This is a genomic window from Pseudomonas sp. NPDC089530 (assembly GCF_050280705.1).
Lineage (GTDB): Bacteria > Pseudomonadota > Gammaproteobacteria > Pseudomonadales > Pseudomonadaceae > Aquipseudomonas.
This window is the reverse complement of the sequence record NZ_JBNNVU010000015.1, coordinates 54,517-97,336: the sequence shown is the minus strand read 5'-3', so window position 1 is coordinate 97,336 and position 42,820 is coordinate 54,517. Positions and strand designations below refer to the sequence as shown.

Genomic DNA, 42,820 nt, shown 5'->3' with positions numbered 1-42,820 from the left:
GGTCTTTGTGGAAGGGGCTGCGGCCCAGTTCTTCAGGGCTGTGCAGCGGTTTTCCGAGGCGTTCGCGGGTAATGTCCGAGTTGGTGCCCTGCTCGAAGGTCGCGGTGATGGTCATGCTGCCGTCGGAGTTACTTTCCGAGGACACATAACGCAGGTTGTCGATACCGTTGAGCTGCTGCTCGATGACCTGGACCACGGTGTCTTGCACGGTTTGTGCGGAGGCGCCTGGGTAAGTCACGGAGATGGCGATCGCCGGAGGGGCGATGCTCGGGTATTGGTTGATCGGCAATTTGAGGATCGATAGAGCCCCGACCAGCATGATCACCAGGGCGATTACCCAGGCGAAGATCGGACGGTCGATAAAGAATTTCGACATGGTTTACTCCCCTTTGCCGCCTGCGGCTTTGTCAGTCGCCTGGGCAGGGGCCGGGTTTTTCGCTTGAACGTTGGTCGCCTCGCTGGCCTTGACTTCAACGCCAGGACGGACGAATTGCAGCCCTTCGGTAATCACGCGATCGCCGGCCTTCAGGCCGTCCTCGACCAGCCATTGGCTGCCGACGGTGCGGCTGGCCTTGAGCTGGCGCAGTTCGACCTTGTTGTCCGGGCCAACCACCAGCGCGGTCGGTGAGCCTTTGAGGTCGCGGGTCACACCTTGTTGCGGGGCGAGGATCGCCGCGGCATTCACGCCGGCCTGCAGTTGCGCATGTACGAACATGCCTGGCAGCAGAGTGTGTTCCGGGTTCGGGAACACGGCGCGCAGGGTCACGGAACCGGTGGTTTCGTCGACCGACACTTCGGAGAATTCCAGCTTGCCGTCGAGCTTGTACTGGCTGCCGTCTTCCAGGGTCAGCTTGACCTTGGCGGCGTTGTCGCCGGCTTTCTGCAGGCGGCCGCTTTCCAGCTCGCGGCGCAGTTCCAGCAGTTCCACCGACGACTGGGTGACGTCGACGTAGATCGGGTCGAGTTGCTGGATGGTCGCCATGGCGGCGGCCTGGCCGTTGCTGACCAGCGCGCCCTCGGTGACCGAGGAACGGCCGATGCGCCCGGAGATCGGCGCCAGCACCTTGGTGTAGCGCAGGTCGATCTGGGCGCTCTGCAGCGAGGCTTCCGATTGCAGGCGGTTGGCGACGGCGGTGTCGTATTCCTGGCGGCTCACGGCTTGTTCGTCGACCAGTTGCTTGTAGCGATCGGAGATCGACTTGGTCGATTGCAGGTTGGCCTGGGCGCTCTTGAGGGTCGACTCATAGACCGACGGATCGATCTGATAGAGCTGCTGGCCTTCCTTGACGTCGCCGCCTTCCTTGAACAGGCGCTTGAGAATGATGCCGTTGACCTGAGGACGCACTTCGGCGATCCGGAACGCGGTGGTGCGCCCTGGAAGCTCGGACGTCAGGGTAAAGGCTTGAGGTTGCAGGGTGACTACGCCGACCTGAGGGGCTGGCGGAGCGGGGGCCGCCTCTTCCTTTTTACATCCGCTGAGCAGCGATGCCAGGGCGACGGCAGTGACCAGAGCGGTAACAGCTGGCTTGAGTTGCATGAAGATCCTCGGGTCAGGCACGCAAAATGCGCACTCGAAAAGTGGAAGGGTAAAAAACGGGTGCTGAGTGGATAAGTAGCTTGCTAAGGAATATACTTACGTTCATGGTTGTTTGTAAATACCTTGGCGGCGTACCCATTCGGTTACAAAAACCGTTGCAAGGGGTGAATTGTAGGTTGGCTAAACGGCACCCGAGATGCCGTTCCATATTTATTCAGATGAGCTTCAAGCATCGCTGAAGCATCCTGATCGAGGTTTACTGCCATGGTCCGTCGTACCAAAGAAGAAGCTCAAGAAACCCGCAGGCAGATACTCGAGGCGGCCGAAAAGGCCTTCTACGAGCGCGGTGTGGCGCGTACCACCCTGGCGGATATCGCAACCCTGGCCGGGGTCACGCGTGGGGCTATCTACTGGCATTTCAGCAACAAGGCGGAGCTGGTGCAGGCCATGCTCGACAGCATGCGCGAGCCGCTGGATGAGTTGGCCAAGGCGAGTGAGAGCGAAGAGGAAGTCGACCCGCTGGGCTGCATGCGCAAACTGCTGATTCATTTGTTTCATCAAATTGCCCTGGACCCGAAAACCCGACGCATTAATGAGATTCTGTTTCACAAGTGCGAATTCACCGATGAAATGTGCGACTTGCGGCGCCAGCGTCGCGCGGCCAGCCTGGATTGCAACCTGCGTATCGAGCAGGCATTGCGCAATGCCGTGAATCGGGGGCAGTTACCCGAGAAACTCGATACTGCCCGCGCGGCCATCAGCATCCGCGCCTATATTGACGGCATTCTCTACCAGTGGCTGTTGGCGCCGGACAGTTTCGAACTCCATAAGGAAGCGGAGCGCTGGATCGATACTGGATTGGACATGCTGCGCCTGAGTCCCAGCCTGTGTAATTGAGACAAAATGCGGAATTACTTTGGCGGATGTCAACGTTTGCGCGTTATAAAGCGCAAGGTTTCATGCATGACGATTCGCCGGGATGCCTTTATATAGGGGGCGGCGCTATCTTGATAGATAGCGAGCTACGTATTTTGTAGGGAAATTGTTGCGGGTGTGTGAATGAGTGTGGGGACTGCGGCTTACAAGGGCGCCGAGCAACCTGTAAAAGGTATCGCGTTGATTTGCCTGGCGGTTCTGCTGTTCGCCAGCCACGACACCTTGTCCAAATACCTGTCCGGGTTCTATCCCATCGTCATGGTGGTCTGGGCCCGGTATGTGGTGCACACGTTGCTGATGCTGGTGGTCTTCGTGCCCCGCAGCGGTTTTTCCGCGGTGGTGCGCACCAAGCGCCCGGGCCTGCAGTTGTTGCGTGCCCTGTGCCTGATCGGCACCAGCCTGTTCTTCACCACCGGCCTGCGTTACATCCCCCTGGCCGAGGCCACGGCGGTCAACTTCCTCGCGCCTTTGCTGGTCACTGCCTTGTCCGTGCCGCTGCTGGGCGAGCGGGTGACCCGCAGCCAGTGGCTGGCGGTGCTGGCCGGGTTCATGGGCGTGTTGATCGTGATTCGTCCGGGCGGCGCGCTGTTCACCCCGGCGATCCTGCTGCCGTTATGCTCGGCCCTGTGTTTCGGCTTCTATCAATTGCTCACCCGCAAGCTCAGCGGGGTCGACAGCCCGACCACCAGCAACTTCCTCACCGGGATTCTCAACAGCCTGATCATGAGCGCGGCGCTGCCGTTCTTCTGGAGCACGCCGAGCCTGTGGCATGGCCTGTTCATGATCGGCCTCGGCACCTGCGGCATGCTCGGCCACCTGTTGCTGACCCAGGCGTTCCGCCATGCCGCGCCGGCGATGCTGGCGCCCTTCAGTTACGGGCAGATCCTATTCGCCGGGATGTACGGTTACCTGATCTTCGACCACACCCCGGACCGCTTCGGCATCGTCGGCATCGCGGTGATCTGCCTCAGCGGCCTGGCCGTGGCCTGGGGCCAGCGCAAACGCGGCTGAGCCCCCGGCGACCTGTAGGAGGCGCATGAAAAAGCCCCGGTTCTTGCGAGTCCGGGGCTTTTTTTGTCGCGGCGTCTTACAGCGCTGGGTAGTCGATGTAGCCGACCGGGCCCTGGGTGTAGAACAGTTCGGGGCGCGCTTCGTTCAGCGGCGCGTCGACCTGCAGGCGGGCCGGCAGGTCCGGGTTGGCGATGAAGGGCACGCCGAAGGCCACGGCATCGGCCTTGCCGCTGGCCAGCCAGGCGTTGGCGCTGTCCTTGGTGAAGCTTTCGTTGGCGATGTAGGGGCCGCCGAAGGCTTCTTTCAATTGCGGGCCGAGGCTGTCGGCGCCTTCTTGCTCCCGGGAGCAGATAAAGGCGATACCGCGCTTGCCCAGCTCGCGAGCGACGTAGGTGAAGGTTTGCGCGAGGCTTTCATCGCCCATGTCATGCAGGTCGGCGCGGGGGGACAGGTGCACGCCTACGCGGCCGGCGCCCCAGATTTCGATGGCGGCATCGGTCACTTCCAGCAGCAGGCGGGCACGGTTTTCCAGGGAACCGCCGTATTGGTCGGTGCGCTGGTTGGTGCTGCTTTGCAGGAACTGATCCAGCAGGTAACCGTTGGCCGCGTGGATTTCCACACCGTCGAAGCCGGCGGCCTTGGCGTTTTCGGCACCGACGCGGAAGGCGTCGACCACCTCGGCGATTTCAGCGGTTTCCAGGGCGCGCGGGGTCGGGAAGTCGACCAGCGGGCGTACCAGGCTGACGTGGCCCTTGGGCTGGATGGCGCTTGGCGCGACCGGGGCTTCGCCGTTCAGGTAGCTCGGGTGGGAAATCCGCCCGACGTGCCACAGTTGCAGGAAGATCTTGCCGCCTGCGCCGTGGATGGCCTTGGTCACGTTGGCCCAGCCACGCACCTGGTCGTTGGACCAGATGCCCGGGGTGTCCGGGTAGCCCACGCCCATCGGGGTCACCGAGGTGGCCTCGCTGAGGATCAGGCCGGCGGAGGCGCGCTGTACGTAGTACTCGGCCATCAGCGCGTTCGGCACGCGGCCCTCATCGGCACGGCAGCGGGTCAGCGGCGCCATGATGATGCGGTTGGACAGCTCGAGGTCGCCCAGTTTGATCGGATCGAAAATAGTCGTCATGCAATACACCCTTCTCTAGATGAACGTATCAGTTGGTTGCAGGAGCCAGTTCGGCTTGGCCGCCCTGGCGAAAGGTAATCAGCGTCACCAGCAGGGCCAGGATCGCCAGCGCGGCGGCCGCCAGCGGCACGCTGGTCAGGCCGTAGCCGTGAGCAATGACGCTGCCGCCGACCCAGGCCCCCAGGGCGTTGCCGATGTTGAAGGCGCCGATGTTCAGCGTGGACACCAGGCTGGGCGCGGCCTGGCCGAAGGTCACCACGTTCACTTGCAGGGCCGGCACCGCGGCGAAGCAGGCGGTGGCCCAGAGGAACAGGGTGATCTCGGTGGGGATCAGTGCGACGCTGGTCCAGCTCAGCACGGTCGAGACCACGGCCATGGCGATGAACACGCCGATCAGCGTGGCGCCCAGGCGCTTGTCCGCCAGTTTGCCGCCGATGATATTGCCCAGGGTCAGGCCCAGGCCGATCAGCACCAGGGTCCAGGTCACGCCGTGGGGCGAAACGCCGGTCACCTCGCCCAGCAGCGGGGCGACATAGGTGAACAGGGTGAACACCGAGGCGGCGAACAGCGCGGTCATGCTCAGCGACAGCCAGATCCCGGCGCCCTTGAGGGCGATCAGTTCCGAGCGCATGTCGAGTTTCTCTTCATCGCGCTTGGCCGGCAGGAAGCGGATCAGGCCGATCAGGGCAATCACGCCGATCAGGGTCACGGCCCAGAAGGTCGAACGCCAGCCGGCTTCCTGACCCAGCGCGGTGCCCAGCGGTACGCCGAGGACATTGGCCAGGGTCAGGCCGGTGAACATCAGGGCCACGGCCGAGGCACGCTTGTTGGCGGGCACCAGGCCTGCCGCGACCACCGAACCGATACCAAAGAAGGCGCCGTGGCACAGGGCGGTGACCACACGGGCGAACATCAGCACGTCGTAGTCACTGGCCAGCGCGCACAGCAGGTTGCCGACGATGAAAATCCCCATCAACGCCACCAGGGCGGCCTTGCGCGGCAGCCTGGCGGTGGCCAGGGCCATGAACGGCGCGCCGATGGCCACGCCCAGTGCGTAGCCGGTCACCAGCCAGCCGGCGCCGGGGATCGACACACCTAGGTCGTTCGCCACATCGGGCAGCAGGCCCATGATGACGAACTCGGTGGTGCCGATGGCGAAGGCGCTCAAGGCCAGGATGAGAAGCGAGAGGGGCATGGGTGTCGGGTCCTTGTCAGGGCGTGTTGCCCAGTTCTTTGGCGAGGGCTTCGAGGACGGCTTGGATCACGTCTTCGTTGCGTTTGAAAAAGTGCCACTGGCCGGCTTTCTGGCTGCTGATCAGGCCGGCCCGTTGCAGGGTCGCCAGGTGCGCCGACACGGTCGACTGCGACAGGCCGCAGCGTTGGTCGATCTGGCCGGCGCAGATGCCGTATTCGTGGTTGTGGGTCTGTTCGGGGAACTGGACCTTGGGGTCCTTGAGCCAGATAAGGATGTCTCGTCGTACTGGGTGCGCCAGAGCTTTTATTATTTCGTCGAGGTCGATGGACATGGCGGTGCTCGTATTCCGTAAAACGTTATATCGCGATGAGGCGAACTTTAAATCGTCATTTCGCGATATACCAATATGATTTTGATCTGAGATCAGCATGAATCGGTATATCGGGTTATAACGATATGTGAGTGGCAGTGCTAAGCTGCGCGGATGAATTATCTCGCACATCTGCACCTTGGCGGCCAGCGCCCCGGTCAATTGCTCGGCAGTCTGTACGGCGACTTCGTCAAAGGGCGCCTGCAGGGCCAGTTCGACCCCGAGATCGAGGCGGCCATCCAGCTGCATCGCAGCATCGATCTGTTTACGGACAGCCATCCGCTGGTAGGCGCGTCGCTGTCGCGTTTTTCCCTGACTCGCCGGCGTTATGCCGGCATCGTGCTGGACGTGTTTTTCGACCATTGCCTGGCCCGGGACTGGGCGCTGTATGCCGACCGGCCGCTGGCGCTGTTCACCTCGGACGTGTACCGGGTGCTGGCGGCCGAACCGCAATTGCCCGGGCGCCTGGCGCAGATCGCGCCGCATATGGCCGCCCATGACTGGCTGGGGTCCTACCGTGAGTTCGAGGTGCTGGAGCAGGTGTTGCGGGGGATCGCCCGGCGCCTGTCACGCCCGGAGGAGCTGGCGGCGGCGATGGGCGAGCTGGAGCGGCTGTATCAGCCGTTGAGCGAGGACTTCCGGGCGTTCTACCCGCAGTTGCAGGTATTTGCCGCGCAGCACATCCGCCCGGAGTAGGAGCCCGCGAGCGGGCTCCCACTGCAGCACTCAGGCGGCAATCAGATCGCCGGTATGAGCCGGTTCGGCGGGCTGGGCGATATCGCCGAACAACACCTTCTGCACTGCCTGTTGCGCCTGGAACGCCAGCGCGGCGCGTTCCTGGCCCTGGCAGGCGATGGGCTTGAGCAGATGGATCTCCACCCGGCCCTGGTCGTTGGCGAACAGGCGCATCAGGTGCGACAGCAGGTCGTCGTCGCCAACGAAGGGCGCCAGCGGATCGATAGCCCCGTCGCGCAGGTAACGAATCGCCACCGGCTGCAACGCCACCTCGGCCTCGATGGCGCTGGCCAGCAGGCGACCGTGGAAGGTGCGCAGGCTGCGACCGTCGGTGGTGGTGCCTTCGGGGAACATCAGCAGCGGGTGAGTCTGCTGCAGATGGCGAGTCATCTGCTTGCGGATCAACTGGCTGTCGCCCGAACCGCGACGGATAAACAGGCTACCGGCCTTGGCGGCCAGCCAGCCGGCCACCGGCCAGGTGCGTACTTCGGCCTTGGACAGGAACGACAGCGGCGTCAGCGCGCCGAGCAGCGGGATGTCGGTCCAGGACACATGGTTGCTGACCCACAGCATCGGCTGCTTCGGCAGTTGGCCATGCACGGTCACGGCGAAGGGCAGGGCATTGCTCAGGCGCGCCATGAAAAACCGCGACCAGCGCTGGCGCCGGACCATGGAATGGGCGATGCCCAGGCGCTCGAACACGCCAAAGATACTGGCCATGCTCAGGCCCAGCGCCACCACCAGCAGTACCCGGGCGATCCGCCCGTAGACCCGTAGCCGGCGCATCACACGGCCGCCTTGAAGTGGCGGGCGTAGCGCGGGCACAGCTCGTCGCGCTTGAGCAGGATGAACACGTCGGCCACCTGGAAGTCTTGGTCCCAGCAGGGCTCGCCGCAGATCTTCGCGCCCAGGCGCATGTAGGCCTTGAGCAGCGGCGGCATTTCGGCGATGACGTTGGACGGGATATCGAGGTTCGGCAGCGGGTTCTTCGGTTCGGCGCGCAGGTGTTCGGTGCACAGGTAACGTTCGCGCAGACGCTGCATGATCGCGTGGGCCTGCACGCCGCCGTCCTGCATCGGGATGCTGGCGCATCCCATCAGGTAGCTGTAGCCGCCCTGGTTAAGCACTTCGGCCAATTCGCCCCAGAGCACGGCGATGGTGCCGCCGTTGCGGTAGGCCGGGTCGACGCAGGTGCGACCGATTTCCAGGATCGGGCCCTTGAGCTGGACCAGGCCGTGCAGGCTGAATTCTTCTTCGCTGTAGAAACGCCCCAGGCTACTGGCAGCCTGGTGGTCGAGCAGGCGGGTGGTGGCGACCAGGCGCCCGGTACTCAAGTCACGTACACCGATGTGGCTGCAGTGAACATCATAGTCATCCATGTCCAGACCCAGCTCGGCGCCTTTCAGTTTGGCGTTGAACTCGCCGCTGAAAACGTTGAAGCGCAGGGCCTGGGCTTCTTGCAGGGCCGCGGCGCCAGTCAGGCGCTCGGCTTGCAGGCGGCGTTCATTGCCGGTGTCGCTGATGCGGGCGATCTGAGTCATTGTGAATCTCCGTGCGGGCCACTGACCCGCCTTGGGTTGCAGCCGGTCGACTTTGTTGTGCAAAGTCAGGCTATGTAGCCCCGGTGTCATCGCCATGAAGCTTTGGTGATGCTTGTATGACAGCCCCTGAGGACCCGCTTATGCCCTGGCAAGCCCTGCTGCACAGCCGTCGCCGACTGCCCGCCCACCCGGACCTGGCCGAAGGTTATGCGGCGTTGTTACAGGAACTGTTGTTACAGGAGCCGGGACCGGTGACGCCCTTCGAACTGGCGGTGCGCGGCGGGCGCCTGATGGCCACCCCGGGGCTGGCGTTCCTGGTGGGGTACCAGGCGGCCCTGCGCATGCTCTGGCCCAGCGCGCCGCTGAGCCTGGGCGCGCTGTGCGCTACCGAACAGCGCAGCCTGCGCCCGGCCGACATGCAGACCCGCCTGCAGGACCTGCACCTGAGCGGGCGCAAGGACTTCGTCACCGCCGGCGACGCCGCCGACTGGCTGCTGATCGCCGCCCGCTGCGAGGCGGCCGGCGAGTCGCCGCGCCTGAGCCTGGCGGTGGTCTATGCCGGCGAGCCCGGGGTCAAGGTGGAGAAATTGCCGGCGATCCCGCTGATGCCGGACATCAGCCACGGCCGCCTGCACCTCGACAACGCCCTGTGCGAACGGCTGGCGGGCGACGGCTGGGATGCCTACGTCAAACCCTTCCGCACCCTGGAAGACATTTATGTGCTCAGCGCCATGACGGCCTGGCTGTATGGCGTCGGCCAGGACCACGACTGGCCCCAGGCCCTGCTCCTGCAATTGCTGGCCTTGCTCGCCGGTTGTGCGGAAGTCAGCCGGCAGAACCCGTCCCTGGCCAGCGGGCATGTGTTGCTGGGCGGGTTGTTCGCCCAGTTCGACGGGCTCAAGCCGGCGATCGAGCAGGCCTTTGCCGATGGTCCGGCGCCCTGGGCCGAGTTGTGGAAACGCGATCGGGCGGTGCTGGACCTGGCGGCGGGGGCGCGGAGCAAGCGTCTGGCCAAGGCACTGGCCCTATAAAGACGCTGATCCTATAGAGGAAGAGCCGCTGCCCGGCGCAAAACTGTCATCTGCCTGGTCTACCCTCAGCGGGTTCTTCCACCCGAGTTCCCGCCATGCCCAAAGGCTTGACCCTGCTGCTCGCGCTGCTGTTCATGCTCCCCCCGGCCTGGGCCGAGAACTGGCCCGGCGAGCAATGGAGCAAAGGCCCCGCAGCCAGCGGCCCGGCCCTCGAAGCGCTGGAAAACTACGCCTTCGCACCCCGCAACGACGCGACCCGCCAGGGCATCCGCACCGACGCCTTGCTGGTGATCCGCGACGGCCAACTGATCTACGAGCGTTACGCCGGGCCGACCCAGGCCGACACCCCGCACCTGACCTGGTCCATTAGCAAGAGCCTGCTGGCCACGCTGCTGGGGGTGGCCTATGGCGAAGGGCGCTTTCAATTGCAGGACAAGGCCGCGAACTTTCTTCCCGCCTTGCGCCAGCACCCGGACATCCGCCTGGCCGACCTGCTGCACTGGGCTTCCGGCCTGGACTGGCAGGAGGACTACGAGTACGCGCCCCTGAAGTCCTCGGTGGTGGCCATGCTTTACACCCGCGGCCATGGCGACATGGCGAGCTTTACCGCCGAGCACCCGGCCTTCAGCGCGCCGGGGCAGGCGTTCCGCTATTCCAGCGGCGACAGCAACCTGCTGTCGGCGGCCCTCAAAGGCATGCTGGGGCCCCAGCGTTACGCCGACTATCCATGGCAGGCGCTGTTCGAGCCGCTGGGCATCCGCCAGGCCGTGTGGGAAAGCGACGCCAGCGGCACCTTCGTCGGTTCCTCCTATGCCTACCTCACCGCCCGGGACCTGGCGCGGGTCGGCTTGCTGATGTTGCGCGACGGACGCTGGGGCGAGCGCCAACTGCTGCCCAGGGACTGGGTCGAGTTCAATCGCACGCCGTTCGCCGGTTATCAGGCGAACCAGGACGACGCGGTGCCCGGCGGGCATTGGTGGCTCAACCGCGCCGTGGCCGGTAGCCCCTTGCCCTGGCCGGACGCGCCGGCCGACACCTTTGCGGCGTTGGGTCATTGGGGGCAAGCGTTGTACGTCATCCCCAGCGCCGGGCTGGTGATCGTGCGTTATGCCGACGACCGCGACGGCAGCTATGGCCATAACCAACTGCTCAAGCTCGCCCTCACGGCGTTCCCCCGGCAGGTGCAGCCATGAGCCGGCGTCCGTGGGTGGTGCGCCATCCCTGCGCCAGCCTGCTGTTGTTGGCGCTGCTGGGCCTGCTCGGCTGGGGCTGGCAGGAGCGGGTCGCCCTGGGGGCCTTCCCGGATATCCTCAGTGCCTACAGCGCCAAGGAGTACTGTTCCTGCCGCTATGTGATGCACAACGACGCCGAATACTGCCGGGGTTATGTGCGGCAATTCCTGCCGCTGAGCGAGCTGCGGGACGAGGCCGAGCGCAAGCGGGTCAGCGCCAGCGGCCTGGGCCGCAGCCACAGTGCGGCCTGGCTGGGCGAGCGCCAGGGTTGCCGACTGGAGCCCTGAACGGCCCCGCGCAACGACCGGTAAAGCTTTCCCGGGAACGGCCAGCCCCCGTGCCTGCGGGGTCACGCCAGCAGGTTCCACCCTGCGGAACCACATTCGATTGTCGCAGGCGACGGCTCGCGGTTATCTGAGGGCACGCCGCGATCACGCCTTGCTGCACCGTGAGACGCTCCGAAAAAAAGCACGGGATTGCACCCGGCCCGAGGAGATCCGTCATGACCCGCTTTCCGCATATCCTTGCCTGGCTCGACGACGTCGCCAGCGATCTGCGCGCCGTTCGCCAGGACATCCACGCCCACCCCGAACTCGGCTTCGAGGAGAACCGCACCGCGGCGCTGGTCGCCCGCGCCCTGGAGGACTGGGGCTACGAAGTGCATACCGGCGTCGGCCAGACTGGCGTGGTCGGTGTGCTGCGCAACGGCAGCAGCCCGCGCCGGCTCGGCCTGCGCGCCGACATGGACGCCTTGCCGATCGTCGAGGACAGCGGCGTGGCCTACAGCAGCCGCCACCGCGGCTGCATGCATGCCTGCGGGCATGACGGCCACACCGCCATGCTCCTCGGCGCGGCGCGCTACCTGGCGGCCACCCGCCGCTTCGATGGCACCCTGACCCTGATCTTCCAGCCAGCCGAAGAAGGCCAGGGCGGCGCCGAGGCGATGCTCGCCGACGGCCTGCTGGAACGTTTTCCCTGCGATGCGCTGTTCGGCATGCACAACATGCCGGGGCTGCCGGCCGGGCACCTGGGTTTTCGCGAAGGGCCGATGATGGCGTCCCAGGATCTGCTCACCGTGACCCTCGAAGGCGTCGGCGGACACGGTTCGATGCCGCACCTGACGGTCGATCCGCTGGTGGCCGCAGCCAGTGTGGTGATGGCCCTGCAAACCGTGGTGGCGCGCAATATCGACGCCCAGGAGGCGGCGGTGGTGACGGTCGGGGCCTTGCAGGCCGGCGAGGCTGCCAACGTCATCCCGCAGCAGGCGCTGCTGCGCCTGAGCCTGCGGGCACTGAACGCACCGGTGCGCCAACAGATGCTCGACCGGGTCAAGGCCATCATCCACACCCAGGCCCAGAGCTTCGGCTGCGTTGCCAGCATCGAGCACCGTCCGGCCTACCCGGTGCTGGTCAACAGCCCGGCGGAAACCGAGTTCGCCCGCCAGGTCGGGGTGGCACTGCTGGGCGAGCAGGCGGTCGACGGCAACACGCGCAAGCTGATGGGCAGCGAAGACTTCGCCTGGATGCTGCAGCGCTGCCCCGGCAGCTACCTGTTCATCGGCAACGGCCTGTCCCGGCCGATGGTTCACAACCCCGGTTACGACTTCAACGACGACATCCTGCTGACCGGCGCGGCCTATTGGGCAGCGCTGGCCGAGAGCTGGCTCGAGCCGGCCTGAGTTTGCCCCCTTTCTTCTGCCGCTGAATCGGGCGCCCAGGGCGCCCGGCACTTCCCATAAGGCTCGGCTCTCAGCCAGAGAGGCTGTACCGAGAAGCCCGACAAGAATAGAAGGACAGCGCCCATGCACACCCCGAGATCCAGTGTTTCGCGTACCCGGCAAGTGGTCGCCGCCGTGATCGGCAATGCCCTGGAGTGGTACGACTTCATCGTCTACGGCTTCCTGGCCAGCATCATCGCCCGGCAGTTTTTCCCTTCCGACGACGACTACGCCTCGCTGCTGATGGCCCTGGCCACCTTCGGCGTAGGCTTCTTCATGCGTCCGGTGGGCGGCGTCCTGCTGGGCATCTATTCGGATCGCAAGGGCCGCAAGGCTGCCATGCAACTGATCATCCGCCTGATGACGGTGTCCATCGCCCTGATCGCCTTCGCCCCCAACTACGCGGCCATCGGCATGGGCGCGCCGCTGCTGATCGTGGTGGCGCGCATGCTCCAGGGCTTCGCCACCGGCGGTGAATACGCCAGCGCCACGGCTTTCCTGGTGGAAAGCGCGCCGGCCCATCGCAAGGGCCTGTATGGCTCCTGGCAATTGGTCGGGCAATGCCTGGCGGTGTTCTCCGGGGCGGCGATGGTGGCGTTGGTCACCCACCTGTTCGCGCCGCAAACCCTTGACCTGTGGGGCTGGCGCCTGCCGTTCGTGCTCGGTTTGCTGATCGGCCCGGTGGGGCTGTGGATCCGCAAGTACATGGAAGAGCCGGAAGCCTTCGTCGAGGCCCGCCGGCAGGTGCGCGGCAATGGCCCGGGCCTGCTGCAGGTGATCCGTGAGCACCGGCGCAGCATCCTGGTGTCCATGGGCCTGGCCTGTGGGGCGACGGTGTCGTTCTACGTGGTGCTGGTGAACATGCCGACCTTCGCCCACAAGAACCTGGGGTTGCCGCTGGACCAGGTGCTGCTGGTGCAGATGTTCGCGGTGGCGCTGATGACCCTGGTGATTCCGTTGTCCGGTGCCTTGTCGGACCGACTGGGTCGGCGTCCGGTGCTGCTGGCCTTCACCCTGGCGTTTTTCGTCATGGTGTATCCGCTGTACGTCTGGGTGGCCGCGGCGCCCTCGATCGAACGTCTGCTGCTGATGCAGGTGCTGCTGTGCAGCGTCATCGGCGGTTTTTTCGGCCCGGCGCCGACGGCACTGGCCGAGCAGTTCCCGGTGCAGGTGCGCTCCACCGGGGTGTCGGTGGCCTATAACGTGGCGGTCATGGTGTTCGGCGGCTTCGCGCCGCTGATCGTGACCTGGCTCAGCAAGGTGCTGGGCACCCCGGTGGCGCCGGCTTTCTATGTGCTCTTTGCTTGTCTGTTGACGCTATTGGGCACCTATTGCCTGCATGAGGCACCCAAAGCGCCGAAACCGGACACACTGAATTTAGGGGTGAAGCCTTGATGGATAGCGCAGAACGGAATATCGACCCCATCGTGGCCCTGGGGGCCATCGAACTGTCCCGGGCGATCCATGCCCGGGAGTTTTCCTGCCGCGAGGTGATGGCGGCCTACCTGGACCGGATCGAGGGCTGCAACCCGCGGGTCAATGCCCTGGTGTCCCTGCGCGAACGCTCGGTGCTGCTGACCGAGGCCGACGAGCGCGACCGCCAGTTGAGCCGCGGCCAATCCATGGGCTGGATGCACGGCATGCCCCAGGCGATCAAGGATCTGGCGGCCACCGCCGGATTGCGCACGACTTTGGGCTCACCGCTGTTCGCCGAGCAGGTACCGGTCCACGATGCCATCAGCGTGGCGCGGGTCCGGGCCAGTGGGGCGCTTATCGTCGGCAAGAGCAACGTGCCGGAGTTCGGCCTGGGTTCGCAGACCTACAACAACGTGTTCGGCACCACCGGCAATGCCTATGACCCGACACTGAATGCCGGCGGCAGCAGCGGCGGGGCGGCGGTGGCCCTGGCGATGCGCATGCTACCGGTGGCCGATGGCAGCGACATGATGGGTTCGCTGCGCAATCCGGCCGCTTTCAACAACGTCTTTGGCCTGCGCCCGTCCCAGGGCCGGGTGCCCCATGGCCCGGCCCCGGAGCTGTTCGTCCAGCAATTGGCCACTGAAGGCCCGATGGGTCGCAGCGTGGTCGACGTCGCCCGGCTGCTGGCGACCCAGGCCGGGTACGACCCGCGGGTGCCCTTGTCGTCGAAGGAGGATCCGGCGATCTTCAATGAGCCTCTGGAGCGGGACTTTCGCGGTGCTCGCCTGGGCTGGCTGGGGGATTACGACGGCTATCTGGCCATGGACGATGGCGTGCTGGCGCTGTGTGAAGGGGCGCTGGAGGATTTCCGCCAATTGGGCTGCGAGGTCGAAGCCTGCCAGCCGGAGTTTTCCATGGCGGCGCTCTGGCAGTGTTGGCTGGCGCACCGGCATTGGCTGGTGCAGGGCAGCCTGGGGCCGCTGTACGCCGACCCGCGACAGCTGCGCTTGCTCAAGCCCGAGGCGCAGTGGGAGGTCGATGGCGGGTTGCGCTTGAGCGCGGCGGATATCTACCGCGCCTCGCAGGTGCGCAGCGACTGGTACCGGGCCCTGGAGCGGCTATTCGAGCGTTACGATTTCCTGCTGCTGCCCAGCGCCCAGGTGTTCCCTTTCGATGCAAGGACGCCCTGGCCGCGGGTGGTCGGCGGGCGGGAGATGGACACCTACCATCGCTGGATGGAGGTGGTGATCGGCCCGACCCTGGCGGGCCTGCCGAGCCTGAGCGTGCCGGTCGGCTTCAATCCGGCGGGGTTGCCCATGGGCATGCAGATCATCGGCCCGGCCCAGGCCGACCGGGCGGTGTTGCAACTGGGCCATGCCCACGAACAGCTGACGCAGTGGGTCAGGCGCCGGCCGCCCAGTCATCCGCTGTAATCATCGGCCTGAGTGGCGCGGGTTTGGCAGGCCCGCATCTTGCTGCGGGAAACGCTCATCCATCCGCTTATCAGGGAGGTCGGCCCATGGCCAGCAAGGTAGAAACCGGCAGTGTGCGTTCGGTCGAGCGGGCGTTGGCGATCGTCGAACTGCTGGGCCAGCACCAGGCCCTGGGCCTGGAAGAACTGCACTACCTGACGGCGCTGCCCAAGGCCACGGTCTCGCGCATGCTCCTGACGTTGCAGGAGCAGGGCTGGATCTATCGTGGCCTCAGCGACCGACGCTACCGCCTGTGCGCCAGGCGGCTGTTCGGCGACCAGCAGCAACGCTTCAAGCGGCAACTGGTGGAGCGTGCCGCCCCCTGGTTGCAGGCGTTGAGCGAGCGCACCGGGCTGGTGGTCGACCTGTCGTGTTTCGACGGCGAGCGCCTGGAGGTCATGGAAAGCTCGATCCCGGCGGTATTGCGCAAGCGTTATCCGCACAACTGCCAGATCGTCGGCCACTATTCGAGCCTGTTCCATTCGGCGATGGGCAAGGCCTGCCTGGCCGAGCTGGATCACGAGCAGGTCCACCGCCTGGCCGTCCGCGAGCAGATCCCCCAGGAGGAGCAGTACCGCGCCTGCGAACAGTCCCAGCATCAGGGCTTCGGCCAGCGCACCGAGGGGTACTGGGAGTACCCGGTCCGCCTGCCGTTCCTGATCCGCGCCGTGGCCTTGCCGCTGCGGGACCAGGGCCGGCTGGTGGGCAGCATGGCCCTGCACTGGCCGATGGACCAGGCGCCGGTGGAGCGGATCCTGAGCCTGCACCTGGCCAGCCTCGAGGCCACCGTGCATGAGGTCGAGCGCAGCCTGGCTTGAGCTGTAGCCGCCCTGTAGCCGCTGTCGAGCGACAGCGAGGCTGCGCCCGGGCGCGCAGCGGCCGCAAGCCAGGCGATGCGGTATTTTTCAGGTACCCGGTACGTAGACCCTGCGAGGACTGCGTCGGAGTGTCGCCCACCTCGAACGGCTATAGGAGCGCCGGGGATCTTTTGCGGCTTTGCGCACTCTCAGAATTCGCCGTTCAGGCCCGCTCGCTGTTTGCAAGCGCCCGCGGGCCGGTTAAGGTTCGGCTCAGATTTCTCGACCCCATGAGTCTTCAATGTTCAACCTGTCTTTTCCCAAAGCCCTGGCCGCTTTGCTGCTGGCCGGCGCGACCTTGCCAGCCCAGGCCAACTGGTACCTGGACAACGAGTCCTCGCGCCTGTCTTTCGTCACCAGCAAAAACGCCAATGTCGCCGAGGTCCAGCGTTTCCTGGTCCTGCACGGCAAGGTCGATGCCAAGGGCATGGCACGGCTGGAAGTCGAGCTGGACTCGATCAACAGCGGGATCCCGCTGCGCGATGAGCGCATGCGCAAGGAACTGTTCGAGATCGCCCAGCACCCGGACGCCGTGATCGATGCGCAGATCGATCTGCAACCGATCAAGGACCTGGCGCCCGGCGCCCAGATCGAACTGCGCCTGCCGGTCAACGTTACGCTGCACGGCAAGCAGCACGAATACGCCGCCGAACTCCTGGCCACGCGCCTGGACGACCGGCGTTTCCAGGTGGTGACCCTGGAGCCGCTGGTGCTCAATGCCGCCGATTTCGACCTGCTGCCGGGGCTGGAAAGCCTGCGCCAGGCCGCCGGTCTGTCGGCGATCAGCCTGTCGGTGCCGGTGGGTGCGGTGCTGATCTTCACGGCGCGCTGAGATGGCGGGCGCGGTCTTTCCCTGGCGTGAAGGCAATCGCTTCGAGTTGCTGGTCGACGGCCCGAGTTTTTTCCCGCGGATGCTGGTGGCGATTGCCCGTGCCCGGGAGCAGGTGGAGCTGGAGCTGTACCTGGTGGAGGCGGGCGCCTGTGCCGAGGCCATGGTCCAGGCGCTGGTCCAGGCCGCCGAGCGTGGGGTGCGGGTACGTTGCCTGTTCGATGACTACGGCAGCCTGGCGTTCACCTTGGGCCTGCGCCAGCGCCTGATGGGCGCCGGGGTCGAGCTGCGTTTCTACAATCGCCTGAGCTGGCGCCGTGGGGTGCGCAATCTGTACCGCGATCACCGCAAGTTGCTGCTGGTGGACCAGGAACTGGCGGTGGTCGGCGGCACCGGGGTCACCGATGAGTTCTGGAACCCGTTGCAGGACAGCTGCGACTGGCATGAAGTCATGGTGGAAATCAGCGGCCCGCTGGTGCTCGACTGGCAGCTGCTGTTCGACCGGCAGTGGATCGCCAACCGTCGTCGCACCGCCTGGAAGCCGGCCTCGCACTTCGGCCTGCCACGTCTGCCGCGGGTACCGGCCCAGGGCCCGGGGCTGGGCCGGGTGGCCTATGCCGACGCCCGGCAACACCGCGACATCCTGCAATCGCTGGTGCGCGCGCTGAACAGCGGGCAACGGCGGATCTGGCTGGCGACCCCGTATTTCCTGCCGACCTGGAAGGTCCGGCGCTCCCTGCGCCGCGCGGCTGGGCGCGGGGTGGACGTGCGGCTGCTGCTGACTGGGCCGCGTACCGATCACCCGTCGGTGCGTTATGCCGGGCATCGTTATTACCCGCGCCTGCTGCGGGCCGGGGTGAAGATCTTCGAATACCAGCCACGCTTCCTGCACCTGAAGATGGTGTTGATCGACGATTGGGTGAGCATCGGCTCGTGCAACTTCGACCACTGGAACCTGCGCTTCAACCTCGAAGCCAACCTCGAGGCCCTCGACGCGTCGCTGACCGATGCGGTGGTCGCGAGCTTTCTCACCGACTTCGACCAGAGCCAGGAAGTCAGCCTCGAAGCCTGGAAGAACCGCCCGTTGTGGCGGCGGATCAAGCAGCGGGTCTGGGGCTGGGTGGACCGGGTGGTGGTGAACCTGCTGAACAGCCGCGACTGAGCCTGTAGGAGCCAAGCTTGCTGGCGATGCAGGCGACGGGGTGTGTCAGGCGGATCGCTATTGCGGGCAAGCCTCGCTCCTGCACAAATGCGGGAGCGAGGTTGCGGGGGAGGGTTACAGCAGTTCGAAGCTCTGTTGCTTGACGTCCCGGGAATCCAGGCCGATCTCGACCTTGAACTCGCCCGGTTCCGCGGCGTACTTGAGCTGGGCGTTGTAGAACTTCAAGTCGTCTTCGCTGATGCTGAAACGGATCACCTTCTGTTCGCCAGCCTTGAGCTGCACTTTCTGGAAGTCCTTGAGTTCCTTGATCGGGCGGATCATGGAGCCGGCGACGTCCTGGATGTACAGCTGCACTACGGTTTCGCCGTCGCGCTTGCCGGTGTTTTTCACGGTGACGCTGGCGTCGAGCTTGCCGGTCTTGTTCAGCGTGGTCGACGACAGGGCCATGTCCGACAGACTGAACGTGGTGTAGCTCAGGCCATAACCGAACGGAAACAGGGGGCCGGTGGTGTCGTCGAAATACTGCGAGGTGTAGTTGCCCGGCTTGCCCGGGGTGAACGGCCGGCCGATGGTCAGGTGGTTGTAGTAGGTCGGGATCTGCCCCACCGAACGCGGGAAGGTGATCGGCAACTTGCCCGACGGGTTGTAGTCGCCGAACAGCACATCGGCGATGGCGTTGCCGCCTTCGGTGCCGCTGAACCAGGTTTCCAGGATCGCGTCGGCCTGTTCGTTCTCTTCGAGCAGCGACAGCGGCCGGCCGTTCATCAGCACCAGCACCAGCGGCTTGCCGGTGGCCTTGAGGGCCTTGATCAGCTCGCGCTGGCTGGCCGGGATGTGCAGGTCGGTGCGGCTGGAGGATTCGTGGGACATGCCCCGGGATTCGCCCACCGCAGCCACTACCACGTCAGCCTGCTGCGCGGCCTTCACCGCTTCGTCGATCATCTGCTGCGCCGGACGTGGGTCGTCCACCACTTCCGGGGCATCGAAGTTGAGGAAGTTCAGGTAGTCGACCACCTTCTGGTCGGCGGTGATGTTCGAGCCACGGGCGTAGATCAGTTGCGCCTGGTCGCCCAGGGCGCGGCTCATGCCGTCGTACAGGGTGACCGACTGCGCCGGCACGCCGGCGGCGGCCCAGCTGCCCATCATGTCGATCGGTGCCTTGGCCAGCGGGCCGACCAGGGCGATCTTGCCGGCCTTTTTCAGCGGCAGGGTGTCGTTGGCGTTCTTCAGCAGCACTTGGCTGCGGCGCGCCACATCGCGGGCTTCGTCGCGGTGCAGGCGGCTTTCGGCGTTGGTGTCGGCCGGGTCCTGCTCGGCCTTGCCGATGCGCAGGTACGGGTCGGCGAACAGGCCCATGTCGTACTTGGCGGCCAGCACTTCGCGCACGGCGTTGTCCAGGTCGCGCTGGCTGACGTCGCCGGACTTGATCAGCCCCGGCAGCTCCTTGGCGTACAGCGAGTCGTTCATGCTCATGTCGATGCCGGCCTTGATCGCCAGCTTGGCCGCTTCGCGACCGTCCTTGGCCACGCCGTGGCGCATCAGCTCGACGATGGCGCCGTGGTCGCTCACCGCCAGGCCCTTGAAGCCCCACTCCTTGCGTAGCAGGTCGTTCATCAGCCAGGTGTTGGAGGTGGCCGGCACGCCGTTGATCGAGTTCAGCGCCACCATCACCCCGCCGGCACCGGCGTCGATCGCGGCGCGGTAGGGCGGCAGGTAGTCCTGGTACATCTTCACCGGGCTCATGTCGACGACGTTGTAGTCCCGGCCGCCTTCCACCGCGCCGTACAGGGCGAAGTGCTTGACGCTGGCCATGATGCTGTCGGCGTGCTGCGGGCTGTCGCCCTGGTAGGCCTTGACCATCACCTTGGCGATGCGCGAGACCAGGTAGGTGTCTTCGCCGAAGCCTTCGGAAGTGCGGCCCCAGCGGGGGTCGCGGGAGATGTCGACCATCGGCGCGAAGGTGATGTCCAGGCTGTCGGCGCTGGCTTCCTGGGCGGCGATGCGCCCGGAGCGGCCGATGGCGTCCATGTCCCAGCTCGAGGCCAGGGCCAGGGGGATCGGGAAGATGGTGCGGTGGCCGTGGATCACGTCATAGGCGAAGAACATCGGGATCTTCAGCCGGCTGCGCATGGCCGCGTCCTGCATCGGCCGGTTTTCCGGACGGGTGATGGAGTTGAAGGTGCCGCCGATGCGCCCAGCGGCGATTTCCTTGCGGATCATCTCGCGGGGCATTTCCGGACCGATGCTGATCAGGCGCAACTGGCCGATCTTTTCATCGAGGGTCATCTGCTTGAGCAGGTTGTCGATGAAGGCGTCCTTGTTCTGCAGGACCGCCGGCGAAAAGGGTTTTTCCTGGGAGGATTCTGGCGCGGTAGCGGCCAGGGCAGGGTGACTGGCCAGGCTGACCAGCAGGCCCAGCAAACACAGCTTCTTCATGAATATTGTTCTCTAGGGCCTAAAACAGACGCGATAACCACGCGTCGAGCAGCCGAAAATGGGGGGCGGCTATTGTTGTCCGGATAAATGCAGCACACTTCCGAATCTTTTTCGCGCAGGGCATCTTTTAGCCGATTGGCCCGATGCAATCCAGTCGTCGCGGCAGATTATGCCTGATGCGTCCGGTTTGCAGGGGGCACAGGCTCCGGTGGCGTAGGTTGCAGTGGTGGTGGAGGTAGCCTTGACGGCGGCGGATCGTCAGGCGGCAGGACTAACAATAATCGATGGGTATGGGAAAACATGGCATTACTGAGTGAGTACGAACAACGCCAGGTCGCCGAGGCGATTGCCCGGGTCGAGCAGCAGACCGATGCCGAGCTGGTCACCGTGCTGGCCGCCCGCGCCGACGACTACGCCTACATTCCGCTGCTCTGGGCCAGCCTGCTGGCGCTGATCGTGCCGGGGGTGGTGCATTACGCCACCGGCTGGCTGAGCATGCACCTGTTGCTGCTGGTGCAATGGGCGGTGTTTATCGTGCTGTGCCTGGTGTTCCGCATCCCGCGGATCACCCGCCACTTGATACCGCGCTCGGTGCGCCACTGGCGCGCCTCGAACCTGGCGCGCCGGCAGTTTCTCGAACAGAACCTGCACCACACTGTCGGCAGTACCGGGATGCTGATCTTCGTCTGCGAGGCCGAGCGCTATGTGGAGATCCTGGTGGACGAAGGCATTTCCCGGCGCCTGGACGCCAAAAGCTGGGACGCCATCGTCCAGGCCTTCACCCGGCAGGTGAAACAGGGCCAGACCCTGCAGGGCTTCATCACCTGCATCGAGGCCTGCGGCGAACTGCTCAAGGTGCATGTGCCGCTGACCCATGTGCGCAACGAATTGCCCAACCGCCTGGTGATACTGGGCTGACCCCGCTCCTGTAGATACCGTCTTGCCCGTTACCGGGCAAGCGCCCACTTCGTGGTCGATCGCAGCCTGCGGCAGCGGCTACAGGGGGTAAGTCCCGTCAAATCTGCGCCGCCGGGTAAATAACTCCGTGCCCCCGCCGGCCATCCCCCCTAAAATACCCGCCATTCCCCGATTCACCCCGCACCGCCCGAGGCGCCTTTTACATGTCTGCAACCGCTACCCCCGCCAGCCTCGCGCCGGACCATCACGCCCAGTTTCTCGACCTGCTGGACACCAGCCTGGCGCAGAACGCCTTTATCAAGCTGGTACTGGCCAAGCACGTGGGGGCCGAGGCGGACCTGCAGCGGATCATCATCAAGCAAGTGACGGTCAAGGAGCAGCCGTGCCTGTCCTTCGTCTACCGCTACAAGACCCGCGATATCACCAAGAATTTCCCCCTCGCCGAGGGCGTGGCGCTGATCGCCGCACTGCTGCCAGCCTCGTTCAAGAACGCGCACCTGCTGTCGCTCACCGATGAGGTGCAGTTGGAATACAGCAAGAAGGGCAAGAGTTCGCTGTTCAAGGGCAAGGCCCAGCAGCAGCGCGAAGTGCCGTCCGCCGAGCACAACCGCGAGAAGAACCGCTACCTGGAGCTGAGCCGGCCGTTCCTCACCGATCTGGGGGTGACCAACAAGCAGCATGAGCTGATCCCGGCGATGTCGCGCAAGTGGAAGCAGATCAACAAGTTCATCGAGGTCTTCAGCCATGCGTTGAGCTCCTCGCCGATCGACCTGCAACAGCCGGTGCGGGTGGCGGACTTCGGTTCCGGCAAGGGCTACCTGACCTTCGCCATCCACGATTACCTGTGCAACACCTTGCAGGCCCAGGGGCAGGTGACCGGCGTCGAGCTGCGCGAAGACATGGTGACCCTGTGCAATACCGCGGCGGCGCGCCTGGAGCATCGGGGCCTGGAATTCAAATGCGGCGACGTGCGCAGCGTGGCGCCGAGCGAACTGGATGTGATGATCGCCCTGCATGCCTGCGATATCGCCACCGACTACGCGATCCACACCGGCATCCGTTCCGGCGCGTCGATCATCATGTGCTCGCCGTGCTGCCACAAGCAGATCCGCCCGCAGATGCAGAGCCCGGCGCTGCTCAAACCGATGCTGCAATACGGCCTGCACCTGGGGCAGCAGGCGGAGATGGTCACCGACAGCCTGCGCGCGCTGTTCCTCGAAGCCTGCGGCTACGAGACCAAGGTCTTCGAATTCATCTCCCTGGAACACACCAACAAGAACAAGATGATCCTCGCGGTCAAACGCGCCGAGTCTCAGGACCCGAGCCAACTGCTGGCGAAGATCGGCGAACTCAAGGCGTTCTACCACATCAGCGAACACTGCCTGGAAACCCTGCTCAAGGCCGACGGCTACCTGGCCTGAGCCCTACACCGGCCCTTGCAATCGGCCCTGACACGTCCCTGTAGCCGCTGCCGAGCAACGCGAGGCTGCGATCGGCCCCGCAGGGGCCGCAAAACCTGACGACGCGGTACATCTGAACGATCGAAGCAGCCGCCCTTGCGCCGGCTGCGCCGTCGTTCGTCCGAACGCGGCCCGAACCTGCGGCAGCGGCTACACCCGTACCGGCGCTGCGGGACGCACAGCCGTCTTGCGCCCAAGCATCACGGTGAGGATCACCCCCACGGCGAACAGCCAGGTGACCGGTTCCACCCGCTCGCCGAAGAACAGCGCCGAAAAGGCGATGGTGAAGAAGATATGCAACAACTGGATCTGGCTGACCCGGGCGATGCCGCCCATGGCCAGCCCGGCGTACCAGGCAAAAAAACCGATGAACTGCGAGAACAGCGCCACGTAGCCGAAGGCCCACCAGGTCTTCGCCGAGACCGCGCCCTGGTGCTGCGCCGCCAGGTACCACACCGGGCCGATCAACAACGGCGTCGACAGCACCAGCGCCCAGCAGATCACCTGCCAGCCGCCCATCTCCCGGGCCAGCCGGCCACCTTCGGCATAACCCAGGCCGCCGACCGCAATCGCGCCGAGCATCAGCAGATCGCCGGCCTGGATACTGCCGGCGCCGCTGATCAGCGCATAACCCAGCACCAGCGCACTGCCCAGCGCCGCGCAACCCCAGAAGGCCCTGGACGGCCGCTCATGGGACAGCCACGCGGCGTACAGCGCCACGCACAGCGGCTGCAGGCCGTTGACCAGTGCGCCGTGGGAGGCCGGCAGGGTCTGCATGGCCCAGGCCGACAGTACTGGAAAGCCCAGGATCACCCCGGCGATCACCAGGGAGAGGCCCTTGAGCTGCTGCCAGGTCGGCCATTTTTCCCGGCGCCAGAGCAACAGGATCGCCGCCGGAATCGCCGCGAACAGCGCCCGCCCCAGGCCGTTGAGCAGCGGATGCAGTTCCTGCACCACGATGCGGGTGAAGGGCAGGGTCAGGCTGAAAATAACCACGCCGAGCAGGCCCAGGGCCATGCCGGTATTTTCACGGGAAGACATGATGGCGACCGTTTTCTTGTAGGAAGGACAGGGGCATTCATCTAGCCATAAACCCTGCGCAGCGCCCTGTAACAGCTGTACGCAGAGTTGTCCGTACAGTTCGGCCCTCCACGGCGCGACGGGGGCACGCTTTTTTGTAGGAGCGAGGCTTGCCCGCGATGAACGATGACGCGGTGTACCAGGAAATCCGCGTCGCCTTTATCGCGGGCAATCGAGCGTCGACCGGCCGCTCCTACAGAAGAAGGCGTTGCGGCGTAGTACCGGGTTATTACCCGGCATCGCCGATAAGGACTACCTTGAACACTCCTGTTTTCCCTTGAAGAGGAGTCATCCCCATGGCCGCGAAAAAAATCCTCATGCTGGTCGGCGATTACGTCGAGGACTACGAAGTGATGGTGCCGTTCCAGGCGCTGCTGATGGTCGGCCACACCGTGCATGCGGTGTGCCCCGACAAGCAGGCCGGGCAGACCGTGCGCACCGCGATCCATGACTTCGAGGGCGACCAGACCTACAGCGAAAAGCCGGGCCATCAGTTCGTCCTGAACTTCGATTTCGCCAAGGTCGAGGCCGCCGCTTACGACGCGCTGCTGATCCCCGGCGGGCGGGCCCCGGAATACCTGCGGCTGAACGAAAAAGTCCTGCAACTGGTGCAGGCCTTCGACAAGGCCGGCAAGCCGATTGCCGCGGTTTGCCACGGCGCGCAACTGCTGGCCGCGGCGGGCATTCTCGAAGGTCGCGAGTGCAGCGCCTACCCGGCCTGCGCTCCGGAAGTGCGCCTGGCCGGTGGCACCTATATCGATATCACGGTGACGGACAGCCACGTTCAAGGCAATCTGGCGACGGCTCCGGCCTGGCCGGCGCACCCGAGCTGGCTGGCCGGTTTCCTCGGCCTGCTGGGCACCAAGATCACGCTGTAAACAGCTGGCGCTCCGCCGTTGCCGCCTTATCGGGGCGATAGCAGAGCGCCCGCTCACACCTTCAATAGGGGAACGCCAGCATGTGCGAGCTCTACGTCAAAGCCGACCCGATTCTCTACGAGTCTCGTTCGCGCTCGCTGCGCATCTGTGGGGTGGTCACCACCCTGCGCCTGGAAAACCAGTTCTGGGACATCCTCAGCGAAATCGCCGAAGTCGACGGCATGACCACCAACCAGCTGATCGCCAAGCTCTACGAAGAAGTGATGGATTACCGCGGCGAAGTGGTGAATTTCGCCTCCTTCCTGCGGGTCAGTTGCACCCGCTACCTGAGCCAGCGCCGCAGCACCACGCCGGAACTCAGCGTGGTGCGCCGCACCGCAAAGACCTGAACCGCCCTGTAGCCGCCTGTAGCCGCTGTCGAGCGCTAGCGAGGCTGCGATCGCCTGCGTAGCAGGCGCCAAGCCAGGCGACGCCGCACATCAGACATACCGCGTCGTCAGGTTTTACGGGGCTGCGCCCCGATCGCAGCCTCGCTAGCGCTCGACAGCGGCTACAGGCGGCTAACAGGGCCAGGTACGGGGTCAGTCGGCGGGGCGGGTGCCGTCCAGCAGGGCATCCACCACAGCCCGGGCCATTTCCACCGAATGCACCATGGACCAGATCAGCCCGCGCTCGACGCCGCTGGCGCGTTCGGTGATTTCATCGGACACCTCCTCGGCGCATTTGAGCAGCAGGGACACGTGCATCAGCGCGTCTTCGGCATTGACGCCGGGCTGTACAGCGAACAATGGATTGTGCTGGCCGTCGCGCAGGCCGAAGGGGCGGCGGCGAGTGCCTTGCAAGGCGGCGATCAGGCTGGCGTTGGCGCGGTCCAGTTCCGGGTCGCGGAGTTTACGCGGGGCTTGCAGGGGCGGATCGGGGACGAGTTTTTTCATGAGGTGATTTCTCCAGTCGTTCAGGGAACCGCCGGATCTCACTTCCACATGAGAGGTGGCAGCCATACGTGGGTGTGGAAGACCGGACTGAAGAACCGGCGCACCCGAAGGTGCCCCACGTACAGCCGCCATAAAACGAGCTCACCAGTTGAACCTCACTGATGTTCGTATGAGACGAATTGCACGCTCTCCAGAACCGAACTTCCACATCCGGGCCGCTGATTTTGCAGTGACCCCGGGAGACTGCCCGATCGTTCCGAGGGGAACAAGACGCTCAAAGGCGTTGAGGAGTTTCTCGGAAATACCTTACAAAACAAAGCGAAACCTCTTCGCCGTTCACCCGCATCTCCCCGACAAACCCAACCTGTAGCCGCTGCCGAGCCCCAGCGAGGCTGCGAACGCCTGCGCAGCAGGCGCAAACCGGGCAACTCCATACATCAGATATACCGCGGCGTCAGGTTTACGGGGCTACGCCCCGATCGCAGCCTCGCCAGGGCTCGGCAGCGGCTACAGGGTTTAGCGTAACGCCGGGTCAGAAGAACCGGGTCACGCTGATCTTGGCGTTGCGCCCCAGGCTCGAGGCGTTTTCGCCGCTCAGGGGCGGGCGGTAATCGCGGTTGAACATGTTGTCCAGGGTGAAGTTGACCTCGGTGCCCTTGAGGTACGGCTGCTGCGGTTTCCAGTTGGCGAACAGGCCCTGCACGTTGTAGCGGTCGTTCTCGTACTGGTCCCAGTAGGAATCCCCCAGGGCGCTGGCCGGGCCGCCCGGGTATTTGTCGCTCGGCACGCGGTCGGTCTGGCGGACCCACTGGCCCTGCCAGCCCACCTGGGCATCCCACTGCGGGATTTTCACCCCCAGGGTGGCGACCCATTTGCGCGGCGGAATATCCCGGGCCCAGACGTCCGGTCCCCACGGGTTGGTGTAGGCGCCCTCATGCTTGCCGGTGATCCAGGAGTAGGACAGCGAGCCGAACAGGTAGGTCGAATCGTAGAAACTCTCGACCTCGAAGCCCTTGATCGTCAGGTCGCCGATATTGCGGTAGACCCCGATGGTCGGCTGGTTGCAGACCTTGTTGATGCTCTTGCCGCTGCTCAGTTGCTCGGGGCAGCCGATCCCCAGGTTCTTCATGATTTCGTCTTTGATTTCGTTGCGGAACACCGTGGTGCGGATTTGCACGGCGTCGGCGTCGGTAAAGACGTTGGCGAAGCTGGTGATGTTGCCGGCGCGCAAGGCGGTGATGCGTTCCGGATCGAGGTCGCGGCTGGTGGACGAGCGGGTGGTGCCGGGGGCCTGGACTTCGTATTGCTCGTCGATCACCGGCGCGCGCCAGGTCTTGCTGTAGTCGGCGAACAGGGCGAATTGCGGCGTCACCGTCCAGAACGCCGACAGTCGTGGCGACCAACCGGTGTAGGTCTTGTCGCCGTAGTCGTGACCGACCACCGGGTTCGGGCTGTTGTAGATCGGCGCGTCGTTTTTCTGCCCACGGTTGCGCACATGGTCGTAACGCAGGGACGGGGTCAGGGTGAAGTTGCCCAGGGTGATCGCGTCCTGGATATAAAAGGCGTTGTTGTCGACCTTGCCATGGGGCATGAAACCCGGCTGGTAGTGGCCGTAGTTGTAATTGGCCGTGCCATAGGTCTTGCCGGGCATCCACATGTCCACTTCGCGGCTGTGCTTGCGGATCTGCAGGCCCTGGGTCAGGGCGTGTTCCAGCGGACCGGTGCTGAAGCGGCTGGTGTTTTTCAGCGCGAGAATCTTGTCTTCGTAACCCACGGTGATCTTGCGGCCACCGGAGGCGGGCTGGATGTAGGCAGTCGGGCCGCGCTCGTCGGTCTGGTCGGTATCGGAGTAGGAGTACTTGGCCTCGAAGTCGATCCAGGGGTTGTCCAGCGGTGTGTACTGGTACTTGGCCTGCCAGGTGGTGTCGACGGTGTTGCGCTGGGCCAGGAAGCGCCGGGTGGCGCCATCGTAGCCGTACTTGTCGATATCGCTCTGGGTCGGCGGCGTCGGGTAGCTCTTGGCCGAGAAGGGCGCCCAGATATCGCTGTTGGAGCGCATGTAGCTCAAGCCCAGACGATGCTCGTCGGTCAGTTGCATGTTCAGCTTGAACAGCTCGCCGTCCAGGTCCTGGGCGGTGTTGGGCAGGCGCTTGGGGTTGATCGGGTAGGCGTTGCGCGGGTCCGGCTGGGCGCTGGCCAGCTTCATGTCGTCGCCGTCGCGCTTGGTCCAGTAGGCCAGGGCGTCGAAGCGCCGGTCCTCGGTGCGGCCGTACACCGCGCCGGTGTAGGCCTGTTCGTGGCTGTTGCTGCTGTAGCCGTACTTGAGCATGGCGCCGGTGTCGCGGCCTTCTTGCAGCAGGTCCGGGGCGTCCTTGGTTTCCATGTGCACGGTGCCGCCGAACCCGCCGTTGCCGGTCTCGGGGGAGTGCGGGCCCTTTTCCACCTCGATGCGCTTGATCAGTTCCGGCTCGATGAAGATCGAGCCCTGCTGGTAGCGCTCGAAGCCACTCTTGGTCGCGCCGTCGACGCTCATCGGCACGTCTTCGGCATCGCCCAGGCCCCAGATATTGATGGTCTGGCCGCCGGGCTTGAGCGAACCGCCAAGGCTCACGCCGGGCAGGGTGGCGATCAGGCTGGGAATATTGGTGGCCTGGTGGCGGTCGATCTCGGCCTGGTTCAGGGTCGAGCGGCCCACGGTGGCGGAGTCCACTTCCAGGCCGCTGCCGATGACGCTCATGGCCCCCAGCTGAATCGCCGAACTGCGGGTGCTGCTGTTTTCCGCGGGGCGCACCACGTAGGTCTGGTCGACCTTGACCAGGCTGAATTCGCTGCCGGCCAGCAACCGCTGGATCGCCGCCTCGGCGCTGTAGTCGCCTTTGAGCGCCGGGGCCTTCAGGTTACGCAGCAACTCTTCATCGAACAGCAACTGGATCTTCGCCTGCTGCGCCACCTGGCTCAGCGAGGCCGCCAGGGGTTGGGCGGGCAGGGCGAAGGTGAGCGACTCGACCTGGGCCTGGGCCTGCAGGCTGAACGCCAGGCAAGCGGCGAGCAGGGTCGGACGCGAACAGAGGTGCTGCCAGTGATAAGACGCGCGAAACATGAAATCCCCCGGGGTGGCGAAAAAGCCAGAAAAGGTGTGCGTAAACAACGCAGACCGGAGGAAGACGCGTCAGTGAAATAAAACCTCATATGCGAATGCAAAATATTCGCATATGAGGTTTCAGCGCTGGGCTTCGATGCGCACGCGGCCGTCGGCCAGGGGGACGGTTCGCACCGGGATCAGCGCCGGCAGGGCCTTGATCAGGGCGTCCGGGTCCTGCACATCGAGATTGCCCGAGACCTTGAACTGGCCCAGGGCGCCGTCGGCCAGCAGCACCGGCTGGCGGCGGTAGAGGTTCAGCTCGTCCACCAGGCTGGCCAGGTCGCGATTGCGAAAGGCCAGGTGGCCGCCGCGCCAGTCGGCCACCTCGGCGACATTCATCTCCTGTTGGCGCAGGGTGCCGCTGGCGTAGTCATAGATGCCGCGCTGGTGGGCGCCGAGCAGCAGCGAATCGGCTTTCCGCTCATCGGGGGTGAAGGCCACCCGGCCATGGGCGACGCTGACCACCAGTTGCTTCTGGCCGCGCCGCACATCGAAGCCGGTGCCCACCACCCTCACGTTGGCGTCACCGGCGTGCACCCACAGCGGCCGTTCCTTGTCGGCGGCCACTTCCAGGTACAGCTGGCCCTGGTCCAGGTAGAGGTTGCGTTGCCGGGCGCTGAAGTCGATGCGCAGTTGGGTGTTGGCGTTGACGTACAGGGTGCTGCCGTCGGGCAGGTCGAAGCGGCGCATGCCCTGGCTCTGCGCGGCGATCTGTTGTGTGTGCGGCGCCAGCGGGCCGCCCAGCTCGATGGCCAGCAGCGCGCAGACCAGCGCGGCGGCGACCGCCAGGGCCGGGCGCCAGCGTGGCTTCTGGCGCAGTGGCAGGGGCGTTGGCCGGTTCAATGACTCGAGTTGGCCGAGGTCGGCCCACACGCGTTCGAACTCGGCGTAGGCCCGGGCATGGGCCGGTTCGCTCATCCAGGCGGCGAAGGCTTTGCCCGTGGCCTGGCTGCGCTCCTCGCGATTGCGGGTGAACCAGTGGGCCGCCTGGGCGTCTAGGCTGTCGAGCGGCTGTTCGCTGTCGCTGTGATGGGTCATTGCGCGTGCTCCTTGCCTTCCTGTTCCAGGCGCTGCTTGCAGTGCAGCAGGGCAAAGGCGATATGTTTTTCCACCATGCTCAGGGAGATGCCCATGCGTTCGGCGATCTGCGCCTGGCTCAGGCCTTCGAAGCGGTGCAGCATAAGGGCTTCGCGGCGGCGCGGCGAGAGTTCGGCGAGGGCGGCCTTCAGTTGTTCCAGGCGTTGCAGGCGCTGGGCCGCGGGCAGGGGTTCGTGGTGTTCGTCGGCCAGCGGCTCGGCGTCCACGACCTGCAGCGGGTGGTGCACCTTGTGCCGGACCTGCTGCCGGCGCCAGTGATCGCGCAGCAGGTTGCGCGCCATCTGGAACAGAAAGGCGCGGGGCTGTTCGACCTGGGCCCGGTCGCGGTAATCGAGCCATTGGGTGAAGACGTCCTGGGTCATGTCCGCCGCATCGCAGGCGTTGTCCGTGCGTTTACGCAGGTAATGCAGGATGTCCGCATAGAACCCGCGGACGGGGTCCGCCGAGGTGGGATCGGGCTTGAAGCGAGACATGGAAATCCTTCGCGAGGGCTGCCGGGCAGAAAAGTCGCGAATGATATCGAGAATTATTACTATTTGTCTGCATGAGTTTCGTATCCTGAACCGGCTGCGGTTTTTCCTGTCTGATACGACGTGCCTCAGCAACACACCCCAAACGCTGGTAAACCGGCAAAGACAGGCTTTAATCCGACATGCATTCACATGTTCGGACACTCAGGAGCAGGACCATGGCTGGATGGTATGAATTGAGCAAAAGCAGCGACGGGCAATTCCGCTTCGTCCTCAAGGCTGGCAACGCTGAAACCATTTTGACGAGTGAGCTGTACACCTCCCGCAGCGCAGCCGAAAACGGCATCGCCTCGGTACAGAGCAACAGCCCTACCGACGCCCGCTACGCCAAGGAAGTGGCGAAGGACGGCAAGCCGTATTTCAACCTCAAGGCGGCGAACCACCAGATCATCGGCAGTAGCCAGCGCTATTCGTCCGAGGCGGCGCGGGATGCCGGCATTGAAAGCGTCAAGACCAACGGTCCGACCACCACCATCAAGGACAAGACTGCTTAATCTTCAGCCTTGAAATGAAAAAGCCCGACAGGACAACCTGTCGGGCTTTTTGTTGGGCGCGATTTTTTGTAGGAGCCGCCGTCGACGCTCGATTGCTGGCGATCCAGGCGCCGCGGTGTGTCAGGCCGGGCGCTATCGCGAGCAAGCTTCGCTCCTACAGAGGCGGACGGCACCCCCGGCTTCCGTAGGAGCCAGGCTTGCCGGCGATGAGGCCCGCAAGATCAGCGCAATGCGTTCAACATGGCCTGCAACTGATTGCGCCCAACCTCGCCCAGCGGGAACACCGGCCGGCGCGGGTCGCCGACTTGCAGCCCGGTCATGTTCAGCCCGGCCTTGATGGTGGTCGGCAGGCCGCCCTTGAGGATGAAGTCGAGCACCGGCAGCTGGCGGTAGAACAGTTCGCGGGCGCGCTCCAGGTCGTTGTCCAGCACCGCCTGGTACAGGTCCAGGTTGAGCTGCGGGATCAGGTTCGCGGCGGCGGTGCACCAGCCCTTGGCGCCGGCGGCGAACGCCTCCAGGGCCAGCGGGTTGCAACCGTTGTAGAACGGTACCTGGCCTTCGCCCAGCAGACGCAGCTTGTGCATGCGCTGGATGTCGCCGGTGCTCTCCTTGACCATGGTCACGTTTTCCACGGCGTTGAAGATCCGCAGGATCAGCTCCACCGACATGTCGGTGCCGCTGGTGGCCGGGTTGTTGTAGAGCATGATCGGCACGCCGACGCTGTCGCCGATGGCCTGGTAGTGGGCGAGGATCTCGGCTTCGCTGAGTTTCCAGTAGGACGCCGGCAGCACCATCACCGCGTCCGCGCCCTTGGCTTCGGCGAAACGCGCGCGGCGCACGGCCTTGGCGGTGGTCAGGTCGGACACGCTGACGATGGTCGGCACGCGCTTGGCGATATGGCGAATGCTGAACTCGCTGACCTGGTCCCACTCGGCGTCGCTCAGGTAAGCGCCTTCGCCGGTGCTGCCCAGGGGCGCGATGGCGTGTACGCCGCTGTCGATCAGGCGGTCGATGGAACGCCCGAGGGTGTCCAGGTCCAGTTGTTCGCCGTTGGCGGTGAACGGGGTGATGGTGTAGCCGATGATGCCGTGAATATTTGCGTTCGACATGGCGACGCTCCTTGAGGAATGAGGTGGTTTCAGTTCAGGCAATCGGCGTGTTGCTTGAGGTTCTGCCGAGCGTAGTAGTTGAAGGCGGCGGCGTGGCGCTTGGGCTTGGAAATCCAGTCGTGGGCTTCGCGGCCGAGTTCCGGCAGGATCGGCTTGATGGTGCCGGCGGCCATCGCCAGCAGTTGCAGCTTGGCGGCGCGTTCGATCAGTTGGGCGATCACGCAGGCTTCCTCGATGCTGGCGCCGGTGGACAGCTGGCCGTGGTGCGACAGCAGGATGGCGCGTTTGTCGCCCAGGGCCGCGGAGATGGTCTCGCCCTCTTCGTTACCCACCGGCACGCCCGGCCAGGCTTCGAGAAAGGCGCAGTCCTCGTACAGCGGGCACAGGTCCATGTGGGAGATTTCCAGCGGCACTTCGATCATCGACAACGCAGCGACGTGGGTCGGGTGGGTGTGGATGATGCAGTTCACGTCCGGGCGGGCGCGGTATACCCAGCTGTGGAAGCGGTTGGCCGGGTTGGGCATGCCGTGGCCTTCGAGCACCTCCAGGTCCTCGTTGACCAGCAGCAGGTTGCCCGCGGTGATCTCGTCGAAGCCCAGGCCCAGTTGCTGGGTGTAGTAGGTGCCCGGCTGCGGGCCGCGGGCGGTGATCTGCCCGGCGAGGCCGGAGTCGTGGCCGTTCTCGAACAGGATGCGGCAGGTCAGGGCCAGCTTTTGCCGGTCGGTCCACGTATTATCCGCCAGGGTGTTTTGCATCTGGGTCAGGGCTTGCTTGACCAGTTGGTCTTTGGGTAATGCTAGTGTCTTGGCCATATCGGTGTCCTTTGGTCGTTTCAATGGACGTCGGATTTGCCTGCTCCCGCTGCTCGCAAGGTCGTTGGGTGAAAGCAAATGACACTTAAGAGGCTATATGACACATTGTGTCATTGGCAAGGACAAATCGTCGCCTCCTTGATGGGTTAACCGTTCCACATGTCTATCCGTTTGAAATTATTGAGAAAAAAACTTGGCGTGACGCTCGAGGCGCTGGCCGAGAAATCCGGCATGACCAAGAGTTACCTGTCGAAAGTCGAGCGTGGCCTGAACACGCCGTCGATCGCCGCGGCGCTGAAACTGGCCAAGGCGCTGAACGTGAAGGTCGAGGAGTTGTTCGCCGAAGACCAGGTCAGCCTCGACAGCTACAGCCTGGTGCGCAGCGACGAACGCCAGTCGCTGGCGGCCAACGACCAGGCGCCGGGGTATGCGGTGCTGGCGCATCAGGTCAGCGAGCGCAGCCTGTTGCCGTTCATCATCTACCCGCCCCGGGAGTTCGCCGACAAGAGCTTCAAGGAGCACCTGGGGGAGGAGTTCCTGTTTGTCCATGAGGGCCAGGTGGAAGTGGATTTCATGAACGAGCGGATCATCCTCAACCGCGGCGACGCGCTGCACTTCAACGCGCAAAAACCGCACCGCCTGCGCTCGGTAGGGGAGGTACAGGCGCAGTTGCTGGTGGTGGTGCACAGCGGCGAAGACTGACGGATTCTGGGTTTTCTTACGCCATTGGCCCCGGACCGCTGCCCTGTAGCCGCTGCCGAGCGTAGCGAGGCTGCAATCGAGGTGGGCGGCATTCCGACGTAGTCCTCGCCAAACCTGGGCATGCGGTGGACCAGGAAAATCAGATTGCCGGTTTTACGGCCGCTTCGCGCCCGATCGCAGCCTCGCTGCGCTCGGCAGCGGCTACAGGGGGGGCGGCTACGCAACCTGTAGGAGCGAGGCTTGCCCGCGATGGCGTCCGCCCGGGCGACCGCGGATCTCAGCGCTCGACTGGCACCGACAGCTCCGGTTGGCCCAGGGCGTGGCTCTTGGAGTCGAAGAAGCGCAGGGTCACCGGCATCCCTTCGAACAGCTTGGCGTAATGGCGCTTCTGGTGCTGGATGAAGGCTTTGCTGCGCGGGTAGATCGAGATCGCCAGGGTCTTCGCGCCAGACTGGCGGATCGCCTGCGCCAGGTGGCTGTCCTGGGGCCCCAGGTTGTGGCCGAAGATGCACAGCGCGTCGCTATGATCCCGCAACTGCTGGTAGCAGAACGACAGGTAGTCGCTGCCGCGGATGGTCTTGAGCTTGTCCGCCACCGGGCCTTCGCTGACGAACAGCGGCACGTCGTCGAGGGTCTTCAGGGTGTTGTTGATGGCGAAGTTGCCCAGCAGGGTGCCCTCGGTGGAGCCCATTTTGCGCGCGCTGCCGTCCAGGTTGCGCACCAGGTGCAGGCCGCCGTGCAGGTACAGCACCCGGGTCTGTTCGCTGGTGGTGTGAGTGATGTCGAAACTCGGGTCCGAGCCCTGGAACAGGTCGTCGAGGCCCTGGGCATCGTGCTGGATCGCCCAGTAGTTGAGCAGGTCGTAGTTGCTGGTGAACACCGTGCGATAACGGCGCAGTTCCTGGTTGATCTGCGCCAGCGTCGCCGGCTGCACCAGGCGCCACGGAATGTGCACCGCGTGCACGGTGTTGATCAGCGCTTCCTTGATCGCGTAATAGCGGTTGCGCGGCGCCGCGGAGCTGACCGCCAGGGCCTTGTTGACCCGGCTAGTGGTCTTCAGCGCGCCTAGCACCTGCTCGAAACTCTGGGTCTGCAGGGCGTCGAACACACTCAGTTCGGACGGGCTCAGGGGCTTTTCCTCGACGCTGCGGGCGTTCTCGAACAGCGAGTCGTAGGCGAAGTCTTCCCACACCGCGCGGCTGGCGCCGTTGCCGATCAACAGGCCGGCGATCGGCGTGTTGGCGCGCAGGGCGTTCCAGTCTTCAAGGTCGCTGTCAAAATCCTGGAAATCCATCATCGCGGTTCGTCGTCTCAAGGCAAAAGGTGTACAGGGCGCCGACTTTATCACGACCGACTCTTGAGCCAGATCAACAACCTTCGTGACCCATCGGTCGATCCTGTGCGCATTTGCCGGGTCGGTGTGGTCGATTCGGCGTCAGCCTGGAGGACGCGCCATGAGCAGCACTTTTTTCATCCCCGCCGTGAACATCATGGGTATCGACTGTCTCGACGAGGCCATGGTCGCGATTCGTAACTACGGTTTTCGCAAGGCGCTGATCGTCACCGACGCCGGCCTGGCCCAGGCCGGGGTGGCCGGGATGATCGCCGAGAAACTGGCGATGCAGGACATCGACTCGGTGATTTTCGACGGCGCCAAGCCCAATCCGAGCATCGACAACGTCGAGAAGGGCCTGGCGCACTTGCAGCGCAGCGGCTGCGATTTCGTGATTTCCCTGGGCGGTGGTTCGCCCCATGACTGCGCCAAGGGCATCGCCTTGTGCGCCACCAACGGCGGGCATATCAGCGACTACGAAGGCGTCGACCGTTCGACCAAGCCGCAACTGCCGCTGATCGCCATCAACACCACCGCCGGCACCGCCAGCGAAATGACCCGTTTCTGCATCATTACCGACGAGAAGCGCCACGTGAAAATGGCCATCGTCGACCGTAACGTCACGCCGCTGCTGTCGGTCAACGACCCGGCGTTGATGGTCGCCATGCCCAAGGGCCTGACCGCCGCCACCGGCATGGACGCGCTGACCCATGCGATCGAGGCCTATGTGTCCACCGCGGCCAACCCGATCACCGATGCTTGCGCGCTGAAAGCCGTGACCATGATCAGCCAGAACCTGCGCCAGGCGGTGCGCGACGGCAGCGATCTGGTCGCTCGGGAAAACATGGCCTATGCGCAGTTCCTCGCCGGCATGGCCTTCAACAATGCGTCCCTGGGCTTCGTGCATGCCATGGCGCACCAACTGGGCGGTTTCTACGACTTGCCCCACGGCGTGTGCAACGCCGTGCTGCTGCCCCATGTGCAGAGCTTCAACGCCATGGTCTGTGCCGCACGCCTGACCGATGTGGCCCACGCCATGGGCGCGGACATCCGTGGCTTCAGCCCGGAAGAGGGCGCGCAGGCCGCCATCAGCGCCATCCGCGGCCTGGCCCGGGATGTCGAGATCCCCAGCGGCCTGCGTGACCTGGGCGCCAAGCTGACCGACATCCCGGTACTGGCCGCCAATGCCCTGAAAGACGCCTGCGGCCTGACCAACCCGCGCACCGCCGACCAGCGCCAGATCGAAGAGATCTTCCGCAACGCGTTCTGACGTAAGGCGATTCCCTTGTAGGAGCGAGCTTGCTCGCGATGCCCTTAAGAACGACGCCAATATCGCGGGTTGACCGCTGCGCGTTCATCGCGGGCAAGCCTCGCTCCTACTGATTCTGGTTCGCTCGTGATACCCCACTAACTCGCCGATAACACCGCGCGAGCCGGCGCCGCACTGAATTGAATCAATCCCACCCCGACAATCAGCAACATCGCGCCGAACAACCGCGGCAATGTCAGCTGCCGTTCCACCAACCCGAACAAACCGAAGTGGTCCAGCGCCAGTGACGCGACGACCTGGCCCGCCAAGGCCAGTGCGATGAATCCCGAGGCGCCGAGGCGAGGCAACAGCATCAGGGCCAGTGAAATGAAGCACACCCCGAATACGCCACCGGCCCACATCCACAGAGGCGCCTTGCCGATGAAGTCCAGCGACGGCAGGGGCAGGCGCAACGCCGCGACGATCGGCAACAGCACCAGCATGCTCACCACCAGCGACGCCAGAGTGGCCCATAACGGATGCCCCAGACTGCGACCGAGGTTGGCGTTGATCGCACTCTGAAACGGCACCACCGCCCCGGCGATGGCCGCCAACAGCAACAAACCAGCCCAATGCAGCGTACTCATCATCGTTCTCCAGCAGGTTTTGCTGGACTCTAGGTCATTCGCTGCGCAAATTTAAATTCCAAATAGCTATCCAGAGCATGCATAGGATGAATGATCTTCGACGTATCGATCTCAACCTGCTGGTGGTCCTCGATGCCTTGCTCAGCGAGCAGCATGTGACCCGTGCCGCCGAGCGCCTGCACCTGAGCCAGCCGGCGGTCAGCCATGGCCTGGCGCGCCTGCGTGACCTGTTGGGCGACCCGCTGCTGGTGCGGGGCGGCGGTGGGCTGCTGCCGACACCCCGTGCGCTGGAACTGGCCACGCCACTTCGCGAAGCTCTGGCCCAGGTGCAGTCCTTGCTTGCGCCCAACGCGTTCGATCCGGCCTCGACCCAACGTACCTTTCGCCTGGCGATGTCGGATTACGGCGCGGCGATCATCCTGCCCGGTCTGATCCGCTCCCTGCGCCGCGATGCTCCGGGCATTGATCTGCAAATCACCCACGGCAGTCGCGAAGGCATGCTCGATCAGGTGCTCGACGGCGATATCGATCTCGCGGCCGGGGTGTTTCCCGAACTGCCGAACGCGCTGTGCAGCACGCCGTTGTTCGAGGAACACTACGTCTGCCTGGTGGACCGCGACAGCCTGCCGGCCGAGGTCGTGCTCGACCTGCCGACCTACCTCGCCCGGCCCCATGTGCTGCTGGAAATGCGCGGCAGCGGCACCCCGGAAATCGAGCGGGCGCTGACCGCCATCCGCGAGCGGCGTCACGTCGCCATCCGCCTGCCGCACTGGAGCGTCGCCCCGGAGTTCATCGGCGGCACCGACCTGATCCTCACTGTCGCCTCCCGCGCCCTGCACACCGTCGACCGGGAAAACCTGATCGTCGTCCCGCCGCCGTTCGACATCCCACCTTTCGCCTTTGTGCTGGCCTGGCATCAGCGCCGGGGCGGGGATCAGGCGTTGAACTGGTTGAAAGGGCGGATCGAGCAGGTGATAGTGCGCGGCTGAATTTGTCTTGCTTTTGATGACACAGGGAACAGGGATTGACCTTGAAGTCCGGATTGTTCGGATGCGTGGCGATAAGTGGCCTGATGGCAGTTGCCCCAGGTGTTTTTGCGCAGTGCATGGAGGCGGTGCTGGCGCCTGGCAAGGCCGGTTATTCGGTATGCAAAGACTGGCCGGCCTATCCAGGGCAGACCATTACCGCCATCTCGCAGCTTGAGGGGGACCCGGCTGTGGAGAACGCTTACGACGAAGGCATGTACGACCTGGCGCTGGCGGTCGTACCCAGCGATGGCGGCGTCCCCCTGGCCAGCTATTTTCGCGCCTCGCTGTTCAGTTCCGATGCAATCCGTTTCAACGGGCTGAGTATCGATACGGCCCGCTACACGTTGACGCCGCAGGTGCGCGCCTTTGGGGTTCGCGCCGAGTTCAGGGGCTCTTCTCGAGCCAATCCCTTCGGTGAAACCTGGCTTTCGCTCTACGTCAAAGAGGGCAAGACCTTGCGTCCGGTGTTGGAGTCGCTGATTGTCGAGTCCCATGGCGGCGAGTGGGATACCAACTGTGCCGGCGAGTTCTGGGAAACCAGGCGGACCCTGGAGATGGCCAGCACCCGCAGTCATGGCTATGCCGATCTGATCGTCAGGTCAGTGGCGAGTGGTTCGAAAAGCACGCGCAAGGGCGAGGAGTGTGAAGGCATCCCCAGTACCGGAAAAACTGTTCTGACCACCCTTCGCTACGACGGCAATCAGTACGTCGTAATCGACGGTATGAAAGGCAAGTTTTAATGCGCTCCGTCGTTTGTCTGGCGCTGTCCAGCTTGCTGGCCTGCTCCTCCCAGGTCTACGGGCAATGTGAAAACAACTGGGAGCTCCTCGAGCATTACAGTGCCTGCAAGCCATGGCCGGGGTTCACGGGGCTGAGCATCAGCGTCCGCGCCACCCGCACCCGTTCGCCTGAGGCGACCACCATGACCTTGCACTATGACGGTCAGCGCTACATCGTTCCCGACGAACTCAAAGGTCTCTGAACCATGCTCACCGGTCTCAACCACCTGACCCTCGCCGTCACCGACCTGAACCGCAGCCTGGGGTTTTACCGCGACCTGTTGGGCCTGCGCCTGGACGCCAGCTGGGACGGTGGCGCCTATCTGTCGTTGCCGGGCCTGTGGCTGTGCCTGTCGCTGGACCCGGCGCGGCGGCCGGCGGAAGTGCCGGACTACACCCATTACGCCTTCAGCATCGAGGCCGGGCATTTCGTGGTGTTTGTCCAGCGCCTGCGCGCCGCCGGCGTGCCAGAGTGGCGCGACAACCGCAGCGAGGGCGCCTCGTTCTATTTTCTCGACCCCGACGGGCACCAACTGGAGGCCCATGTCGGCGATCTGGCGTCACGCTTGCGCGCCTGTCGGCAGCAGCCCTACGCCGGCATGACGATTTTCACCGACGAATGACCGTTCCCAGGGCGTTGCAAGACGGCTGGCTGTCGTTGTGACGACCAGGATGGGGTGGTGCGCGGGCGCACAAGTCGGCAGAATCCCTGCGATAAAAAGTGCGCCACCCGCGGCGCTTCGGAGTGTGGCATGACTTCTTCGCTGTTACTGGCCGTTCTCGCCTCGGGCTTTATCTACGGCATCACCCCCGGGCCCGGCGTGCTGGCGGTATTCGGCATCGGCGCCGCGCGTGGGCGGCGGGCCGGGGCCGGCTTTCTCTGTGGCCACTTGCTGGGCGACGTGGTGTGGTGCAGCACCGCGCTGATCGCCATCGTCGGCGCCCGGGAAATCGGCAGCGGGGCCTTCGATGTGCTGGGTGTGCTCAGCGGCCTCTACCTGTTCTGGCTCGGCCTGCGGGCGATCCGCAGCCGCCGCAGCGGCGAACAGGCGCCCCAGGGGCCGGCGCGCCAGCCGTTCTGGCACGGCATCCTGTTCGGCCTGACCAACCCCAAGGCGTACCCGGTGGCGGTGGCGACCTTTACCGCGCTGTTGTCCAGCCGCGCCGAACTGCTCGACTGGTCGATGTTGCCGGGGCTGATCTTCCTCAGTTTCCTCGGCGGCGTCGGCGCATACGCTATTCTCATTGGCATCGTCGGTGCGCGGCAGGTGCGGACCCTGTATCAGCGGCATGAACTGACGATCACCCGGATCTGCGGCGTGATGTTCATCGGGTTTGCCATCAACGCCCTGCTGCATGCCGTTCCGGGGCTACTGACGAACAAGGCGTAAAGGCTGTCTGCACGGTTGCGACAGTCAAGGACCCGCAGCGGCCCCGCGCCGCTGCCAGAACCCAGGGATTGATACTCGGCGCTTCATTTTCACAGGCAGTGTCGCCCCTGATGGCAACCAAGAACTCCGAGCCCCTGGCCAGTTTCATCGACCTTCTGCTGGACGCCGTCTGCGCGGTGGATGTCGAAGGCCGCTTCGTTTTCGTCAGCGCCGCCTGCGAGCGTATTTTCGGTTACACGCCGGACGAACTGGTGGGCCGGCGCATGATCGAGCTGGTGCATCCTGCGGATCGCGCGCGCACCCTGCAGGCCGCCAATCGGATCATGGCCGGCGAGCCCATGCCCAACTTCGAGAACCGTTACCTGCGCAAGGACGGGCAGGTGGCCCATATCCTCTGGTCGGCGCGCTGGTCGGAAGTCGATCAGCTGCGTATCGCCGTGGCCCGGGATATCACTGAACGCAAGCAGGCCGAGTCGCGGCAGGCGGCGCTGTATGCAATCTCCGAAGCGGCCCATGCCGCCGAAGACCTGCTGGCGCTGTTCCGGCGGGTGCACCAGATCATCGGTGAGTGGCTGCCGGCGCTGAACTTCTCGGTGGCGCTGTACGACGAGCAATGCCAGGCCCTGAGTTTTCCCTACCATATCGACGACCACGAGCGTTGTCCGGAGCAGCCGGGCACGCTGATCGGCAGCCTGTGCGCCGAGGTGATCCGCAGCGGCCAGCCGTTGCTGCTGACCCCCGACCATCCCGGGCCGCTGCCAGAGCTGATCGCCGAGCCGCATTCTCCATGCTGGCTCGGCGTACCCTTGAATTCGCAGAAGGGCACCATCGGCGCGCTGATCGTCAAGAGCGCGCTGGGGGGCGAGCGTTACACCGAACAGGACAAGGAACTGTTGCAATACGTCTGCGCCCAGCTCGCCACCGCCATCGAGCGCAAGCAGTTGCATGCACGCCTGCAGTACATGGCCCAGTACGACCAGCTGACCCAACTGCCCAATCGCGAATTGCTGCGCGAACGCCTGCGCAGCGCCCTGGCCCGCGCTCGTCGCGAGTCTGGGCGCATGGCCTTGCTCTATGTCGACCTGGACCAGTTCAAGCAAGTCAACGACACCTTCGGCCATGCCGTGGGCGACATGCTGTTGCAGGCCGTGGCCAACCGGCTCAAGGCCTGCGTGCGCGAGAGCGATACCGTGGCGCGAATCGGCGGCGATGAATTCGTGGTGCTGCTCGGCAGCATCCAGCACGCCGAAGACGCCGCCGTCGTGGTCGGCAAGATCCGCCAGCAACTCAACCAGCCATTGCGTCTGGACGGCCATCAACTGAGCATTCTGCCGAGCATCGGCATCGGCCTGTTCCCCGAACATGGCCATGACGAAATTCAGTTGTTCAAACACGCCGACGAGGCGATGTACGCCGCCAAGCGCGCCCAGAGAAGCCCGTCCCGCGCCTGACGAAGTCGGCAGCTTGTCTGGCACCGTTCGTCGTGGCCCCGGCAACTTTTTCAAACCTTCCCTGGCCTGAAAACTCTCATGCTGTGCAGGCGCCCGCGCCGTTACCTCAACACAGGAGGCCGCTACCATGAGCTTCATGGCCACCCATTTGTCCCGCACCTGCCTCGGGCTGCTGCTGGGCCTGAGCGCCACCGCCGCGCTTGCCCAGACCCCCGCGGAGTTTATCGATGAGGCCTCGGCCCAGGGCATGGCCGAGATCGAGGCCAGTCGCCTGGCCCACCAGAAGACCTCCTCCACGGCCGTCAAGGACTACACCGTCCTGGTCATCAACGATCGCACCACCGCCAACCAGCACCTGGCGAAAATCGCCAGCAAACTCCACCTGCCCGTGGCGTCCCGGGAAGAAGTGGTCAGCCGCTCCAAGGCCCTGATCCCCGAGGTGCCGGAAGGCGAAGCCTTCGATGCCGCCTATGCCGAGAGCCAGGTCAAGGCCACCGAAGAGGCCATCGAACAGATCCAGCAGCAGGCCGCCACCAGCGACGTGCCCGAGCTCAAGGCCTTCGCCGAAGAGACCCTGCCGAAACTGCAGAATCACCTGCAAATGGCCAGGGCACTCAAGGCCGGTCGGGCCCTGGATCGGTTGGATGGTTGAGGGTGGTTCTGTCACTGGCGCCTCTCGGCTCCAGCGATGGTTGTTGCCCTGTGCGGCGGCACCTGAAATTCGGATGGCAGTAATTGCGGGGAAAATTCTTTTTGGGGGCGTCGCCACGTCTGGTTGGCCAATAACGATTTTGTCTCGGTGTTCTCTCTAAAGTGGGGTTGTCTTTCCTTGTGGCGGTTTGTGTCTAGTATCAAATGGTGGTCAGTTTGATATCACGCTAAAACACGGATCGAAACAGGTAAGAGGTCACTCATGGAATTTTTCGAAAAGCTAACCAGTCTTGCTGCCAAGGTACGTTTGCAGGGCGCCGCGATTCAGACGGAGGAAGCTACAAAGAATGCTTTTGTCATGCCCTTTATCAGCACGGTGTTGGGCTATGACGTATTCGATCCGACTGAGGTGATGCCGGAGTTTGTCTGCGATGTAGGCACTAAGAAGGGAGAGAAGATCGATTACGCAATCATGAAGGAGGGGGAGGTTCAGATCCTTATCGAGTGTAAGAAGATCGGCGAGCCGT

General features: G+C 64.5%; 44 protein-coding genes (1 of these 44 cut by a window edge). 27 read left to right on the top strand and 17 right to left on the bottom strand.

Annotated elements, in window-relative coordinates; all coding sequences use genetic code 11:
* Together ACQKQA_RS08985 and emhA are read right to left on the bottom strand one after the other, a co-directional pair.
* On the bottom strand, positions 1–376 hold a 376-nt coding region (locus tag ACQKQA_RS08985; RefSeq protein ID WP_427555712.1), incomplete at its 3' end, for an efflux RND transporter permease subunit.
* A 3-nt stretch (positions 377–379) separates the two neighbouring features.
* On the bottom strand, positions 380–1,537 hold the full coding sequence (gene emhA, locus ACQKQA_RS08980) for an efflux RND transporter periplasmic adaptor subunit EmhA (protein ID WP_427555709.1): 1,158 nt from the start codon (positions 1,535–1,537) through the stop codon (positions 380–382).
* Positions 1,538–1,801: 264 nt separating this feature from the next.
* Here emhA and emhR point away from each other — a divergent pair, with 264 nt between their 5' ends.
* Both emhR and ACQKQA_RS08970 read left to right on the top strand, forming a co-directional pair.
* Positions 1,802–2,434 carry an efflux system transcriptional repressor EmhR gene (gene emhR / locus ACQKQA_RS08975; protein ID WP_427555706.1) on the top strand — a complete coding sequence of 211 codons (633 nt, stop codon included), beginning with the start codon at positions 1,802–1,804 and terminating at the stop codon, positions 2,432–2,434.
* Between the two features lie 162 nt (positions 2,435–2,596).
* A complete protein-coding gene (locus ACQKQA_RS08970; protein ID WP_427555704.1) occupies positions 2,597–3,484 on the top strand; it encodes a DMT family transporter in 888 nt (295 codons plus the stop codon).
* A gap of 76 nt (positions 3,485–3,560) precedes the next feature.
* On the opposite strand, the gene ACQKQA_RS08965 is transcribed toward ACQKQA_RS08970, so the two are convergent.
* From ACQKQA_RS08965 to ACQKQA_RS08955, 3 genes are read right to left on the bottom strand one after another with little or no spacing between them, the layout of a single operon-like run.
* A complete protein-coding gene (locus tag ACQKQA_RS08965; protein ID WP_427555701.1) occupies positions 3,561–4,610 on the bottom strand; it encodes an alkene reductase in 1,050 nt (349 codons plus the stop codon).
* A gap of 28 nt (positions 4,611–4,638) precedes the next feature.
* On the bottom strand, positions 4,639–5,805 hold the full coding sequence (locus ACQKQA_RS08960) for an MFS transporter (RefSeq protein ID WP_427555697.1): 1,167 nt from the start codon (positions 5,803–5,805) through the stop codon (positions 4,639–4,641).
* Between the two features lie 16 nt (positions 5,806–5,821).
* A complete protein-coding gene (locus tag ACQKQA_RS08955; RefSeq protein ID WP_427555694.1) occupies positions 5,822–6,136 on the bottom strand; it encodes an ArsR/SmtB family transcription factor in 315 nt (104 codons plus the stop codon).
* Positions 6,137–6,289: 153 nt separating this feature from the next.
* Here ACQKQA_RS08955 and ACQKQA_RS08950 point away from each other — a divergent pair, with 153 nt between their 5' ends.
* Positions 6,290–6,871: an ACP phosphodiesterase gene (locus tag ACQKQA_RS08950; protein ID WP_427555691.1), complete on the top strand. Its 582-nt coding sequence runs from the start codon at positions 6,290–6,292 to the stop codon at positions 6,869–6,871.
* A 30-nt stretch (positions 6,872–6,901) separates the two neighbouring features.
* On the opposite strand, the gene ACQKQA_RS08945 is transcribed toward ACQKQA_RS08950, so the two are convergent.
* Both ACQKQA_RS08945 and olsB read right to left on the bottom strand, forming a co-directional pair.
* Positions 6,902–7,696, bottom strand: a complete 795-nt coding sequence (locus ACQKQA_RS08945) for a lysophospholipid acyltransferase family protein (RefSeq protein ID WP_427555688.1) — start codon at positions 7,694–7,696, stop codon at positions 6,902–6,904.
* Positions 7,696–8,451, bottom strand: a complete 756-nt coding sequence (gene olsB, locus ACQKQA_RS08940) for an L-ornithine N(alpha)-acyltransferase (protein WP_427555685.1) — start codon at positions 8,449–8,451, stop codon at positions 7,696–7,698. Before olsB ends, ACQKQA_RS08945 begins: the two co-directional genes overlap by 1 nt.
* 140 nt (positions 8,452–8,591) lie before the next feature.
* Here olsB and ACQKQA_RS08935 point away from each other — a divergent pair, with 140 nt between their 5' ends.
* The 9 genes from ACQKQA_RS08935 to ACQKQA_RS08895 all read left to right on the top strand — a co-directional run bounded on the left by ACQKQA_RS08935 (position 8,592) and on the right by ACQKQA_RS08895 (position 18,170).
* The gene (locus ACQKQA_RS08935; RefSeq protein WP_427555682.1) at positions 8,592–9,482 is read left to right on the top strand and encodes an acyl-CoA dehydrogenase; all 891 of its coding nucleotides are present in this window, start codon (positions 8,592–8,594) and stop codon (positions 9,480–9,482) included.
* 95 nt (positions 9,483–9,577) lie between these two features.
* The gene (locus ACQKQA_RS08930; protein ID WP_427555680.1) at positions 9,578–10,675 is read left to right on the top strand and encodes a serine hydrolase domain-containing protein; all 1,098 of its coding nucleotides are present in this window, start codon (positions 9,578–9,580) and stop codon (positions 10,673–10,675) included.
* Complete coding sequence (locus ACQKQA_RS08925; RefSeq protein ID WP_427555677.1) at positions 10,672–11,001, top strand: amidase; 330 nt, start codon at positions 10,672–10,674, stop codon at positions 10,999–11,001. Before ACQKQA_RS08930 ends, ACQKQA_RS08925 begins: the two co-directional genes overlap by 4 nt.
* 215 nt (positions 11,002–11,216) lie before the next feature.
* Entirely contained in the window at positions 11,217–12,392 is a 1,176-nt protein-coding gene (locus ACQKQA_RS08920; RefSeq protein WP_427555674.1) for a M20 aminoacylase family protein, read from the top strand.
* 123 nt (positions 12,393–12,515) lie between these two features.
* On the top strand, positions 12,516–13,826 hold the full coding sequence (locus tag ACQKQA_RS08915; protein ID WP_427555671.1) for a citrate-proton symporter: 1,311 nt from the start codon (positions 12,516–12,518) through the stop codon (positions 13,824–13,826).
* Positions 13,826–15,283, top strand: coding sequence for an amidase (locus ACQKQA_RS08910; RefSeq protein WP_427555668.1), 1,458 nt, complete (start codon positions 13,826–13,828; stop codon positions 15,281–15,283). The genes ACQKQA_RS08915 and ACQKQA_RS08910 overlap by 1 nt, the downstream gene beginning before the upstream one ends.
* An 86-nt stretch (positions 15,284–15,369) precedes the next feature.
* Entirely contained in the window at positions 15,370–16,140 is a 771-nt protein-coding gene (locus ACQKQA_RS08905) for an IclR family transcriptional regulator (protein ID WP_427555665.1), read from the top strand.
* A gap of 280 nt (positions 16,141–16,420) precedes the next feature.
* Positions 16,421–17,011 (top strand): YceI family protein, encoded by a 591-nt coding sequence (locus ACQKQA_RS08900; RefSeq protein ID WP_427555663.1) that lies wholly within the window; start codon positions 16,421–16,423, stop codon positions 17,009–17,011.
* A 1-nt stretch (position 17,012) separates the two neighbouring features.
* Complete coding sequence (locus ACQKQA_RS08895) at positions 17,013–18,170, top strand: phospholipase D-like domain-containing protein (RefSeq protein WP_427555660.1); 1,158 nt, start codon at positions 17,013–17,015, stop codon at positions 18,168–18,170.
* A gap of 114 nt (positions 18,171–18,284) precedes the next feature.
* Here ACQKQA_RS08895 and bglX read toward each other — a convergent pair whose 3' ends face one another.
* Positions 18,285–20,606, bottom strand: a complete 2,322-nt coding sequence (gene bglX, locus ACQKQA_RS08890) for a beta-glucosidase BglX (RefSeq protein WP_427555657.1) — start codon at positions 20,604–20,606, stop codon at positions 18,285–18,287.
* A 300-nt stretch (positions 20,607–20,906) separates the two neighbouring features.
* On the opposite strand from bglX, the gene ACQKQA_RS08885 reads away from it, so the two are divergent.
* Both ACQKQA_RS08885 and ACQKQA_RS08880 read left to right on the top strand, forming a co-directional pair.
* Complete coding sequence (locus ACQKQA_RS08885; protein ID WP_427555655.1) at positions 20,907–21,524, top strand: TPM domain-containing protein; 618 nt, start codon at positions 20,907–20,909, stop codon at positions 21,522–21,524.
* Positions 21,525–21,727: 203 nt separating this feature from the next.
* Positions 21,728–22,945: a class I SAM-dependent methyltransferase gene (locus ACQKQA_RS08880; protein ID WP_427555653.1), complete on the top strand. Its 1,218-nt coding sequence runs from the start codon at positions 21,728–21,730 to the stop codon at positions 22,943–22,945.
* Positions 22,946–23,134: 189 nt separating this feature from the next.
* Here ACQKQA_RS08880 and ACQKQA_RS08875 read toward each other — a convergent pair whose 3' ends face one another.
* Positions 23,135–24,025: a DMT family transporter gene (locus tag ACQKQA_RS08875; protein ID WP_427555650.1), complete on the bottom strand. Its 891-nt coding sequence runs from the start codon at positions 24,023–24,025 to the stop codon at positions 23,135–23,137.
* A gap of 335 nt (positions 24,026–24,360) precedes the next feature.
* On the opposite strand from ACQKQA_RS08875, the gene ACQKQA_RS08870 reads away from it, so the two are divergent.
* Positions 24,361–24,942 (top strand): DJ-1/PfpI family protein, encoded by a 582-nt coding sequence (locus tag ACQKQA_RS08870; protein WP_427555648.1) that lies wholly within the window; start codon positions 24,361–24,363, stop codon positions 24,940–24,942.
* An 80-nt stretch (positions 24,943–25,022) separates the two neighbouring features.
* Positions 25,023–25,331: a ribbon-helix-helix domain-containing protein gene (locus tag ACQKQA_RS08865; RefSeq protein ID WP_427555645.1), complete on the top strand. Its 309-nt coding sequence runs from the start codon at positions 25,023–25,025 to the stop codon at positions 25,329–25,331.
* Positions 25,332–25,523: 192 nt separating this feature from the next.
* On the opposite strand, the gene ACQKQA_RS08860 is transcribed toward ACQKQA_RS08865, so the two are convergent.
* The 4 genes from ACQKQA_RS08860 to ACQKQA_RS08845 form a co-directional block, all read right to left on the bottom strand.
* Positions 25,524–25,877 (bottom strand): DUF6124 family protein, encoded by a 354-nt coding sequence (locus tag ACQKQA_RS08860; RefSeq protein WP_427555643.1) that lies wholly within the window; start codon positions 25,875–25,877, stop codon positions 25,524–25,526.
* Between the two features lie 532 nt (positions 25,878–26,409).
* On the bottom strand, positions 26,410–28,977 hold the full coding sequence (locus ACQKQA_RS08855; RefSeq protein WP_427555641.1) for a TonB-dependent hemoglobin/transferrin/lactoferrin family receptor: 2,568 nt from the start codon (positions 28,975–28,977) through the stop codon (positions 26,410–26,412).
* Positions 28,978–29,097: 120 nt separating this feature from the next.
* On the bottom strand, positions 29,098–30,057 hold the full coding sequence (locus ACQKQA_RS08850; protein WP_427555638.1) for a FecR family protein: 960 nt from the start codon (positions 30,055–30,057) through the stop codon (positions 29,098–29,100).
* Positions 30,054–30,590 carry an RNA polymerase sigma factor gene (locus tag ACQKQA_RS08845; RefSeq protein WP_427555636.1) on the bottom strand — a complete coding sequence of 179 codons (537 nt, stop codon included), beginning with the start codon at positions 30,588–30,590 and terminating at the stop codon, positions 30,054–30,056. The genes ACQKQA_RS08850 and ACQKQA_RS08845 overlap by 4 nt, the downstream gene beginning before the upstream one ends.
* A gap of 215 nt (positions 30,591–30,805) precedes the next feature.
* On the opposite strand from ACQKQA_RS08845, the gene ACQKQA_RS08840 reads away from it, so the two are divergent.
* On the top strand, positions 30,806–31,141 hold the full coding sequence (locus tag ACQKQA_RS08840; RefSeq protein ID WP_427555633.1) for a YegP family protein: 336 nt from the start codon (positions 30,806–30,808) through the stop codon (positions 31,139–31,141).
* Between the two features lie 221 nt (positions 31,142–31,362).
* Here the strand turns inward: ACQKQA_RS08840 and ACQKQA_RS08835 are convergent, their stop codons facing one another.
* On the bottom strand, positions 31,363–32,250 hold the full coding sequence (locus tag ACQKQA_RS08835; RefSeq protein WP_427555631.1) for a dihydrodipicolinate synthase family protein: 888 nt from the start codon (positions 32,248–32,250) through the stop codon (positions 31,363–31,365).
* 29 nt (positions 32,251–32,279) lie between these two features.
* Complete coding sequence (locus ACQKQA_RS08830; protein ID WP_427555629.1) at positions 32,280–33,062, bottom strand: aldolase; 783 nt, start codon at positions 33,060–33,062, stop codon at positions 32,280–32,282.
* A 159-nt stretch (positions 33,063–33,221) separates the two neighbouring features.
* Between ACQKQA_RS08830 and ACQKQA_RS08825 the strand changes: the two genes are divergently transcribed.
* Positions 33,222–33,764 carry a helix-turn-helix domain-containing protein gene (locus ACQKQA_RS08825; RefSeq protein WP_427555626.1) on the top strand — a complete coding sequence of 181 codons (543 nt, stop codon included), beginning with the start codon at positions 33,222–33,224 and terminating at the stop codon, positions 33,762–33,764.
* Positions 33,765–34,041: 277 nt separating this feature from the next.
* On the opposite strand, the gene ACQKQA_RS08820 is transcribed toward ACQKQA_RS08825, so the two are convergent.
* Positions 34,042–35,061: a DUF4917 family protein gene (locus ACQKQA_RS08820; RefSeq protein WP_427555624.1), complete on the bottom strand. Its 1,020-nt coding sequence runs from the start codon at positions 35,059–35,061 to the stop codon at positions 34,042–34,044.
* Between the two features lie 157 nt (positions 35,062–35,218).
* Between ACQKQA_RS08820 and yiaY the strand changes: the two genes are divergently transcribed.
* A complete protein-coding gene (gene yiaY, locus ACQKQA_RS08815; RefSeq protein WP_427555622.1) occupies positions 35,219–36,367 on the top strand; it encodes an L-threonine dehydrogenase in 1,149 nt (382 codons plus the stop codon).
* A 137-nt stretch (positions 36,368–36,504) separates the two neighbouring features.
* On the opposite strand, the gene ACQKQA_RS08810 is transcribed toward yiaY, so the two are convergent.
* Entirely contained in the window at positions 36,505–36,993 is a 489-nt protein-coding gene (locus ACQKQA_RS08810) for a DMT family transporter (protein WP_427555619.1), read from the bottom strand.
* A 77-nt stretch (positions 36,994–37,070) separates the two neighbouring features.
* Here ACQKQA_RS08810 and ACQKQA_RS08805 point away from each other — a divergent pair, with 77 nt between their 5' ends.
* From ACQKQA_RS08805 to ACQKQA_RS08770, 8 genes are all read left to right on the top strand, one after another.
* Positions 37,071–37,982 (top strand): LysR family transcriptional regulator, encoded by a 912-nt coding sequence (locus ACQKQA_RS08805; RefSeq protein WP_427555617.1) that lies wholly within the window; start codon positions 37,071–37,073, stop codon positions 37,980–37,982.
* Between the two features lie 35 nt (positions 37,983–38,017).
* A complete protein-coding gene (locus ACQKQA_RS08800; RefSeq protein ID WP_427555615.1) occupies positions 38,018–38,761 on the top strand; it encodes a hypothetical protein in 744 nt (247 codons plus the stop codon).
* On the top strand, positions 38,761–39,003 hold the full coding sequence (locus tag ACQKQA_RS08795) for a hypothetical protein (RefSeq protein ID WP_427555612.1): 243 nt from the start codon (positions 38,761–38,763) through the stop codon (positions 39,001–39,003). Before ACQKQA_RS08800 ends, ACQKQA_RS08795 begins: the two co-directional genes overlap by 1 nt.
* Before the next feature lie 3 nt (positions 39,004–39,006).
* Positions 39,007–39,423 carry a fosfomycin resistance glutathione transferase gene (gene fos, locus ACQKQA_RS08790; RefSeq protein ID WP_427555610.1) on the top strand — a complete coding sequence of 139 codons (417 nt, stop codon included), beginning with the start codon at positions 39,007–39,009 and terminating at the stop codon, positions 39,421–39,423.
* Positions 39,424–39,552: 129 nt separating this feature from the next.
* Complete coding sequence (locus tag ACQKQA_RS08785) at positions 39,553–40,191, top strand: LysE family translocator (protein ID WP_427555608.1); 639 nt, start codon at positions 39,553–39,555, stop codon at positions 40,189–40,191.
* Positions 40,192–40,301: 110 nt separating this feature from the next.
* Positions 40,302–41,642 (top strand): diguanylate cyclase domain-containing protein, encoded by a 1,341-nt coding sequence (locus tag ACQKQA_RS08780; RefSeq protein WP_427555606.1) that lies wholly within the window; start codon positions 40,302–40,304, stop codon positions 41,640–41,642.
* A gap of 127 nt (positions 41,643–41,769) precedes the next feature.
* Complete coding sequence (locus ACQKQA_RS08775) at positions 41,770–42,294, top strand: DUF4142 domain-containing protein (RefSeq protein WP_427555604.1); 525 nt, start codon at positions 41,770–41,772, stop codon at positions 42,292–42,294.
* A 261-nt stretch (positions 42,295–42,555) separates the two neighbouring features.
* Positions 42,556–42,820, top strand: the start of a protein-coding gene (locus ACQKQA_RS08770; protein ID WP_427555601.1) for a type I restriction endonuclease. Its footprint extends 821 nt past the window's final position; the window shows 265 of its 1,086 coding nt (coding positions 1–265); it begins with the start codon at positions 42,556–42,558; its stop codon lies beyond the right edge, outside the window.

Bases quoted from the DNA above. Each gene is read 5' to 3' on its own strand.
- ACQKQA_RS08810 (WP_427555619.1), bottom strand. From the start codon at position 36,993: ATGAGTACGCTGCATTGGGCTGGTTTGTTGCTGTTGGCGGCCATCGCC.
- ACQKQA_RS08805 (WP_427555617.1), top strand. From the start codon at position 37,071: ATGCATAGGATGAATGATCTTCGACGTATCGATCTCAACCTGCTGGTG.
- ACQKQA_RS08925 (WP_427555677.1), top strand. From the start codon at position 10,672: ATGAGCCGGCGTCCGTGGGTGGTGCGCCATCCCTGCGCCAGCCTGCTG.
- ACQKQA_RS08955 (WP_427555694.1), bottom strand. From the start codon at position 6,136: ATGTCCATCGACCTCGACGAAATAATAAAAGCTCTGGCGCACCCAGTA.
- ACQKQA_RS08910 (WP_427555668.1), top strand. From the start codon at position 13,826: ATGGATAGCGCAGAACGGAATATCGACCCCATCGTGGCCCTGGGGGCC.
- ACQKQA_RS08895 (WP_427555660.1), top strand. From the start codon at position 17,013: ATGGCGGGCGCGGTCTTTCCCTGGCGTGAAGGCAATCGCTTCGAGTTG.
- emhR (WP_427555706.1), top strand. From the start codon at position 1,802: ATGGTCCGTCGTACCAAAGAAGAAGCTCAAGAAACCCGCAGGCAGATA.
- ACQKQA_RS08840 (WP_427555633.1), top strand. From the start codon at position 30,806: ATGGCTGGATGGTATGAATTGAGCAAAAGCAGCGACGGGCAATTCCGC.
- ACQKQA_RS08780 (WP_427555606.1), top strand. From the start codon at position 40,302: ATGGCAACCAAGAACTCCGAGCCCCTGGCCAGTTTCATCGACCTTCTG.
- ACQKQA_RS08835 (WP_427555631.1), bottom strand. From the start codon at position 32,250: ATGTCGAACGCAAATATTCACGGCATCATCGGCTACACCATCACCCCG.
- ACQKQA_RS08870 (WP_427555648.1), top strand. From the start codon at position 24,361: ATGGCCGCGAAAAAAATCCTCATGCTGGTCGGCGATTACGTCGAGGAC.
- ACQKQA_RS08930 (WP_427555680.1), top strand. From the start codon at position 9,578: ATGCCCAAAGGCTTGACCCTGCTGCTCGCGCTGCTGTTCATGCTCCCC.
- ACQKQA_RS08865 (WP_427555645.1), top strand. From the start codon at position 25,023: ATGTGCGAGCTCTACGTCAAAGCCGACCCGATTCTCTACGAGTCTCGT.
- ACQKQA_RS08875 (WP_427555650.1), bottom strand. From the start codon at position 24,025: ATGTCTTCCCGTGAAAATACCGGCATGGCCCTGGGCCTGCTCGGCGTG.
- olsB (WP_427555685.1), bottom strand. From the start codon at position 8,451: ATGACTCAGATCGCCCGCATCAGCGACACCGGCAATGAACGCCGCCTG.
- ACQKQA_RS08855 (WP_427555641.1), bottom strand. From the start codon at position 28,977: ATGTTTCGCGCGTCTTATCACTGGCAGCACCTCTGTTCGCGTCCGACC.
- emhA (WP_427555709.1), bottom strand. From the start codon at position 1,537: ATGCAACTCAAGCCAGCTGTTACCGCTCTGGTCACTGCCGTCGCCCTG.
- ACQKQA_RS08915 (WP_427555671.1), top strand. From the start codon at position 12,516: ATGCACACCCCGAGATCCAGTGTTTCGCGTACCCGGCAAGTGGTCGCC.
- ACQKQA_RS08795 (WP_427555612.1), top strand. From the start codon at position 38,761: ATGCGCTCCGTCGTTTGTCTGGCGCTGTCCAGCTTGCTGGCCTGCTCC.
- ACQKQA_RS08860 (WP_427555643.1), bottom strand. From the start codon at position 25,877: ATGAAAAAACTCGTCCCCGATCCGCCCCTGCAAGCCCCGCGTAAACTC.
- ACQKQA_RS08850 (WP_427555638.1), bottom strand. From the start codon at position 30,057: ATGACCCATCACAGCGACAGCGAACAGCCGCTCGACAGCCTAGACGCC.
- ACQKQA_RS08830 (WP_427555629.1), bottom strand. From the start codon at position 33,062: ATGGCCAAGACACTAGCATTACCCAAAGACCAACTGGTCAAGCAAGCC.
- ACQKQA_RS08885 (WP_427555655.1), top strand. From the start codon at position 20,907: ATGGCATTACTGAGTGAGTACGAACAACGCCAGGTCGCCGAGGCGATT.
- ACQKQA_RS08950 (WP_427555691.1), top strand. From the start codon at position 6,290: ATGAATTATCTCGCACATCTGCACCTTGGCGGCCAGCGCCCCGGTCAA.
- ACQKQA_RS08965 (WP_427555701.1), bottom strand. From the start codon at position 4,610: ATGACGACTATTTTCGATCCGATCAAACTGGGCGACCTCGAGCTGTCC.
- ACQKQA_RS08905 (WP_427555665.1), top strand. From the start codon at position 15,370: ATGGCCAGCAAGGTAGAAACCGGCAGTGTGCGTTCGGTCGAGCGGGCG.
- ACQKQA_RS08900 (WP_427555663.1), top strand. From the start codon at position 16,421: ATGTTCAACCTGTCTTTTCCCAAAGCCCTGGCCGCTTTGCTGCTGGCC.
- bglX (WP_427555657.1), bottom strand. From the start codon at position 20,606: ATGAAGAAGCTGTGTTTGCTGGGCCTGCTGGTCAGCCTGGCCAGTCAC.
- ACQKQA_RS08785 (WP_427555608.1), top strand. From the start codon at position 39,553: ATGACTTCTTCGCTGTTACTGGCCGTTCTCGCCTCGGGCTTTATCTAC.
- ACQKQA_RS08880 (WP_427555653.1), top strand. From the start codon at position 21,728: ATGTCTGCAACCGCTACCCCCGCCAGCCTCGCGCCGGACCATCACGCC.
- fos (WP_427555610.1), top strand. From the start codon at position 39,007: ATGCTCACCGGTCTCAACCACCTGACCCTCGCCGTCACCGACCTGAAC.
- ACQKQA_RS08920 (WP_427555674.1), top strand. From the start codon at position 11,217: ATGACCCGCTTTCCGCATATCCTTGCCTGGCTCGACGACGTCGCCAGC.
- ACQKQA_RS08960 (WP_427555697.1), bottom strand. From the start codon at position 5,805: ATGCCCCTCTCGCTTCTCATCCTGGCCTTGAGCGCCTTCGCCATCGGC.
- ACQKQA_RS08825 (WP_427555626.1), top strand. From the start codon at position 33,222: ATGTCTATCCGTTTGAAATTATTGAGAAAAAAACTTGGCGTGACGCTC.
- ACQKQA_RS08935 (WP_427555682.1), top strand. From the start codon at position 8,592: ATGCCCTGGCAAGCCCTGCTGCACAGCCGTCGCCGACTGCCCGCCCAC.
- ACQKQA_RS08845 (WP_427555636.1), bottom strand. From the start codon at position 30,590: ATGTCTCGCTTCAAGCCCGATCCCACCTCGGCGGACCCCGTCCGCGGG.
- ACQKQA_RS08945 (WP_427555688.1), bottom strand. From the start codon at position 7,696: ATGCGCCGGCTACGGGTCTACGGGCGGATCGCCCGGGTACTGCTGGTG.
- ACQKQA_RS08775 (WP_427555604.1), top strand. From the start codon at position 41,770: ATGAGCTTCATGGCCACCCATTTGTCCCGCACCTGCCTCGGGCTGCTG.
- ACQKQA_RS08820 (WP_427555624.1), bottom strand. From the start codon at position 35,061: ATGATGGATTTCCAGGATTTTGACAGCGACCTTGAAGACTGGAACGCC.
- yiaY (WP_427555622.1), top strand. From the start codon at position 35,219: ATGAGCAGCACTTTTTTCATCCCCGCCGTGAACATCATGGGTATCGAC.
- ACQKQA_RS08970 (WP_427555704.1), top strand. From the start codon at position 2,597: ATGAGTGTGGGGACTGCGGCTTACAAGGGCGCCGAGCAACCTGTAAAA.